The sequence below is a fragment of the Pontibacter actiniarum genome (assembly GCF_003585765.1).
GTDB lineage: Bacteria > Bacteroidota > Bacteroidia > Cytophagales > Hymenobacteraceae > Pontibacter > Pontibacter actiniarum.
In genome coordinates this window covers 4,539,719-4,596,202 of record NZ_CP021235.1, presented here as the reverse complement: position 1 = coordinate 4,596,202, position 56,484 = coordinate 4,539,719, and the positions used below count along the sequence as shown (strand labels likewise).

Annotated in this window: 57 protein-coding genes and 1 riboswitch (2 of these 58 only partly in view); of the genes, 37 read left to right on the top strand and 20 right to left on the bottom strand. The window is 54.3% G+C overall.

The features are described from left to right. Together CA264_RS19980 and CA264_RS19975 are read right to left on the bottom strand one after the other, a co-directional pair. Positions 1–451, bottom strand: the start of a protein-coding gene (locus tag CA264_RS19980; protein ID WP_025609174.1) for an SDR family oxidoreductase. 461 nt of this gene lie to the left of the window's left edge; only the first 451 of its 912 coding nucleotides appear in the window; the start codon lies at positions 449–451; the stop codon falls past the left edge of the window. Between the two features lie 2 nt (positions 452–453). Beyond that, entirely contained in the window at positions 454–1,104 is a 651-nt protein-coding gene (locus tag CA264_RS19975) for a peptidylprolyl isomerase (RefSeq protein ID WP_025609173.1), read from the bottom strand. Between the two features lie 305 nt (positions 1,105–1,409). Between CA264_RS19975 and CA264_RS19970 the strand changes: the two genes are divergently transcribed. Next, a complete protein-coding gene (locus CA264_RS19970) occupies positions 1,410–2,969 on the top strand; it encodes an alanine/glycine:cation symporter family protein (RefSeq protein ID WP_025609172.1) in 1,560 nt (519 codons plus the stop codon). Positions 2,970–3,109: 140 nt separating this feature from the next. Here CA264_RS19970 and hemC read toward each other — a convergent pair whose 3' ends face one another. From hemC to CA264_RS19950, 4 genes are all read right to left on the bottom strand, one after another. Next, a complete protein-coding gene (gene hemC / locus CA264_RS19965) occupies positions 3,110–4,060 on the bottom strand; it encodes a hydroxymethylbilane synthase (RefSeq protein ID WP_025609171.1) in 951 nt (316 codons plus the stop codon). Between the two features lie 107 nt (positions 4,061–4,167). Further along, complete coding sequence (locus CA264_RS19960) at positions 4,168–5,292, bottom strand: DNA polymerase III subunit (protein WP_025609170.1); 1,125 nt, start codon at positions 5,290–5,292, stop codon at positions 4,168–4,170. A gap of 127 nt (positions 5,293–5,419) precedes the next feature. Further along, positions 5,420–6,625, bottom strand: coding sequence for a GlmU family protein (locus CA264_RS19955; protein WP_025609169.1), 1,206 nt, complete (start codon positions 6,623–6,625; stop codon positions 5,420–5,422). Positions 6,626–6,703: 78 nt separating this feature from the next. After that, entirely contained in the window at positions 6,704–6,949 is a 246-nt protein-coding gene (locus tag CA264_RS19950; protein WP_025609168.1) for a type B 50S ribosomal protein L31, read from the bottom strand. A 191-nt stretch (positions 6,950–7,140) separates the two neighbouring features. On the opposite strand from CA264_RS19950, the gene CA264_RS19945 reads away from it, so the two are divergent. From CA264_RS19945 to secDF, 6 genes are all read left to right on the top strand, one after another. Further along, complete coding sequence (locus CA264_RS19945; protein WP_025609167.1) at positions 7,141–7,656, top strand: phosphoribosyltransferase family protein; 516 nt, start codon at positions 7,141–7,143, stop codon at positions 7,654–7,656. Positions 7,657–7,715: 59 nt separating this feature from the next. Further along, positions 7,716–8,294, top strand: coding sequence for a non-canonical purine NTP diphosphatase (locus CA264_RS19940; RefSeq protein WP_025609166.1), 579 nt, complete (start codon positions 7,716–7,718; stop codon positions 8,292–8,294). Between the two features lie 82 nt (positions 8,295–8,376). Further along, positions 8,377–8,997 carry a uridine kinase gene (gene udk, locus CA264_RS19935; protein WP_025609165.1) on the top strand — a complete coding sequence of 207 codons (621 nt, stop codon included), beginning with the start codon at positions 8,377–8,379 and terminating at the stop codon, positions 8,995–8,997. After that, the gene (locus CA264_RS19930) at positions 8,994–9,686 is read left to right on the top strand and encodes a potassium channel family protein (protein WP_025609164.1); all 693 of its coding nucleotides are present in this window, start codon (positions 8,994–8,996) and stop codon (positions 9,684–9,686) included. Before udk ends, CA264_RS19930 begins: the two co-directional genes overlap by 4 nt. Before the next feature lie 43 nt (positions 9,687–9,729). Further along, positions 9,730–10,104 carry an RNA methyltransferase gene (locus CA264_RS19925; protein ID WP_237151147.1) on the top strand — a complete coding sequence of 125 codons (375 nt, stop codon included), beginning with the start codon at positions 9,730–9,732 and terminating at the stop codon, positions 10,102–10,104. 176 nt (positions 10,105–10,280) lie between these two features. Beyond that, on the top strand, positions 10,281–13,277 hold the full coding sequence (secDF, locus tag CA264_RS19920; protein ID WP_025609161.1) for a protein translocase subunit SecDF: 2,997 nt from the start codon (positions 10,281–10,283) through the stop codon (positions 13,275–13,277). A 766-nt stretch (positions 13,278–14,043) separates the two neighbouring features. Here secDF and CA264_RS19910 read toward each other — a convergent pair. Continuing rightward, positions 14,044–14,655 (bottom strand): NifU family protein, encoded by a 612-nt coding sequence (locus CA264_RS19910; RefSeq protein ID WP_025609159.1) that lies wholly within the window; start codon positions 14,653–14,655, stop codon positions 14,044–14,046. A 297-nt stretch (positions 14,656–14,952) separates the two neighbouring features. On the opposite strand from CA264_RS19910, the gene CA264_RS19905 reads away from it, so the two are divergent. From CA264_RS19905 to CA264_RS19890, 4 genes are all read left to right on the top strand, one after another. Beyond that, positions 14,953–15,138 (top strand): hypothetical protein, encoded by a 186-nt coding sequence (locus tag CA264_RS19905; protein WP_025609158.1) that lies wholly within the window; start codon positions 14,953–14,955, stop codon positions 15,136–15,138. A 258-nt stretch (positions 15,139–15,396) separates the two neighbouring features. Further along, a complete protein-coding gene (locus CA264_RS19900; protein WP_025609157.1) occupies positions 15,397–16,782 on the top strand; it encodes a sodium:proton antiporter in 1,386 nt (461 codons plus the stop codon). 149 nt (positions 16,783–16,931) lie between these two features. Beyond that, the gene (locus CA264_RS19895) at positions 16,932–17,528 is read left to right on the top strand and encodes a carboxypeptidase-like regulatory domain-containing protein (RefSeq protein ID WP_025609156.1); all 597 of its coding nucleotides are present in this window, start codon (positions 16,932–16,934) and stop codon (positions 17,526–17,528) included. 55 nt (positions 17,529–17,583) lie between these two features. After that, positions 17,584–17,817, top strand: coding sequence for a hypothetical protein (locus CA264_RS19890; RefSeq protein ID WP_025609155.1), 234 nt, complete (start codon positions 17,584–17,586; stop codon positions 17,815–17,817). Between the two features lie 18 nt (positions 17,818–17,835). Here CA264_RS19890 and aroC read toward each other — a convergent pair whose 3' ends face one another. Next, complete coding sequence (aroC, locus tag CA264_RS19885) at positions 17,836–18,915, bottom strand: chorismate synthase (protein WP_025609154.1); 1,080 nt, start codon at positions 18,913–18,915, stop codon at positions 17,836–17,838. Positions 18,916–18,917: 2 nt separating this feature from the next. Beyond that, positions 18,918–20,366, bottom strand: coding sequence for a BatD family protein (locus CA264_RS19880; protein WP_071784633.1), 1,449 nt, complete (start codon positions 20,364–20,366; stop codon positions 18,918–18,920). 468 nt (positions 20,367–20,834) lie between these two features. On the opposite strand from CA264_RS19880, the gene CA264_RS19875 reads away from it, so the two are divergent. From CA264_RS19875 to CA264_RS19865, 3 genes are all read left to right on the top strand, one after another. Next, the gene (locus CA264_RS19875) at positions 20,835–21,566 is read left to right on the top strand and encodes a ferritin-like domain-containing protein (protein WP_025609152.1); all 732 of its coding nucleotides are present in this window, start codon (positions 20,835–20,837) and stop codon (positions 21,564–21,566) included. A gap of 18 nt (positions 21,567–21,584) precedes the next feature. Continuing rightward, entirely contained in the window at positions 21,585–22,388 is an 804-nt protein-coding gene (locus CA264_RS19870) for a ferritin-like domain-containing protein (protein ID WP_025609151.1), read from the top strand. A gap of 193 nt (positions 22,389–22,581) precedes the next feature. Continuing rightward, the gene (locus CA264_RS19865; RefSeq protein WP_025609150.1) at positions 22,582–22,782 is read left to right on the top strand and encodes a hypothetical protein; all 201 of its coding nucleotides are present in this window, start codon (positions 22,582–22,584) and stop codon (positions 22,780–22,782) included. A 1-nt stretch (position 22,783) separates the two neighbouring features. On the opposite strand, the gene queG is transcribed toward CA264_RS19865, so the two are convergent. Beyond that, positions 22,784–23,725, bottom strand: coding sequence for a tRNA epoxyqueuosine(34) reductase QueG (gene queG / locus CA264_RS19860; protein WP_025609149.1), 942 nt, complete (start codon positions 23,723–23,725; stop codon positions 22,784–22,786). A gap of 246 nt (positions 23,726–23,971) precedes the next feature. On the opposite strand from queG, the gene CA264_RS19855 reads away from it, so the two are divergent. Next, positions 23,972–24,934: a hypothetical protein gene (locus tag CA264_RS19855; protein ID WP_025609148.1), complete on the top strand. Its 963-nt coding sequence runs from the start codon at positions 23,972–23,974 to the stop codon at positions 24,932–24,934. Between the two features lie 110 nt (positions 24,935–25,044). Here the strand turns inward: CA264_RS19855 and ruvB are convergent, their stop codons facing one another. After that, on the bottom strand, positions 25,045–26,088 hold the full coding sequence (ruvB, locus tag CA264_RS19850; RefSeq protein ID WP_025609147.1) for a Holliday junction branch migration DNA helicase RuvB: 1,044 nt from the start codon (positions 26,086–26,088) through the stop codon (positions 25,045–25,047). Between the two features lie 214 nt (positions 26,089–26,302). Between ruvB and CA264_RS19845 the strand changes: the two genes are divergently transcribed. Beyond that, a complete protein-coding gene (locus CA264_RS19845; protein ID WP_025609145.1) occupies positions 26,303–26,809 on the top strand; it encodes a phospholipase D-like domain-containing protein in 507 nt (168 codons plus the stop codon). Positions 26,810–27,078: 269 nt separating this feature from the next. Here CA264_RS19845 and CA264_RS19840 read toward each other — a convergent pair whose 3' ends face one another. Both CA264_RS19840 and CA264_RS19835 read right to left on the bottom strand, forming a co-directional pair. Continuing rightward, entirely contained in the window at positions 27,079–28,257 is a 1,179-nt protein-coding gene (locus CA264_RS19840; RefSeq protein WP_025609144.1) for an acyl-CoA dehydrogenase family protein, read from the bottom strand. Positions 28,258–28,471: 214 nt separating this feature from the next. Then, on the bottom strand, positions 28,472–30,904 hold the full coding sequence (locus CA264_RS19835; protein WP_025609143.1) for a TonB-dependent receptor: 2,433 nt from the start codon (positions 30,902–30,904) through the stop codon (positions 28,472–28,474). 61 nt (positions 30,905–30,965) lie between these two features. Next, positions 30,966–31,063, bottom strand: a riboswitch (TPP riboswitch). Between the two features lie 229 nt (positions 31,064–31,292). On the opposite strand from CA264_RS19835, the gene CA264_RS19830 reads away from it, so the two are divergent. Next, on the top strand, positions 31,293–31,541 hold the full coding sequence (locus tag CA264_RS19830) for a hypothetical protein (RefSeq protein ID WP_025609142.1): 249 nt from the start codon (positions 31,293–31,295) through the stop codon (positions 31,539–31,541). Positions 31,542–31,628: 87 nt separating this feature from the next. Here the strand turns inward: CA264_RS19830 and CA264_RS19825 are convergent, their stop codons facing one another. After that, positions 31,629–32,504, bottom strand: coding sequence for an aldose 1-epimerase family protein (locus CA264_RS19825; protein WP_025609141.1), 876 nt, complete (start codon positions 32,502–32,504; stop codon positions 31,629–31,631). A gap of 10 nt (positions 32,505–32,514) precedes the next feature. Next, on the bottom strand, positions 32,515–33,039 hold the full coding sequence (locus CA264_RS19820; RefSeq protein ID WP_025609140.1) for an AAA family ATPase: 525 nt from the start codon (positions 33,037–33,039) through the stop codon (positions 32,515–32,517). A gap of 219 nt (positions 33,040–33,258) precedes the next feature. Between CA264_RS19820 and CA264_RS19815 the strand changes: the two genes are divergently transcribed. After that, complete coding sequence (locus tag CA264_RS19815) at positions 33,259–33,666, top strand: hypothetical protein (RefSeq protein ID WP_025609139.1); 408 nt, start codon at positions 33,259–33,261, stop codon at positions 33,664–33,666. Between the two features lie 15 nt (positions 33,667–33,681). On the opposite strand, the gene CA264_RS21985 is transcribed toward CA264_RS19815, so the two are convergent. Then, positions 33,682–33,858 (bottom strand): hypothetical protein, encoded by a 177-nt coding sequence (locus CA264_RS21985; protein ID WP_162912099.1) that lies wholly within the window; start codon positions 33,856–33,858, stop codon positions 33,682–33,684. Positions 33,859–34,078: 220 nt separating this feature from the next. Further along, positions 34,079–34,792 carry a nicotinamide riboside transporter PnuC gene (gene pnuC, locus CA264_RS19810; protein WP_084196295.1) on the bottom strand — a complete coding sequence of 238 codons (714 nt, stop codon included), beginning with the start codon at positions 34,790–34,792 and terminating at the stop codon, positions 34,079–34,081. A gap of 119 nt (positions 34,793–34,911) precedes the next feature. Here pnuC and CA264_RS19805 point away from each other — a divergent pair, with 119 nt between their 5' ends. The 10 genes from CA264_RS19805 to CA264_RS19765 all read left to right on the top strand — a co-directional run bounded on the left by CA264_RS19805 (position 34,912) and on the right by CA264_RS19765 (position 45,548). Further along, positions 34,912–35,229, top strand: coding sequence for a rhodanese-like domain-containing protein (locus CA264_RS19805; protein ID WP_025609137.1), 318 nt, complete (start codon positions 34,912–34,914; stop codon positions 35,227–35,229). Between the two features lie 262 nt (positions 35,230–35,491). Further along, a complete protein-coding gene (guaB, locus tag CA264_RS19800) occupies positions 35,492–36,961 on the top strand; it encodes an IMP dehydrogenase (protein ID WP_025609136.1) in 1,470 nt (489 codons plus the stop codon). Positions 36,962–37,253: 292 nt separating this feature from the next. Beyond that, entirely contained in the window at positions 37,254–37,493 is a 240-nt protein-coding gene (locus CA264_RS22270) for a hypothetical protein (protein WP_237151146.1), read from the top strand. A gap of 21 nt (positions 37,494–37,514) precedes the next feature. Then, the gene (locus CA264_RS19795) at positions 37,515–39,320 is read left to right on the top strand and encodes a GAF domain-containing SpoIIE family protein phosphatase (RefSeq protein WP_237151145.1); all 1,806 of its coding nucleotides are present in this window, start codon (positions 37,515–37,517) and stop codon (positions 39,318–39,320) included. Between the two features lie 20 nt (positions 39,321–39,340). Next, entirely contained in the window at positions 39,341–39,679 is a 339-nt protein-coding gene (locus tag CA264_RS19790; protein ID WP_025609135.1) for an STAS domain-containing protein, read from the top strand. After that, entirely contained in the window at positions 39,672–40,082 is a 411-nt protein-coding gene (locus tag CA264_RS19785; protein WP_025609134.1) for an ATP-binding protein, read from the top strand. The genes CA264_RS19790 and CA264_RS19785 overlap by 8 nt, the downstream gene beginning before the upstream one ends. 164 nt (positions 40,083–40,246) lie before the next feature. Then, complete coding sequence (locus tag CA264_RS19780) at positions 40,247–42,547, top strand: peptidylprolyl isomerase (RefSeq protein ID WP_025609133.1); 2,301 nt, start codon at positions 40,247–40,249, stop codon at positions 42,545–42,547. Positions 42,548–42,648: 101 nt separating this feature from the next. Further along, positions 42,649–44,013: a peptidylprolyl isomerase gene (locus CA264_RS19775; RefSeq protein ID WP_025609132.1), complete on the top strand. Its 1,365-nt coding sequence runs from the start codon at positions 42,649–42,651 to the stop codon at positions 44,011–44,013. Positions 44,014–44,022: 9 nt separating this feature from the next. Then, entirely contained in the window at positions 44,023–44,988 is a 966-nt protein-coding gene (locus CA264_RS19770; RefSeq protein WP_025609131.1) for an AAA family ATPase, read from the top strand. A gap of 131 nt (positions 44,989–45,119) precedes the next feature. Next, the gene (locus CA264_RS19765) at positions 45,120–45,548 is read left to right on the top strand and encodes a hypothetical protein (protein WP_025609130.1); all 429 of its coding nucleotides are present in this window, start codon (positions 45,120–45,122) and stop codon (positions 45,546–45,548) included. Positions 45,549–45,633: 85 nt separating this feature from the next. On the opposite strand, the gene CA264_RS19760 is transcribed toward CA264_RS19765, so the two are convergent. Then, positions 45,634–46,497, bottom strand: coding sequence for an SDR family NAD(P)-dependent oxidoreductase (locus tag CA264_RS19760; RefSeq protein ID WP_025609129.1), 864 nt, complete (start codon positions 46,495–46,497; stop codon positions 45,634–45,636). A gap of 163 nt (positions 46,498–46,660) precedes the next feature. On the opposite strand from CA264_RS19760, the gene CA264_RS19755 reads away from it, so the two are divergent. Beyond that, complete coding sequence (locus CA264_RS19755; RefSeq protein WP_025609128.1) at positions 46,661–47,293, top strand: GNAT family N-acetyltransferase; 633 nt, start codon at positions 46,661–46,663, stop codon at positions 47,291–47,293. A gap of 25 nt (positions 47,294–47,318) precedes the next feature. Here the strand turns inward: CA264_RS19755 and CA264_RS19750 are convergent, their stop codons facing one another. Next, a complete protein-coding gene (locus tag CA264_RS19750) occupies positions 47,319–48,470 on the bottom strand; it encodes a hypothetical protein (protein ID WP_237151144.1) in 1,152 nt (383 codons plus the stop codon). A gap of 160 nt (positions 48,471–48,630) precedes the next feature. On the opposite strand from CA264_RS19750, the gene recA reads away from it, so the two are divergent. The 5 genes from recA to CA264_RS19725 all read left to right on the top strand — a co-directional run bounded on the left by recA (position 48,631) and on the right by CA264_RS19725 (position 53,541). Continuing rightward, complete coding sequence (gene recA / locus CA264_RS19745) at positions 48,631–49,677, top strand: recombinase RecA (RefSeq protein WP_025609126.1); 1,047 nt, start codon at positions 48,631–48,633, stop codon at positions 49,675–49,677. Between the two features lie 177 nt (positions 49,678–49,854). Then, positions 49,855–50,664, top strand: a complete 810-nt coding sequence (locus CA264_RS19740) for a DUF3108 domain-containing protein (protein WP_025609125.1) — start codon at positions 49,855–49,857, stop codon at positions 50,662–50,664. 247 nt (positions 50,665–50,911) lie between these two features. Then, the gene (locus tag CA264_RS19735; RefSeq protein WP_025609124.1) at positions 50,912–51,601 is read left to right on the top strand and encodes a response regulator transcription factor; all 690 of its coding nucleotides are present in this window, start codon (positions 50,912–50,914) and stop codon (positions 51,599–51,601) included. Between the two features lie 3 nt (positions 51,602–51,604). Next, positions 51,605–52,645, top strand: coding sequence for a sensor histidine kinase (locus tag CA264_RS19730; protein ID WP_025609123.1), 1,041 nt, complete (start codon positions 51,605–51,607; stop codon positions 52,643–52,645). A gap of 185 nt (positions 52,646–52,830) precedes the next feature. Continuing rightward, positions 52,831–53,541 carry an RluA family pseudouridine synthase gene (locus tag CA264_RS19725; RefSeq protein ID WP_025609122.1) on the top strand — a complete coding sequence of 237 codons (711 nt, stop codon included), beginning with the start codon at positions 52,831–52,833 and terminating at the stop codon, positions 53,539–53,541. A 93-nt stretch (positions 53,542–53,634) separates the two neighbouring features. On the opposite strand, the gene CA264_RS19720 is transcribed toward CA264_RS19725, so the two are convergent. Further along, a complete protein-coding gene (locus tag CA264_RS19720) occupies positions 53,635–54,615 on the bottom strand; it encodes an NAD(P)H-quinone oxidoreductase (RefSeq protein ID WP_025609121.1) in 981 nt (326 codons plus the stop codon). Positions 54,616–55,049: 434 nt separating this feature from the next. Between CA264_RS19720 and rplM the strand changes: the two genes are divergently transcribed. The 3 genes in view from rplM to rpsB are tightly spaced (at most 21 nt apart) and all read left to right on the top strand, a layout consistent with a single transcriptional unit that may run on beyond the window. Next, positions 55,050–55,499: a 50S ribosomal protein L13 gene (rplM, locus tag CA264_RS19715; RefSeq protein WP_025609120.1), complete on the top strand. Its 450-nt coding sequence runs from the start codon at positions 55,050–55,052 to the stop codon at positions 55,497–55,499. Between the two features lie 4 nt (positions 55,500–55,503). Then, positions 55,504–55,890, top strand: coding sequence for a 30S ribosomal protein S9 (gene rpsI, locus CA264_RS19710; RefSeq protein ID WP_025609119.1), 387 nt, complete (start codon positions 55,504–55,506; stop codon positions 55,888–55,890). A 21-nt stretch (positions 55,891–55,911) separates the two neighbouring features. Further along, a protein-coding gene (gene rpsB / locus CA264_RS19705) for a 30S ribosomal protein S2 (RefSeq protein ID WP_025609118.1) crosses the window boundary here: on the top strand, positions 55,912–56,484 show its 5' portion. The gene runs 195 nt beyond the window's last position; the window shows 573 of its 768 coding nt (coding positions 1–573); the start codon lies at positions 55,912–55,914; the stop codon falls past the right edge of the window.

Genomic DNA, 56,484 nt, shown 5'->3' with positions numbered 1-56,484 from the left:
CGACCTCCTCTGCCATCAGTTTTGTTTCGCCGTAGAAGTTAACCGGGTTCGCCGCGGCTTCCTCATCGTAAGGCCCATTTTCCCCGTCGAAGATAAAGTCTGTGCTGACATGGATCAGGTGGGCGTTATACTTCTCACAGGCGTTTACCAGGTACTGCACGGCATCGCGGTTCAGCAACAGCGCTCCGTCGCGGTCGCTCTCGCACTGGTCCACATTGGTCATGGCGGCGGTATGGATAATGTGTGTCGGGCGAAACTCGCTCACCACCTGCTCTACCTGCTCCGGTTTGGTCACGTCCATACTTCTGAACGGCAGTGTCGGGAAGATCTCGGCCAGTTTGTTGTCGCCCCGGCTGGTCGCCAGCACTTCCACCTCCTGCCTCGGCAGCAGCAGCTCGGCCAGCTTTTGGCCCAGTAGCCCGTTAGAGCCCGTAATCAGTATTCTTTTCATCGTTATTTCTTCTCCAGCGTTTGTGTGTTGTAGTTATAGTCGTACTTCTTGGCGATCTTTTTCTTCTTCACCTCTTCCACCGTCACCTTCATCTCCACTTCAGACAAGGGGCGGTCGCGGCCGCCTTTCGGCAGCTCGGCGATCTTATCCACCACCTCCAGCCCGTCTACCACCTGCCCAAACACGGTGTAGACCTCATCCAGCATCGGGGTGCCGTTGTGGTTCTCCACAATGTAGAACTGGGAGCCACTGCTGGCGCGCTCCGGGTTCACGCGGTCGTCCTGGCGGGCGGCGGCCACGGCGCCGCGCACGTGCCTGTGCTTCGGGTTGATTTCGGCAGGCACCGTGTAGCCCGGGCTGCCCCCGCCGTCGTTCCGCGGGTCATCGTCTTTGGTGTTCGGGTCGCCCCCCTGGATCATGAAGCCGTCGATGATCCGGTGAAACGTGGTGCCGTCGTAGAAGCCCTCTCTGGCCAGCTTCAGGAAGTTGGCTTTGTGCTGGGGCGTGTCGTCGAAGAGCACCATTTTGATTTCGCCCTGCGGGGTGGAGATGGTTACAAGCTGGTCTTTGCCTTTGGGTTTCTGGGCCAGCACAGAGAGCGGCAGAAGCGCGGCCAGTGCCACTCCGGCAGCTATACTTTTCAGGAGTTTCATACGTATATACAGATCAAAATTTAGTTCAGGTTTCGTACCGGCCGTAGCTGGCAGGTTCTCAAATTTAATCCTTTTTGGCTCTCAATGACATTTTTTTGCCTTTTTCTCGTGCATCGCCGCCCCTGACCTGCACATTTAGCCACGCCACAACTGCCCCCCGTGGAACAGCGTACAAAAGGCAGCTCCACACGTTGCACAATACCCATTATTATCTGTACTGACAGAGGCAATCTGAATGTAAACTTTACATTGGCGTCAGAAAAAGTTAAATTTATGGATACTGACTAATCAACTAACCCTCATAAATGAAAAAATTCATACTATCTGCAGTGCTCAGTTTGGGGGCCTGCAGCTCCCTCTTTGCCCAAACACACAAAACCACCGTCGACGAAAGAATCGATGCTGCAGTCGGACCTACCGCCCAGTTTATCTCCGACATTATCTTTTATGAAGTCCGTGTTACAGACGACCTGGGGATTCCGCTGATCCTGGTTTGGCTGTTGGCCGGCGCCCTGTTTTTCACCTTCTACCTGGGCTTTATCAACATCAGGGGCTTCCGGCACGCGCTCGACATCGTGCGGGGAAAGTATAACCAGGAAAACGCGCCGGGCGAGGTGACGCATTTCCAGGCCCTGACGGCTGCTGTTTCGGGCACGGTAGGCCTGGGTAACATTGCCGGTGTCGCCATTGCCATCTCCCTGGGTGGCCCGGGGGCAACCTTTTGGATGATCCTGGCGGGTTTGCTGGGCATGTCGTCCAAGTTCGTGTCCTGCACCCTGGGTGTGAAGTACCGCGATGAGCACGCCGACGGCACCGTTTCGGGCGGACCGATGCACTACCTGAACAAAGGCCTGAGCGAGCGTGGCATGGCCGGTGTAGGCAAGTTCCTGGCTGTGTTCTTCTCCATCATGTGTATTGGCGGGGCCATAGGCGCCGGCAACATGTTTCAGATCAACCAGGCCACGCAGCAGTTTATAGCCGTAACGGGCGGCGAGGCCTCTTCTTTTTTCGGAGGCGGTAACGCCTGGATCTTCGGCCTGATCATGGCTGTGCTGGTGGGCCTTGTAATTCTGGGGGGTATGAAGAGCATCGCCCGCGTAACCGAGAAAGTGGTGCCGCTTATGTGCGGTGTTTACATTGTGGCCGCCATTATCGTGCTGCTTGCTAACTTCTCGCACATCCCGGAGGCGTTCGCCGCAATTTTTGAAGGCGCCTTTACAACCACAGCTATTGGTGGAGGTGTAGTGGGCGTGATGATACAGGGCCTGCGCCGCGGCATGTTCTCCAACGAGGCAGGCATCGGTTCGGCTTCCATTGCGCACTCTGCCGTGCAAACTAACGTGCCAGTTACAGAAGGTTTCGTGGCTTCGCTGGAGCCGTTTATAGATACCGTGATCGTGTGTACCATGACGGCACTGGTGATTATCGTATCGGGCATGTACCAGGTGGATAGCACCGGCGACGGCATTGCCCTTACCTCTGCCGCCTTTGCCACCGTTATCAGCTGGTTCCCGATTGTTCTGGCGGGGGCAGTGATCCTTTTCGCCTTCTCCACCATGATTACCTGGTCTTATTACGGTCTCAAGTCCTGGACCTACCTGTTTGGCCACAACAAAGCGGCCGATATCAGCTTTAAGGTGCTGTTCTGTGCCTTTATTGTACTGGGTGCCCCGATGCAGCTGGGCAGCGTGGTCGCCTTTTCTGATGCCATGCTGTTTGCCATGAGTATTCCGAACATGATCGGCCTGTACCTGCTCGCCCCCGTTGTGAAGCGCGACATGCAGGCGTTCCTGGCCTACGCACGCTCCTCCAAAAAGCAGCCGCTTACCGAAGATGCCGTAGAAGCCGAAGCAGCCAAAGCCTAACGTATACTTTGCTATAACAGAAGGGCCTCCTGCACATGTGCAGGAGGCCCTTCTGTTTAGTAGCTCTACGTAAACCTTCGCTTACAGCCCATACTATAAAAATAACTCACGTAGAAGTGCCGCAGCCCAGCGGCTATATGCTACTCGCCGCGCTCCGCTCTGATGCTTCTCAGAATCTCATCGCCGCCCTGGCCCAGGATGATGTTCGCCAGCTCTTCGCCCATCTCTTCGGCAGCCACTGTCGGCCCTTCCAGCGTTTCCTGCAGCAGTATTTTGCCATCGAGGCTTACAATGCCGCCGGTTATACTTACCCCTTCGCCAGTGAGCGTCGCCAGCGCGAAAGACGGGATGCTGCAGCCCCCTTCCATGGTGCGCAGAAAGGCGCGCTCTGCCAGCAGGCACACATGCGTCTGGGTATGGTTCAGCGCCTGCTTGAGACCCTTCTTCAGCTCCGGCTCCAGGTTTCTGGCGCACTCAATGGCGACGCTGCCCTGCCCGGCGGCCGGTATAAACTCGTACTCCGGGAACGTGTGCACGATCAGGTGATCGTAGCCCATGCGGGACACACCGGCATAGGCCAGCATCAGCGCGTCGAACTGCTTCTCCTCCAGCTTGCGCAGGCGCGTCTGCAGGTTTCCCCTGGATTCGGCCGTGGAGATGTTCGGGTAGTACTTTTTGAGCAGTGCCTTGCGGCGGGTGGAGGAAGTGCCGATCACGGCGTTGCTCTCGCGCTCCAGCTTAAAGTCAGGGTCAAAGCTCAGGATTACGTCGTTCACCTGCTCCCGCTCCATAAACGCCACCAGCTCCAGGTCGGCTGGTATCGTGGACTGCACATCTTTGGCGCTGTGCACGGCAATTTCTACCTGCCCCTCGCGCAGCGCCACCTCCAGCTCTTCGGTAAACACTCCCTTTGAGCCTATTTTATCCAACGACTTGTCCAGCACCTGGTCTCCTTTGGTGCTGATGATCACCAGCTCTGTTTTAAATCCGGCGGCCTGCAGTTTTTCAGCGGCTGCCTCGGCTTGCCACAGCGCCAGCTTGCTACCGCGCGTACCGATGCGTATCGTTCTGTCTGTTATGTTTTCTGCCATTTTATACTTGCTATGAGCCGCTACTGTACTTTATACTTGTGCAGCGCCTCTGTTTATACTTGTAACTAAGGTCAAGGGCAGCCCCTAATGAGCTCCCGTACCTGAAACTAGCCTTTACGCAGGAACCCGGCGATCTGAATGGAGCTGTCCACAAAGACCATCTTCGGGTTAGCGTTTCGCTCAATATGGTAATGGGCCTGGTTCAGCTCCTCTGCCAGGTCGCCGGCGTTGTTGCCGGTTATCACCTTCGAGAACTTCTGCACGAAGTCCAGCTCAGCGGGCGGCAGGAAGGAGATCAGCGAGGCATCCACGCCGAAGAGCATCACCTTCCGGAACAGGTTGAGCGCGTAAAGCAGAAAGTTCTTCTGGTTCTCGCGGCCCAGTGTCTGAAACTTATCGCTCATGTCCACCAGCTCCCTGAACTTATAGCTGTAGCAGTGGCGCATCCATTCGGTAAAGAAGGAGAAGTAGTCGCTGCTGATCTCGCTGGTGAGTTTGGCGGCGGCGTTCAGGCTGCCCTCGGCCAGCTGGGCGATCTGCCGGGCCCGGTCATCCTCCAGGTTATACTTCTGCTGCACAAACTGCATCACCTCCTGCTCCGTAAAGTTGCGCACCTGCATGATTTGCGTGCGCGAGGTGATGGTGGCCAGCAGCTTCTCCGCCGACTGCGACACGAGCAGGAACAGCGTTTGGGCAGGTGGCTCCTCCAGCAGCTTCAGCAGGGCGTTGGCCGCAGAGGGGTGCATGAGCTCGGGCAGCCAGATCACGACAATCTTGCAAGCTCCCTCAAAGGCCTTCAGTGACACCAGCTTTACCAGTTGGCGGCTTTCGTCTTTCGAGATGATGCCCTGCTTGTTTTCGGCCCCGATGTGCTGCATCCACTCATTCAGCCCCTGAAACGGGCTGCTAAGGATAAACTCGCGCCACTCGTTCATGAACTTGTTGCTCAGCGCATCCTTGCTCACCGCCTTGGTAGCGGTCACGGGCATCACGAAGTTAAAGTCCGGGTGCACCAGCCTGTTCATCTTCACGCAGCTGCCGCATGTTCCACATGAATCATCGGGCTGCTTGTCCTCGCAGTTAATGTACGTGGCGTAGGCCAGCGCCAGGGCCAGGTTTGCGCTTCCCTCCTGCCCCAGAAACAGCTGCGCATGCGCCACATGGTTCTGCTGCACCGATTTCAGTAACAGCTGCTTTGCCTCCTGGTGGCCGATGATTTGTGAAAACTGCACTTACTGAGTTAAGAGTTATATGTTGAGAGTTATGAGTTATCACAAAGATAAAAGACAAAGGGACAAAAGACAGCAATTGCAGAGCAACTCCCTTGTCTTTTGTCCCTTTTGTACCCTGTAAAAGGAACTAAGCCTTTTTATCCCAGACGCGGTATTGCTGCGTCTCTTCAAAAATATGGTTCAAGATGCCGCGCTCCGTCTGGTCGAGCTGCTTGTTACGGCGGGCCATCACCTTCTCGGCCACCTCCGTTACCTTCCGCATCTGGAAAGTCTCGAAGCCGGCCGCCCCGCCCCAGCTAAACGACGGGATGAAGTTACGCGGGAAGCCCGGCCCGAAGATATTCGCGCTCACACCCACTACCGTGCCGGTGTTGAACATGGTGTTGATGCCGCACTTGCTGTGGTCGCCCATGATGAGGCCGCAGAACTGCTGGCCCGTATTTTTAAAGCCGCCTTTGGCGTAGTTCCATATCTTCACCTCGGCGTAGTTGTTCTTCAGGTTGGAGGTGTTCGTGTCAGCGCCGATGTTAATCCATTCGCCCAGCACGGAGTTGCCCAGGTAGCCCTCGTGGCCCTTGTTGGTGTAGCCAAAGATAACCGAGGCCGCCACCTCGCCGCCCACCTTGCAGAAGGGGCCGATGCTCACGTCGCCGCGCATTTTGCCGCCCACGTTCACGTTGCTCTCCTCGCCCAGCGCAAAAGGCCCCTTTATCACCGCCCCCTCGTGCACCTGGGAGTTTTTACCCAGGTAAATCGGCCCGTTCTCCGCATTCAGGATAGCCGCACGAATCTTCACGCCTTCTTCGATAAAGATGTTCTCCTCGTTGTAAACGATGGTGTGCTTGTCTCCCACGGGCTGGCTCTGGCGCCCTGCGGTCAGCTTGGCAAAGTCGCTGCGGATCTGGCTCCCGTTCTGCAGGAAGATATCCCACACATCCCGGATAATCGTGCAAGACTCGCACTCGTGCTCCCGGGTAGAGGCATAGTTGGCCAGCTCCTCCACTTCGTTCAGCTCCAGGTTGTCGCCGTTGATGGCGATGAGCAGGCCGTTGTGGTGCAGCGACTCCCCCATCTTCAGGTTGAGGATGGCGGCTACGAGCTCCTCGTCGGGGCACACGGCGCCGTTTATGTAGAGGTTATGGAACCCCAGGTTGAGGTCATACTTCTGCTGCAGGTAGGGCTGTGTGAGATACGACACCGGCTCCCGCATGTACTCGCCCCATTTCTCGGCGATGGTCATGATGCCTACGCGCACCTCGGCCACCGGCCTGGTAAAAGTCAGCGGCAGCAGGTTTTGCCTGATGGTAGGTTCGTCGAAAAGTATGATGTTCATAGGACAAAAATAAAAAAGTCTTCCCGAAAATGATCAGGAAGACTTCTCTTTTGAAACGTTTTAACCGGGGTAAACCGCTTATTTCTTTGTGTAACGCTTGTTGAATTTCTCAACACGTCCAGCAGTATCCACGAAGATGTTTTTACCAGTATAGAACGGGTGAGAAGCAGAAGAAACCTCCACCTTGATTACCGGATACTCTTTACCATCTTCCATAGTGATTGTCTCTTCAGAAGTCATAGTAGAACGAGTGATGAATTTGAAATCACTTGTCATATCCTGAAAAACCACCTGTCTGTATTCTGGGTGAATGCCTTTTTTCATTATTGTAACGTTATTTAACCTTAATTTCTGAATCGGACTGCAAATTTAACAAGATTTATCTAAAGTAAAACGCTATAAGCCAAATTATTTTGTACACTTACCAAAAGGTGCCACCAAAGCAATTATATTTTTAATTTTGCCTAAGCGGCTCACGTATAGCACCGCATAAACAAACGCCAGGCTTTATACTTATGACACCACAAACAAACCACCAGAACCTGATACTGGACCGCACCCAGATTGAGCAAAAGGTGACGCGCATGGCCTACGAGATTTACGAGCACAACTTTGAGGAGCAGGAGCTCGTGCTGGCAGGCATCCACCAGGACGGCTACACGCTGGCCGAGATGCTGGCAGTGCAGCTACAGCAGATTTCCCCTATCAAGGTGTCCCTGCTGCGCATTACGCTCAACAAGGTGGCCCCGGTGCAGGACCCGGTGCAGCAGGAGCCCAAAAGTACAAGTATAGCCGGCAAGGCCGTGATTCTGGTGGATGACGTGCTGAACACCGGCAGGACGCTGGCGTACACGCTAAACACGTTTCTGCCGCAGAACCCCAAAAAGGTAGAGGTGGCCACGCTCGTAGACCGCCACCACCCGCTTTACCCGATCGCCTCCACCTACACGGGCTACTCACTGGCTACCACCATCAACGAGCGCATCGACGTGATTCTGGACGACGAGAGCTTTGGCGCGTACCTGCACTAAGGGTGCCCTGCCCACAAGGCCTCGCTATATAGTATACAAGTAACCACAAACCCACAAAAATGAAGAAGCTCTGCTTTGCAACCAACAACAAACACAAACTGGCCGAGGTAAGCCAGATGCTGGAAGGCAGGTACGCCCTGCTGAGCCTGGAGGATATTGGCTGCAACGTAGAACTGCCGGAGGAGCAGGACACGCTGGAGGGCAACTCGCGGCAGAAGGCCGAGTACGTGTGGCAGCACTTTAACGTGAGCTGCTTTGCCGACGACACCGGCCTGGAGGTAGCCGCGCTAGACGGCGCTCCCGGGGTGTACTCGGCCCGCTACGCCGGCCCGCAGCGCTCCGACAGCGACAACATCCAGAAGCTGCTGCAAAGCCTGGAGGGGCAGCAAAACCGCCAGGCCCGCTTCCGCACCAGCGTCACGCTTATCCTGGACGGGCAGGAACATCAGTTTGAGGGCATCGTAACAGGACGTATAACAGAAGACTGGCAAGGCGACAAAGGCTTTGGCTACGACCCCGTGTTTATGCCCGACGGCTACGACCGCACCTTTGCGCAGATGAGCGCCGAGGAAAAGAACGCCATTAGCCACCGTGGCCGCGCCGTACAGGAACTGGTGCGCTTTTTAAAGGCGCTGTAGCCGGGCCAGCATAAAAAAACCGTATGCATGTGGCATATACCTGTTAAAGTCGTAATTTTGTAGGCTGAAACTATAGCTCCCTATGCAAAAGCCATTCATCGTCGGAATTACAGGAGGTAGTGCTTCAGGCAAAACCACTTTTTTGAATAAGCTGCTGACGTCGTTCTCCCCCGAGAACATTTGCCTGATCTCTCAGGATAACTACTACAAGCCGCGCGAGCACCAGACCAAAGACCTGAACGGCATCGTTAACTTCGACCTGCCCTCCTGCATTGATGACGAGGCCTATGCGCACGACATCCTGAAGGTGAGCCAGGGCGAAACCGTTTACCGCACCGAGTATACTTTTAACAATCCTAACGTAGTACCTAAGCAATTGGAGTTCAGACCGGCTCCGATTGTGGTAGTGGAGGGCATCTTCGTGTTTTACTTTGAGGAGATCGCCAACCTGCTGGACCTAAAGGTGTACATCGACGCAAAAGAGTACATCAAGCTGCAGCGCCGCATTGTGCGCGACAAGGTAGAGCGCGGATACGACCTGGATGACGTGCTGTACCGTTACACGAACCATGTGGCCCCTACCTACGAGAAGTACATTAAACCATACAAGAACGATGCGGACATCATCATCCCGAACAACGCCAACTTTGAGCGCGGGCTGGAGGTGCTTACCACATACCTAAACGCTAGAATAAAAGCATGAGGCATAAATTTGCGGTAATCGGGCTGGGTATCTTCGGCAACTCTATTGCGACGACACTGGCAGAGCGCGGCGCCGAAGTCATTGCCATCGACAACGACGAGGACCATGTGGAGGCCATCAAGGACCAGGTAGCCTACGCCGTGGCGCTAGACGCCACCGACATCCGGTCGCTGGAGGCACAGAACATCCAGGACATGGACGCAGTGATTGTGGCCATCGGGGAGGACTTCGAGGCTTTGCTGATCACCACGGCTAACCTGCAGGAGCTGAACGTGAAGCGTGTGATCACCCGCGCCTCCAATAAGCAGCAGCGCCGCATCCTGGAGAAGATGGGTGTGCAGGAGATCCTGTCGCCGGAGGGAGAGGTTGGCAAAACAGTGGCCGAGCGCCTGCTGCAGCCAAGTATACGCACTTTCCTCCCGCTACCCGATAACTACGAGATCGTGGAGATTAACGCCCCGCGCAACATCGCCAACCGCAGTGTGGCCAAAATATCGCTCCGCGAGAAGTATAACCTCAACCTGATCACGATAAAGCGCTTTTTTGAGGAGATCCAGGACGGCAAGCCAACGCAGGTAGAGCACATTATCGGCGTGCCGAAGGCCGACACCATCATCTATCCATCAGATATCCTGTTGCTTATCGGCAAGAAGCAGGACGTAAAGCGATTTATCGATATTAACCGCTAATATTTCTTTTTTAAGAGAAAAGATTTCATATTTGCGATTGTACATGCCAAAAGCCGCTAACATATCCTGCCACCTCAGGCATCTCTTGATGTCGGTAACCCTGCTGTGGGCGCTCATGCTCAACGGCCAGGAAGTGGCAGCCTTTACGTCGGCGGCTGGCGCAACGCAGCAACCCAGCTCCAGGCTGGCCACTGCCCCGGATACAGAGGACAAGACAGTCGTAAAGCAGAAGGTATCGCTGGAGGGCACCACCTCTTTTGTGGCCCTCGACCTGCAGCAGGACATTGAGCCACTTCCGCAGCAGCCATCCTTCGGTTCCCCGGCCAACGAGCTTTTACCGGCCTACACCACCATTCCTCCCGGCAATGGTTTTGTGGCCCAGCTTATTCCAAACACCATACAGCCCAACGCCCCCTAGGCTGTACCCCTCCTATTGCCTTTCTCCTTTTATTTTTGCCGCCGCAGCGCTATATCTGGCCGCCGACGGAACATACGCTAGCCGCTTTGCAGTTATAGTACAGACATAGCTAAAGCGCTAAGGGAGAACCATTACTGTATCCAAGATCATACTATATACTTACTTTAAACTTAACAATGCGGAACAAATCATTAATTATCGTTCTGACGGTGATCGTATCGGCGCTCTGCCTGTACTACCTGTCGTTCTCGTTCATTGCCCGCAGCGTGCAAAACAAAGCCGAGCTTTACGCCACGGACGCACAAGGCAATGTCGACCTGCTTAAAAAGCAGACTTACCTGGACTCTGTTTGGAAAGAGCCTGTATTCCTAGGCCTTACCTACCAGGATGTAAAGGAAAACGAGCTAGGCCTTGGCCTGGACCTGAAAGGTGGTATGCACGTGGTGCTGGAGGTATCGCCTGTAGAGATCATCAAGTCGATGTCTGGCAACAGCAAAGACCCGAGCTTCCAGAAAGCGCTGGCCCGTGCGCAGGAGCTGCAGAAGAACAGCCAGGAGCGTTTCACGACGCTTTTTGCAGAAGCTTACCGCGAGGTGGAGCCAAACGGCCGCCTGAGCCGCATCTTCTCTAACACGGCCAACCGTGGCAAGATCAGCTACGAGTCTACCAACGAGCAGGTGATTGAGGTTATCGAAGCCGAGGTGGAAGACGCCATTGACCGCTCTTTCAACATCCTGCGTACCCGTATCGACCGTTTTGGCGTAACACAGCCGAACATTCAGCGCCTGAAAGGCACTGGCCGTATCCAGATCGAGCTTCCGGGCATCGACAACCCAGACCGCGTGCGCAAGCTCCTGCAGGGCATGGCAAACCTGGAGTTCTGGGAAGTGTGGTCTCCACAGGAGTTCAGCCCGTACTTTGTGCAGGTGGGCCAGTACCTGGATGAGCAGCAGAAAGCCGGCAAACTTAACATTGGCGGCACAAACGCTAACGCCGGAGACGCGACAGGCAATGTTTCCATCGTAGAGGAAGCCGGCCAGGACGTGTTGGCACAGGCTGCCGGCAACGACTCTATCCAGACAGACTCTGCCGCCATCGCCGCCGCTACCAAAGACACAGCAGCAACAGCGATCGACTCGCTTGCCAACAACCCGCGAACAGGCGTACTGGCTTCGCTCTTCACGCAGATGCCTGGTGGCATTGGCGCCAATGTACGCGACACAGCCCGTATCAACGACCTGTTTAGCCGCCCGGATGTGCGCTCTATTCTGCCTCCGAACATGAAATTCCTGTGGGGCGTGAAGCCGATCACAGGCGATAACGGAGCCGAGTTTGTGGAGTTCTACGCGATCAAGAAAGGCCGTGACGGCAAGGCTCCGATGACGGGTGAGGTAATCAACGAAGCCCGCCAGGATTTTGACCAGACCGGTCGCCCTGAGATCACGATGAACATGAACCCGACCGGCGCCAAGAAATGGGCCCGCCTGACAGGTGATAACGTAGGTCGCCAGGTGGCGATCGTGCTGGATAACTATGTCTACTCTGCCCCGGTGGTGCAGGGAGAAATCACAGGTGGTAACTCTTCCATCTCCGGTAACTTCACCATCGAAGAGGCACAAGACCTTGCCAACATCCTGAAAGCCGGTAAAATGCCAGCCCCTACCCGTATCGTGGAAGAGGCTATCGTAGGTCCGTCACTGGGCCAGGAGGCTATTAACCAGGGCCTGATCTCTACTCTGGCAGGTTTCGCCATTGTGGTTATCTTCATGATCGCTTACTACAGCCGCGGTGGTTTCATTGCTGACCTTTCCCTGCTGTTCAACGTGTTCTTTATCCTTGGTGTGCTGGCGCAGTTTGGTGCTGCCCTTACACTGCCGGGTATTGCCGGTATCGTACTGACTCTGGGTATGGCCGTGGATGCGAACGTACTGATCTTTGAGCGTATGCGCGAAGAGGCTGCCAAAGGCCTGAGCATGCGTGAGGTAATCAACGCCGGCTACGGTAAGGCATTCAGCACGATCTTCGACGCAAACGTAACGACTTTCATCGTAGGCTTTATCCTGTACTTCTTCGGTTCAGGCCCGGTAAAAGGCTTTGCCATCACGCTGATGATCGGTATCGTGACTTCGTTCTTCACCTCTGTGTTCATCTCCAGGCTGTTTGTGGAAAGTACCTTTAAGAAAGGCGGCAAGCTTGCCTTCTCTACTTCACTGGCCGACAAGATGTTCCGCAACATCACATTCGACGTGATGAAGTATAGAAAACCTGCTTACGCTTTCTCTCTGTTTATACTTGCTTTTGGCTTTGTGGCAATGGCTATCAAAGGCCCTAACCTGGGTGTGGACTTTAGAGGAGGCCGCTCTTATGTAATTGAGTTTGACCAGGCTGTTCCGGCTTCTGAGGTTCGTTCTGCCCTGATGGATGACTTCCAGGAGGCTGGCACTGAAGTGAAAACCTTCGGCGCCTCTAACCGCGTGAAAGTAATCACCAGCTGGCTGGCCGACGACGAGAGCATCGAGGCCGATGAGAAGGTAGCCACTGCCCTGGAGCAAGGCCTTCAGGAGTACAGCAACCTGACCCCGGAAATCCTGAGCTCATCGAAGGTAGGCGCCACCATGGCCGACGACATCCAGAATACAGCCTTGATCGCTGTGCTGCTGGCACTGGTTGGTATCTTCCTGTACGTGATGGTGCGTTTCAGCAAATGGCAGTTCTCACTGGGTGGCGTAGTTGCCCTTCTGCACGATGCCCTGATGATTATCGCAGTGTTCTCTATCCTGAACCTGTTCGGCATCTCCTATGAAATGGACCAGGTGTTTATCGCAGCGGTTCTGACTATCATCGGTTTCTCGATCAACGACACCGTGGTTATCTTTGACCGCGTGCGTGAGTACCTGAACGACAACCCGCGCTCCGGCATCAGAGAGGTGGTAAACCCAGCCCTGATCAGCACGTTTAGCCGTACTATCATCACATCTTTAACGTTGTTCCTGGTAGTAGTGGTGCTCTTCATCTTCGGTGGTGAAGTACTGCGCAGCTTCTCGCTGGCCATGATTATCGGTGTGCTGTTTGGTACTTACTCTTCCCTGTTCATCGCCACACCAATTGTGGTAGACACAACAAAAGAGAAAGCGAAGGAGCCGGCAGCACCAAAAGTGCAGCAGGCCCGCTAAGCCCATATGATTATAAGAAAGAAAGCCCGGGGCAGATGCTCCGGGCTTTTTTATTACAGGTATGTATAGTTTGCCCTGTTAAGCAGTTTACTGAACCAGCTGCAGCTATACCTGTGACAATACCCAGTCCCGCTGGCCCCGCTGGCGCAAGTCTTCAGACTTGTGACTTGTTATAATGTCGAGTTTGCAACTCGACTGGCTTGCAGAGCCATACCTGTTACTGCCTTGGCTATACTTGTACCTTTCTGGCGCAAGCGTCCGCTTGTGCCGCGACTGCTCCTGCTATACTTTTATAATAATTGCTTACCGCAACCTCAAGCAAGCTACCTTTTCTAGCTTCCGTTCATCCTGCAGCTCTCACGCACCTACTGTTTCACTTTACACTTTGGAGCGCTCATGCCCGCGAGGGCTCGTCTTGGGGGTAGAGGCCCTCGATAAGGGCATCGCGCTGTGCGCCTGAAGCTGCCCTCGCTCCGCTGCGGGCTGCCCTAGCGGGCACCGCAACAGGCACAAGGCGCTCAACCCAAGGACTGGGGGCAGTTCCGATAGCTACTGTCTTTACGTAGAGTTTTTTCTTCCTCTCAGCTAAGGCTCTCTCTTTAAGGAAAGGTTTTCCTATACAATCCAAAGTCACACCGCTTTCCAGACAGGTACACAAATGGCTGGCAGTGCTTCCAAGGCAAGAGCCGGAGAGGGCATAAAACAGAACAGCCAGCCCCTGGGTAGGAGCTGGCTGTTTTTATACGTTAAGCTTGGAAGGAGTAACTTACACGGTTACACCGTCAGCAACAACTTCTTTCACTTCAGGCACCATGCGCTTCAGCAGGTTCTCGATACCGGCTTTAAGCGTTACAGTGGCCGATGGGCAGCCGCTGCAGGAACCCTGCAGGTGCACCGTTACCACGCCTTCGTTATACGACTTAAAGGTGATGTTACCACCATCCTGCTCCACCGCCGGACGCACATAGTTATCCAGCAGGTCTGTGATTTTTTTGGCGATGTCTGCGTCTTCGGCTGATGTCTCACCGTTATCGGCCGTGGCTGCAGGCTTTGCGGCAGAGAACCCTTCGTTGAAGATCGGGCCGCCCGCCTCTACATAAGACTTCAGGAACGTGCGCAGCTCCGGGATCAGTTTTACCCACTCCAGGTCAGCGCTTTTGGTTACGGTCACAAAGTTACTCGCGATAAACACGCGCGATACGTAGTCGAAGTTGAACAGCTCTTGCGCCAGCGGCGACTCCAGAGCGCTCTCCAGGTTCGGATAATCCACGCTCTGGCCCTCAGGCAGCAGTTGCACGTTCATCACAAACTTCATCGACTCTGGGTTGGGGTTAGCCTCTGCGTACACAGAAACCATCTTTTCTTTATTTTCTGTCATGAGATTTCGCTGTTTAAGGTTAAAACCAGTGGCTATATCTTAAAGTTTCCAAAATTAGCCAATATTTATGAGAAGTGGTAAGCTTTGGCCCCCTCTTCCGTTTCTGTTGCCGGTAACAGCAGCCAGAGGCAGCGAACGACACAGGCACAGGCTCCCCCGCTACAGCCCTCGCATTGCACTAGTTACTGCTCAAGTTAAGTAAAAAACACCTTCGGAAGCAGCCTTTGCGCGGCTTTTATAGTATAAAAGCGGTAGTAGAGGAAGCCTACGGGCATCCTATGATTTAACCCAAGCATCATGAAAGAAGAAGAAAAAGAAGCGATAAGAAAAGAAATACTGAGAGTACAAGGCAAGCTAGACAGTTTAGTCGCACAGTTGGAAGACGGAGCGGAAAAGGCCTCAGAGGACGACGAGGACGTAGTGCGCAACGAAGATATACCGACAGTCTACATAGATACGACGCCAGGCCAGGAGGAAGAGTAGCTGTGGGCAACACGACGGGACCATGCCGGTAAAAGCGAGAAAGCACTTCTCGCTTTTTGCCTTTTACAGGCAGCCTGCCGGGCAGGGGCCGTTCTTTTTTGGCGTTCCACTGCCATCGGCTGCCGCTGCTGCTGCTCCATGTACCAACATCAATTATGGGGCAAACCCTGCAAACCGTTAGCTATTTAACCCAGAAACTGTATCTTTGTGCTGCAAGCAAATAACCTAGACCGGACTAACACAGCACCAATCTAAACCATGCTAAACAACCTCATTCTGTTGGCCCAGGCCCAGCACCTCGTCCCAATGTTTATGATTGTCCCATTCCTACTCCTGATAGGTATGATTGCCTCTGGCCCTATCTTTTTCGGACACTTCTGGGAACACAACTATAAAACCGTTGCCGTAACGCTCGGCCTTACCGTACTGGCTTACTACCTGTTTGTTCTCGGTGATTTCCACATGCCGGTGCATACGTTCTTCGAGTACGTTACCTTTGCCATCCTGCTAAGCTCGCTCTACATTGCCGCCGGCGGTATATACATCAACATCAACGCTAACGCGACCCCGGCCATGAATGTGGCTTTGGTAGCCATTGGCGCGGTTCTGGCCAACTTAGTAGGTACCACAGGTGCTTCGTTGCTGCTTATCCGCCCGTTCATACGCCTGAACGTGCACCGCATCAAGCCCTACCAGATCGTGTTCTTTATCTTTATTGTGAGTAACGCCGGTGGTTTGCTTACGCCCCTTGGGGACCCTCCGCTGTTCATCGGCTTCCTGAAGGGTGTTCCGTTCTTCTGGACGATGCAGCACCTGTTCCTCCCGTGGATTTTGGTCATCATTATACTTTGTGCCATCTTCTACGTTATTGACAGCCGTAACAAAGAGAACTTCCAGCCACGCCCTGAGGTAGTGGCGAAAAACACAGAGAAAACCGAGTTCTATATCAGCGGAAAGCGTAACCTGTTCTGGCTGGCTATCATCATCGGAGCCGTTTTCCTGGACCCGAACGTGATTGAGGGGCTGCCGCACATTGCCTATGACGGCAACAAGTTCTCTTTCCTGCGTGAGATCATCCAGTTGGGCGCAGCCTTTGCCTGCTACCGCTTCTCCAGCAAAACAGCGCTGGCCGGTAACCAGTTTAACTTCCACCCTATCCTGGAGGTAGTGTTCCTGTTCTTCGGTATCTTCTTTACCATGATGCCGGCGCTGCAGCTGTCTGCCGCTATCGCTTCGGCGCCTGAGTTCTCAGCCTTTATTACCCCGAACTTCCTGTACTGGGCAACGGGTACGCTCTCCGGCTTCCTGGACAACGCCCCTACCTATGCTAACTTCCTGTCGCTGGCCATGGCCAAGTATGACATGGCTCAAAACAGTGTGGTAGAGGTGAAGCAGTTCGCCACAGGCACGGGCGCCGACCCTGGCACCTTAGTGCTGCTAGAGGCCATCTCGCTCTCGTCCGTACTGTTTGGTGCGTTCACCTACATTGGTAACGGGCCTAACTTCATGGTGAAGGCCATTGCCGAAAGCGCGGGTATCAAGATGCCGACATTCTTCGCCTATATCATACGTTACTCTATCCCGTTCCTGCTGCCAGCGCTGATTCTGGTGTGGTACCTGGTGGTACACCTGCGGTTGGTGTAAGTGTAACAGCTAAGCTTAAAAGCCTCCTTTACTTGCGTAGGGGAGGCTTTTTTTATGGCTCCTGCTGAGGCAAAGCAAAATATACACACGGCTTTATCGTTAAAGTTATATATTTATATACAAGCTGTGCGAAGCCGTAACTCCTGCCTATGAAAACAAACACCGCTTCTCGCCTGGCGTTGGCCTTTTTAACTGTGCTTTTAAGCACAGCTACTGCCTTTGCACAGGAGCATGTGGTGCAGTTATCCGGCATTGTGCAGACCGGCGGAGATGAGAAAGCAGGATTGAGAGGGGCTGCAGTGTATGTACCCCACACCACCCGTGGCACACACACCAGCGAAGGCGGTTACTTTTCGATGCCAGTGCTTGCCGGCGACAGCGTGGTTATCAGCATGCTAGGCTATGGAAAGCAGTACGTCCTGATTCCGGAGGATATAAGCACCCACAGCTACGCTACAACTGTTACCCTTCAGGAGCAGGCAACCGAGCTTCCTACAGTGGATGTAATGCCATGGGCGACCGAGCGTGACCTGAGAGCAGCTATTGCTAAAGTCAAGCTACCAGCAACGCACACACCTAAGGTAAACGTAGGCGAAGTGCCAGGTGAATATGCCACAGATGGGCCTGCGATGGACTCTGAGGCCAGTGCAGCGCATGGCCTTCAGCAGCAGCAGATGCAACAGCAAAAGCGGATCCTGGTGCCCAGTGACGTTAAGCTGTTCAGTATCCCGATCAGGTACAAGTAAATCTTATCTTCCGTGCTATACACTGAGCCGTGCAAAGAATGAGACGGCGCCTGCATTGCTACAGCTGGATGTTAAGTTCCGGTTACTCCACGAGCCTTTCTCCGGGGTAGGGCCGCTGCTCCAGGGCAGCCTTAGCACAAAAGGTTTCACCATCACTGACCACAACGACAGAACCACGCTGCGGGCCAGCACGAGAACCCCCCTCCTGACAAACGGCTTTTGCCGGCCCACCCACTATGAGGAGGAACTACTCCAACGGGGACGTGTGCCCACGCGCACCTTTACCTAGGGCTGCTGCTTTAATCAGCTACAACTTGTTTACGCGCTGCCGCAGCAGGAAATCCGCGATCACTAAGGCTGCCATAGCATCTACAATAGGTACAGCGCGCGGCAACACACAAGGGTCGTGGCGGCCTTTGCCTTGTAGCGTAATTTCCTCGCCGGCATCGTTTATAGTTGTTTGCGGCTGCAGGATGGTAGCCACAGGCTTAAAGGCAACATTAAAGTAAATATCCTGCCCGTTGCTGATGCCGCCCTGTATGCCGCCCGAGTTATTCGTGCGGGTGCGCACGTTGCCCTCGTCATCCGTGTAAAACTGATCGTTATGCTGTGAGCCATTCAGCTTTACACCTTCAAAGCCACTGCCGTACTCAAAGCCTTTCACGGCGTTTATACTTAGCATGGCCTTACCCAGCTCTGCATGCAGCTTGTCAAACACGGGCTCCCCCAGGCCGGCCGGAACGCCCTTTATCACGCAGCTGACCACACCGCCGATGGTATCCAGGTTATCACGGGCCTCCTCGACCACACCAATCATACGGGCGGCAATTTTACCGTCGGGGCAGCGCACTTTGTTCGAGTCTATCTGGCTCAGATCCAGCTTGTGGTACGGCTTGCGCAGCTTCACCGGCCCTACCTGCGACACATAGGCCTGCACGGTGATGCCGTGGTGCTGCAGCAATTTGGCGGCCAGGGCACCGGCTGCTACTCTGGCCACTGTTTCGCGGGCAGAGCTGCGGCCACCGCCACGGTAATCGCGCAGGCCATACTTGGTGGTGTAAGTATAATCGGCGTGCGATGGGCGGAAGGCTTGCGCAATGTGGCTGTAGTCGTGGCTGTGCTGGTCTTTGTTGTTGACCACCATGGCAATGGGCGTGCCGGTCGTCTTGCCCTCAAACATACCCGAAAGTATCGTTACCTTGTCCTCCTCTTTGCGGGGAGTGGTGATATCAGACTGGCCGGGGCGGCGGCGGTCCAGCGCCTGCTGAATCTCCTCTGTGGTGATCTCCAGCCCTGCCGGGCAACCGTCCACTATCACCCCAACGGCCGCGCCGTGCGACTCGCCGAAGGTTGTTATCCGGAAAACGCTTCCGTAAGAATTGCTCATACTTATTTCTTTATGAAAACGAAAGCCGACACCGCCAGCAGCACCAGCAGAATAATGTTGGTGTAGCGCTTGATCTCCTCGAAGAGGTGCAAATCGACCAGCGTGTTGTCTTCGTTTTCGATGATGTTATAAAAAGAACCCAGATCTCTGGACAGCACCTGCGCATCGCTGTCGCGGGCACCGGTTATTTGCACCTGCAGCGTTGGCCGCAGCGTGTCGTAGGCAGCGGTGGCAGGGTTAAAGTAGATCCACTCCATGGCACTGCCCAGTGCGTAGGCACCCGGCTCGCGGGGCAGCACTGCGTACGAAAAGCTCTTGGCCCCCAGCACCCTTCCCGACCGCTTGGTCACGTCCTGCTGCACATCCGGCGGGTAGAACTCAAGCCCTGGGGGCGCTTCGGGCACAGGTGGCATAATCGCAGCCAGATTGCCCTCTCCCTCCACCTGGAAAACATAGGTAAAGCTCTTGTTTACCGGCACACTTCGCTGCGACAGGCGCTCGCGTAGCCGGTAGTTCCCCACTGGCACCACGTTGCGCAAAGGGTGCGGCGGCAGCTCCTTCACTTCCACGGTTTTGGGCCGGGAGTAGAATGTTTTATAGCCTTCCTGCCGCTCTTCGGCCACCAGGGTTGGTTTTTTAGCTACTTTATACTTGATCATCCGGAGCTGCAGCTGCGGAAACTGCAGGGGCTCCAGGTTGATGGGGAACAGCACTGCCTCATACAGCTTGAACCGAAGGTACGGTTCTCCCTGCACCGTCACGTTTTCCGGGGTAATCTCTGTAAAGTCAAAGGTTTCCTCCCACGCGTTCGGCTGTTTCAGCTGGCGCAGGATGCCGGTGATCTGGTTGCCGAAATCGTAGAAATCTAGCAGGCGCTGGTCTTCTTCGGCCAGGTAAAAGTACAGTGCCACGTGCACTCCCTCCCCCACAAACACCTCGTTTTTGCTCGTGTACAGCGAGAGAAACGCGTTATCGTCCTTGTCTACAAACTCAGGGGCCTCCTCCTGTTCCAGAGCCTCCTGCTCCTCGTCGAGCGTGATCAGGTCGGGGGGCAGGTTAGAGACCGGAGGCGCATTGGCCTGCATCGGCGTCACCTTTAGCTCCATCCCCTTCGACTGTAGCGTCTGCCCGTTCACCTTCATCGAGAAGGGCTTTAAAGTATACTCCCCTTCTTCCAGCGGTGCGTAGTTTTGGGTGATGGTGAGGATGGTGGTGGTGGTCCCTCCGGTAATGATGGTTTTGGTGGAGGAGTACTTGTTGCTTTTCTTAAAGCCTTCAATTTCCGGGAAGGGAGTGTATTCTTTCAGCTGCTGATTTTGCAGGCGCACCGACACCGTAAAGTACTGGTTCAGGGGCAGCGGGCTCTTTCCTAACTCAATGCTGGCCTGCTGTGCCCGGGCAGGCACAAATAAGGCAAGGCAAAGAAGAAGAGTCAGGGCTAAGAATCGCATGGAGGCAAAATGCTAACAGAAAACCAACAATGCAAATCTAACGATTCCAAGGCTCTGTTTCTGAGCTTCTGCCACAGTTTTTTCATAGTAGCCAACGGCACGGTTTCCAGAATAAAAAAGTGCAAATCAATATACCATCCCTGCCAAAAACTGAAAAAAAGCATGCAACAACGTGGCTTTTCCTGCAGCCAATAACACAGCGCACGGCACCGCCTCATCTTCTTTAAACACTACCGTACTGCCTTTAAAGCCCCTTTTCTGCAGCTTATAATGCTATATACAGACAAACGGATAGAAGCTTTGGCGGCTGCGGAGAACCATTTTTTTACAGCTCAGTACAAATCCGGCCGCAAATGGCCCCCGTAGGTTATGAAACTTTGCAGGGCAACAGGCAGGTTTCCAGGCGATACCGCTCTCCAGAACAAGTTCTGCAAAGTCAGCAATCTATCAACATAAAAAAGTAAAATTATGAGTAAAGAAACTAAACCTGTTGAAAACGAGGAGGGCCTGGGCAAGCACCTGCAGCTCCCCATGCAGCGCCGCACCTTTTTCCGCTACGCCTCCGCCTCTGCCGCCGCGGCCACCATACTGCTGACCACCGCCTGCGATGACGACGATGACGATGACATGACGCCGCCGCCTGTCGGTGCGGTTAACCTGGGCTCGGGGGACGTCGGGGTCCTGAACTATGCCTATGCTTTGGAACAACTGGAAGCGGCTTTCTATACCATGGTGGTGGCTGAGGCCGGCAACGCCCTTACCTCCGATGAGATGAACGTGATGATGGACCTGAAGGCGCACGAGGTAGCGCACCGCGAGCTGTTTAAGGCAGCCCTGGGCTCCAACGCCATTCCGGCCCTGGAGGTGGATTTCAGCAGTGTAAACTTCAACGACAAGAGCAGCATCCTGCAGACGGCCAAGACATTCGAAAACCTGGGGGTGGCCGCCTACAACGGCGCAGGCAAGCTGCTCACAGACACCGGCGTTGGCCTGGACTATCTGCTGCTTGCGGGTAAAATTGTGTCGGTAGAGGCGCGCCATGCCGCCGCCATCGATGATTTGATCGCCGGCAACGGCCGTTTCGGCGAGGAGTTTATCGACGAGGACGGATTGGACCGCGCCATGATGCCAAGCGCTGTGCTGGCCGCTGCCGCACCGTTTATCACCACAGAAATCGACTTTAGCAATTTACCCCAATAAGCAACAGGAGGACCAGACATGAATATATTTAAGATCATCAAAGACATTGAGAAAGTAGACCCGGAAGTATACGACCGCCTCGCCTCTCGCCGCGCCGCCATGAGCGGCTTTGGAAGCTTCGGCAAAAAAGTAGCCCTGGCGGCTGTGCCGCTGGCCATGGGCAGCATGTTTAAGAAAGCCTACGGCCAGTCCACCAACAGCATTGTGGATATCCTGAACTACGCCCTCACACTGGAGTACCTGGAGTATAACTTCTACGAGCAGGCGCTAGCCGCGACCGCCCTTAACCTGGGCGATAACAGGGAGTTCTTTATGGAGGTGCGCGATAACGAGCTGGCCCACGTCAACTTCCTGAAGTCGGCGATTACGAGCCTGGGAGGCACTCCGATAGACGCACCTACCTTTGATTTTTCTGCAGGAGGCGCGTTTCCGACCTGGAACTCCGACGCGCAGGTGTTTCTCACGCTGTCGCAGGCTTTTGAGGATACCGGTGTGCGCGCCTACAAAGGGCAGGCGGCAAACCTTGCCGGCAACCCCGCTATACTGACGGCCGCCCTGCAGATACACTCCGTGGAGGCACGCCATGCAGCCATTGTGCGCCGAATCCGCGGGCTGAAGGGCTGGATAACCGGCGGTCCGGAGGGTGAGATGGTACCAGCACCGGCAGAACCAGTTTACCAGGGCGAAGACCAGACGGTGCAGGCCGGGGTAAACGTGCCGCAGGTGTCAAATGTGGCGCCAGAGCAGGTAACCGAAGCCTTTGACGAGCCACTGAGCATGGCTATCGTTAATGACATTGCCGAGCTTTTTATTGTGAAATAGCACCCGCAACAGCCTTTCCAAGCAAAAGGGGCCGCCGTAGAGCAGCCCCTTTTGCTTTATTTCTACAATGAAAATCAAGACTTTAACTAATATCCAATATAATTATAACGCTTTACCAGCACCTTTTCCCTTCTCTTCCGTATTATTAACAGTACCCGTGTTAGGAAACAAACTACTACTTTCTATTACCAAAATGTTGGAATACGTTAAAACCATTCTGTTGAAGGTGAGCTTCGACAAGATGTTGTTTGAAAAAGAGCTGAGAAAAGCATTTAAAGTTTTAGGGCAGGAAGAAATACAGCAGCTAAAGCAATGGTGCTACGACCAATTCTCAGGCATGTACCTGCTCATCCTGAACAAGGTATTTTCGAAATCTGCGAGTGTAATTGCCTAGCCTACTTATCTGAATCTTCCTGAACAAAGCGGATGTTGCGCACCAGGCCATTGTAGCCCGTGCGCTTTACGGCTGACTTCTTGAACAGCTGTGAAAACACTTCGTGCGTCAGCTCCTGCCAGTCGCTGGTTTTAAGCGTTTTTAGCTCCGGGTGCGGCGCAAACGCTGGTTCGCTGTGCGGCTTGCTGAAGCGGTTCCAGGGGCACACGTCCTGGCAGATGTCGCAGCCGAAGACCCAGTTGCCGAACTTGCCGTTCATCTCGCTTGGCAGTTGGTCTTTTAGCTCAATGGTGAAGTAGGAGATGCACTTGCTGCCGTCTACCACATAAGGCTCGGTGATGGCGCCGGTCGGGCAGGCATCCAGGCAACGGGTGCAGGAGCCGCAGTAGTCTTTTATGGGCCCGTCGTATTCCAGGTCCAGGTCTATGATCAGCTCGGCTATAAAGTAGAAGCTGCCCACCTGCGGCGTGATCAGGTTGGAGCTTTTGCCCACCCAGCCCAAGCCGCTCTTCTTCGCCCAAGCCTTATCCATTACCGGGGCAGAGTCTACGAAGCAGCGGCCGCCTACCTCCCCTATCTCCTCGTTTATGTAGCTCAGCAGCGTCTTCAGCTTATCCTTTATCACAAAGTGGTAGTCGGTGCCGTAGGCGTACTTGGAGACCTTATAGGTATCCTCTTCCTGCTGCTGGTCGTCTTTGGCAGGGTAATAGTTGAGCAGCAGCGACACCACCGACTTGGCGCCGTCCACCAGCAGGCGCGGGTCCAGGCGCTTATCGAAGTGGTTCTCCATGTAGCGCATCTGCCCGTGCATGTTCTGGTTAAGCCAACGCTCCAGGCGCGGTGCCTCCTCCTCCAGAAACTCTGCCTTAGACACACCGCAGTACATGAAGCCCAGCTCCTTCGCCTTTTGCTTGATCAGGTATGTATACTTCTCTTTGCTCAATTTATACTTGGTGCCGCTTTATACTTTGGCGGCTATACTTTCAGAAGAACAAAGTTAGGGAGAAAAAGGTCCGTTAAGTTAAGGATGACGATAAGTAATTGTGTTACTGCCTATTTCTCTGTTGATTAAAAGTTCTATCAATACAATTAATTCATATATTCACATATAATATACTTTTTCTTTTTTATACTTTAGATCATAAGATTAAGGAAATACAAAAGCCTGCTCTATTCTTCATTAACTACTATGGGACATCCTCTGATAAATAAACTTGAACTTCATTACTTCTTTATTGATGAATCTCATACTATGGATGCTTTCATTCGGAACAAGTGTGAGCATGAAATACTTTTAATTATCAAAGAGGTATCTGATGTTCTAGACATTAAGATTTCAGTTGAAGCAGAGCCATATGAAGAGGGTAGTCTAAAGAACAAATACTTCCTCAAGATAAAAAACCATTGGCTTACGCCAATGGTCCTATCTGTAATCACTCCTTTATTGGTTCACTACCTCACAGAAGATGCAGAACAAAAAGAGTTATCTAAACAACTTACTGAATTGCAAATTCATGAAGCACGATTAAATATCAAGGTGTTAGAACAACAGCTTAATGAGAGCAACAGAAACCAAAATACAATTAACGCAGATTCTGTAGTGGCTGCCCTAGATAGAAATCTAAAAATCACCAGACATAAATCTAACTTTTATAAAACTTTAGAAAGTTATCCTAAAATAACAAAGCTAGAAATCAGCAGGATAAATAGTGAAAATCAGCCCATAGGAAAACCCCTAGCAATTTTAAGAGAGGACTTCGGAAATTACATTATAGAATCGGATAAGTTACCTCCAATTGTAGATGCGGAAGCAGACATTGAAATTGTTTCACCTGTATTGAAGAGAGGTATATTTAAGTGGAAGGGCATATACAAGGGGGAAACAATTGATTTCTTTATGAATCATGAGGAGTTCAAGGAAGATGTGTTTCGAAAGGGGATATCTTTTAAAAATGGGAGTAGAATTTCGTGCGTTCTAGAGACGCGTAGAAAGCTCTCGGAATTTGGAGAAATACAAGTAACATCCTTTGCTGTAACAGAGGTACATATAGCTTATGATGGAGTAACTACAATTGAAACGAGCAAGGGAAGAGAGAATAGAAATAAGAAGGAAGCAGAAAAACGTCAGCTTGCTTTATTTAGCGCACATTAGCTAGTTTTGTTTATAATATTTGCATTATTCTCATCTGCATATTCAATGTATACACAAAAAAGGCAGACCACACGATCTGCCTTTTTTTTACTTTATCACAAACAGCTTATTTACTCCGGTTGGTTGAACAAGCCGCCAGCAGCAATCTCCTGCGGCGGAATTTTGCCCAGGTGCCTGTAGGCAAGCTCCGTTGCCTCGCGGCCTCGCGCCGTGCGCTTGATATAGCCTTCCTGGATCAGGAACGGCTCGTATACTTCCTCAATTGTTTCCGACTCCTCTCCGCAGGCTGTGGCAATGGTCGTGATCCCCACCGGGCCACCTTTAAACTTGTCGATGATGGTCATCAGGATGCGGTTGTCCATATCGTCGAGGCCGTTGTGGTCCACGTCCAGCGCGTTGAGGGCAAACTTAGCGATATCCACAGTTATCGTACCGTCGCCCTTTACCTGTGCGAAGTCGCGGGTACGGCGCAGCAGGTTGTTGGCGATACGGGGCGTACCGCGGCTACGGCGGGCAATCTCGAAGGCGGCATCCTCATGAATAGGAGCGCCCAGCAGCGCAGAAGAACGCTTTACGATAGAGCGCAGCAGTTCGGCGTCGTAGTACTCCAGCCGGGAGTTAATGCTGAAACGGGCACGCAAAGGAGCCGTCAGCAAGCCGGAGCGCGTGGTGGCCCCGATCAGCGTAAACGGGTTCAGGCTGATCTGCACGGAACGGGCATTCGGGCCGGAATCGAGCATGATGTCGATCTTGTAGTCCTCCATGGCCGAGTACAGGTACTCCTCCACAATCGGGTTCAGGCGGTGAATCTCGTCTATAAACAGGACGTCGTTCGTCTCCAGGTTGGTGAGCAGGCCTGCCAGGTCGCTTGGCTTGTCCAGCACCGGGCCGGAGGTCATCTTAATGCCTGCATCCAGCTCCGAGGCGATGATGTGCGAGAGCGTGGTTTTACCCAGGCCCGGAGGCCCGTGCAGCAGCACGTGGTCCAGCGCCTCGCCGCGGCGTTTGGCCGCCTGCACAAATATCTTCAGGTTCTCCACCACCTTGTCCTGCCCCGTAAAGTCGCGGAAGCTGAGCGGGCGGAGTGCCTTGTCTATGTCGCGTTCGGCCGGCGTCATGTACTCGTTTTCGCCGGTGAGATAATCTTCTCTCATAAGTATAATCTTCTACAAAAAATGAGCTTTCGCTGCTCCTAAAGGTAACAGTTTCGGCGGTGCTTTCGCTCCATTTCAGCCTACGAATTTACGCAATTTTGCTAATTATTTTATAGTTACCCACCACAAATCTAACATCATTAGCAATCGCTAAACTGCTAATTTGCAAATTGCGGAAGCTGTAGTACCTTAACGACGAGCCAACAGCACACATATGCAGCCGCAGCAGCCAAAGATCACCAGCCATGCCTTCTTCAGCCCCGGCGACGATTGCCTCAACGCCATTGTTGAAAGTATGGACGGGGCCGGGAAGAGTATAAAGATCTGCGTGTTCACGATCAGCGACAACCGCATTACGGAGGCTATTATCCGCGCCTACAAACGTGGGGTAAGTATAAAGATCATCACCGACAACAACAAGCTCCACGACACCGGCTCAGACATCCGGGAGCTGGCTGCGCGTGGCCTGGAGGTGCGGATAGACAAAACACGCAGCCACATGCACCACAAGTTCGCTGTTTTTGACGAGGCGCGTGTGCTGACCGGCAGCTACAACTGGACCCGCAGCGCAGCCATGCACAACCACGAGAACATCCTTATCACCGACAACCTCAGCATTGTGCAGGACTACAGCCGCGAGTTTGACAGGCTCTGGGGAAGCATGATGACGTACAGCCCCGGCGGCAGGCGCAGCGGAACCGGCTGGGAGGAAGAGGAGTAGCCGGGGCTTTCCTAAACCTCCTCCAGCTTCTGCTGCAGCTCATAGCTTGGCGCAAGCGTCCGCTGGTGCCGCAGATAACTACTCCTACAGTATAGCAGTGGCAAAGAAACAGTGCCTGCAGGCAGAATACCTAAAGGTGCTGTTTTCTAAAGGCACTCCCTAGAGCTACACAAACCGCGAGGTCTACGTAAACAACAAAGGCAGCCACTCCCGCGGCTGCCTTTGCTATACTTTATACTTTGTGTAGCCACTCGAATTACGAGCAATGATTACTTAAACGCCGAAATACCGGTAATATCCGCACCCGTAATGAGCAGGTGGATGTCGTGCGTGCCCTCATAGGTGATCACCGACTCCAGGTTCATCATATGGCGCATGATCGGGTATTCGCCCGTAATGCCCATACCGCCGTGGATCTGGCGTGCCTCGCGGGCAATGTGCAGGGCCATGTCCACGTTGTTGCGCTTAGCCATGGATATTTGCTGCGTGGTGGCTTTGCCCTCGTTCATGAGCGAACCCAGGCGCCAGGCCAGCAGCTGTGCCTTTGTAATCTCGGTGAGCATCTCAGCCAGTTTCTTCTGCGTGAGCTGGAAAGCCCCGATCGGCTTGTCGAACTGAATACGTTCCATGCTGTACTTTCTGGCTGACTCGTAGCAGTCGATGGCCGCACCGATGGCACCCCACGAAATACCGTAACGAGCCGAGTCTAAACAACCGAGCGGGCCGCGCAGGCCTTCTACGTTTGGCAGCAGGTTCTCTTTCGGCACCTTCACGTTATCGAACACCAGCTCGCCGGTGCAGCTGGCGCGCAGGCTCCACTTGTTGTGGATCTCCGGCGTGGAGAAGCCCTCCATGCCGCGCTCCACGATCAGGCCTTTGATGCGGCCTTCCTCGTTCTTGGCCCACACCACCGCCACCTGGCACTCCGGGGAGTTGGAAATCCACATCTTGGCGCCGTTGAGCAGGTAGTGGTCGCCCATGTCCTTGATGTTGGTGACCATGCCGCCCGGGTTAGAACCATGGTCCGGCTCTGTGAGGCCGAAGCAGCCCAGCCACTCGCCGCTCGCCAGCTTGGGCAGGTACTTTTTGCGCTGCTCCTCCGAACCATACTTGTAGATCGGGTACATCACCAGCGACCCCTGCACCGAGGCCGTAGAGCGCATGCCGGAATCGCCGCGCTCAATCTCCTGCATAATAATGCCGTAGCTGATGTAATCGAGGCCACCGCCGCCGTACTCCGTCGGAATGGTCGGGCCGAAGGCGCCTACATCGCCGAACTTTTTCACGATCTCGGAAGGGAAATGAGCATCCTGCGCCCACTGCTCAATATTCGGGGAGATCTCGCGCTTCACGAAGTCGCGCATGGTCTGGCGGATCAGTAGGTGTTCTTCTGTTAGCAGATCATCGATGTTATAATAATCAGGAGCTCCTGATGATTCGTAGGCCATAGTTCTGTTTTAAGGGTTTGAGAAAGGGTATTACGCAAAGTTAAAATTTTCGGCAAAATCACCATGTTTTAACTTAAAGATTAAAGCGACTGCAGCACTGAACGGCGCCCCCTGTGCCTCTACGCACAAAACCCTCTGGTGCGGGAGGTACCAAAGCCAAAAGCCCCGCCGGGCGGCAGGGCTTTTGGCTTATCGGTTTAACAGGAATTCGCCGTTAGAACTTCACGCCCACCGTGAGCATGTAGTTGCGCGTGGCCTGCGGATAGTAATAGTTGTAATCGTAGCGGGTGGCATCGCCGGCATAGCGCTCGCTGAACGTGTAGCCATTGGCCTCATACTCCGCGTTGAACAGGTTGCTCACCAGCAGCGCCACCTCCAGCTCTTTCAGGAAGGACGGGCGCAGCGTGTAACGCAGGCGCAGGTCCGCCACCTGGTAGCCGTCCAGCTTACGGGCGGCCGAGCCCGTGTTGTCCAGGTACTGCTCGCTCACCGTCTTGTAAAGGAAGGCGGCTTTAAAGCCCCTCAGCGGCTGCACCTCCAGCTTGTGCGCCGACACCACGGCGGGAGAAAAGGAGATATCCGTTTCACTGTAGTTTGTCTCCACAATGTCCTCCACGTTGTAATCGGCATCATACACATACAGGTAATCGGTGTAGTTCTTCACCTTGTTCCGGCTGAAGGTCACGTTGCTGCTCAGCTCCACCAGCTCGCCCAGGTTCAGCATTGCGGCCAGCTCTACGCCGGCGCGGTAGCTGTCTTTAATGTTGGTGCGGAGCGGGGAGCCTACATCGTTCAGCTGCCCTGTCTGCACCAGCTGGTTGTCGTAGTCCATGTGGTAGAAGTTGGCATCGAGGGTGTAGCGGGCGCGCTGGCCAAGTATAGCCGGGCTGGTGCCTCGCAGGCGGTACCCGACCTCCAGGTTGTAGAGCGCCTCCGCTTCAGGCCGTACGCCGTTCTGCTGGTCGGCCAGTGTCTGGTCTGTAAAGTCGGAGCGCACCGGCTCACGGTGGCCCACGGCGTAGGACGCGTACACTGTCTGGCCGCCCGCCACCTCGTAGGTAATCCCCGCTTTCGGGTTGAGGAACTGGAAATCCACCTGTTGGGTAACGTCGCGGCGGTCATCATCCTCGCCCTCAATCTCATAGTTGATGGTGCGGTACTGCAGGTCCCCGAACACGCCCAGACGCTCCGTAAGCTGGTAGTTAGCCTTCCCAAAGATGTTAAAGTCGGTTTTAACGGCGTTGTTGAAGTAGTAGCGCTGCCCCAGCTCGCTGTCGGAGGCGAAGCGGGCCCAGATAACCTCGCCGTAATGGTCGCCGTCATACTTGTTCCAGGCACCGCCCAGCGTCGCGTTCAGCTTACCGTTTTCGGTGAAGTAGTTTAAGGCATAGGTCGCGCCGTAGAAGTAGTTATCCAGCCACTTCTGGCGGATGAGGTCCGAGCGCTTGATGCTGGTGTCGCCCAACACGACCGGAGAGATGCCGTACTTCGACAGCTTCTGGTCATACTTGTACTGCTCGTAGTAGCCGCGGCCGCGGGTAAAGTGGAAGGCACCGCCCAGGTTCAGGCGCGGCAGCAGGTCTTTGGAGTAGTGCAGCTGGTAGTGGTCCTGCTGGTAATTGTCTGTTTCGTTCTCGTAGGTGAGGCCGTTGTAGGTCCTGTCGGTTTCCAGCTTATCCTCCGGCACCCCGTCCCAGGCCTGGTAGGTCTTTTCCTTGCCCGAGAAGGTCACAAACTTCAGCATGCCTGTTTTGCCGTGGTAGCCGGCAGAGAGGTAGTACGACTTCAGGTCGGAGAAAGCACGGTCTATGTACCCGTCTGAGGAGACTTTGGACAAGCGCCCGTCCACCGTAAACCTGTCGTTGATGAGCCCGGAGCCGAAGGAGACGGAGTGGCGCCAGGTATCGAAGGAGCCGTAGCCGTTCACCGCCTCCGCATACGCCTCCCGGTTAACCCCGATGGTGCGCACGTTCAGGCTTGCCCCGAAGGCACCGGCCCCGTTGGTGGAGGTACCCACCCCGCGCTGCACCTGTATATCCTGAATGGAGGAGGCCAGGTCGGGCATGTTCACGAAAAAGGCCCCGTGGCTCTCGGCATCGTTGATCGGGATGCCGTTTACGGTTACGTTGATGCGGGTGATGTCGGAGCCGCGGATGCGGATGCCGGTGTAGCCCACGCCTGCGCCCGCGTCAGAATTTACCACCACCGACGGTGTTTGCTCCAGCAGGTAGGGCAGGTCCTGCCCGAAGTTGCGCTCTGCGATCTCGGCTTTGCTGACGTTGGTAAAGGTAGTGCCCGTTTTGGCGTTCGCGCGCGTGGCCGACACCACCACTTCGCCGGTCTGCAGGGCCTGCTGCCGCAGGGTAAAGTCCACCCGCTCGTCCTGCTGCAGCGTTACCTGCCGCACCTCCGGCTCATAGCCCAGGTAGCTTACTTTTAAAGTGTAGTCGCCCGCTGGCAGGCTCTGGAACTCGTAATAGCCGCTCGGCCCGGTAGCAACGCCTGTGCCTGTGCGCTCCAGCACCACGCTGGCTCCTGCCAGCGCATCGCCCTTGGCAACGTCCGACACACGCCCGCTCAGTTTAAACTGGGCAAGCAGCTGCAGTGGCAGTAGCATCACCGCCAGTGCAATCAATACTATCTTCATTAGATTGTGAAATGATAATAGATGAAACATACAGACATGCCAGGGGCTAGCAGCCTGCTTTAAATGTTTCCCGTACCGTTCCCTTCGCCGGCATTACCCGGATCAGGTTCAATGGGTATGATCTCAGCCCGTTATCATAAGGCACCCCTAAGTACCGGCAAAGGTAACCGACTTTATCTACTAAACAAAAGCAGGATAAATTATACCCCGCCAAACCATAACACAACCCCGCCAACGGCCTGTTAATTTTTGCCGCTGGTGGATAACCACTTAGCCAAAAAGTACGTTGTAAAACATACTAAGGCGCTATAATCCTTGCCATTACTGACGGAGGGTTTTCGCCGTGCAGAAAGAACAGCAGAAGTTGAATTATTAAAAGAGAACCACAATGATGATAAGCATATTATACACTGTAGCCTTGTTAACTATACTGGCATACTATGCCTTTGCCCCGCGCACCAGATTTAACCGCCCACCCTCCACTGACAACGACGACGACGGTGGGGAACCTTTGGGAGACGACCTGCCGGACCTGGATTTGCCGCCAGGGATTTCGCTGCCCATAAACGACTATGAACCGAAGTATGACATCCGAAAGATAAAGGTCCCGAAGTTTCCGGAGCCTTCCCTGCACTAGTGCCTCTTTAGGCCGCTGCAAAAAAGAACCCCGGCCATACTTTGCTTGTATAGCCGGGGTTCTTTGCCTGTGTACCTGTGGGGCGCGCTACAGCACTGCAATGCTAAAGGTGCGGGCAAACGTCTGGCCCGGGGCCAGCTTGTTTATCCCCTCCTTCTCTGTAAGGTCACCGCTCTCCCCCACACGGCCGGCAATGCCGCACCAGGGCTCGATGCAAACGTAGCGCGGCTGCTCGGGCTTCGCCCAAATGCCCAAGTACGGGAAGCCCTCGAACTCCATTTCTATGCGGCGGGCGTTCCGGGAGCTGCCCAGCACCACCCTCTCCGACTGCAGGTTTTTTAGGACTATAGCGTCTTTGTAGAAGTAGTGGCGGTGCAGCGGCAGCGTGTTTCCCTGCTCCAGCACCGGTTCCGTCTGGCCGTTCTGCAGGCCGTCGCTGCTCACCAGTTGGCGCTGCAGTGTCTCCTCCTTTTCGAAGCCGATAAAGTAGTCCTCGTACTGCTCGCCGGGGTAAAGCGGCACGTTAAAGCCGGGGTGCCCGCCAACCGAGAAGTACAGCGCCTGCTCCGCCGTATTGGTTACGTGGTAGGTAACCGACAGCTTGTTCCCCTCCAAAGTATAGGCGATCAGGAAACGAAACGCAAACGGGTACTGCTGCAGGGTCTCCTCATCCTCGGTCAGCTCAAACACGAGCTTGTCGTGGTGCTCCTCCACCAGCTTAAACTCCTTGCGGCGGGCAAAGCCGTGGCGTTTCATGTGGTAGGTTTTGCCTTCGAAGGTATACTGCTGCTGCGGCAGCTCCCCTACTATGGGGAAAAGGTTGGGCGCGTGGCCCGCCCACACCTCTGGGTCTGCCTGCCAGATGAGCTCCAGGTTTTCGTCTTTCTTGATAAAATGGCGCAGCTCGGCGCCCAGCGTATCGACGCCCGCTTTATAGTTTTCGTTCTCGAGGAAGTATAGCATGCTCTGGTAGTTAAGGTTGATGTTTGGAAAGGAGCGCCTCCACGTGCTGCTTGGCAAGCTGCAGGCGCTCCTGCTGCTGCCCGTGTATCTCCACGAACGGCACGCCCAGCGCCTCCAGCTCCCGCTTGTACCACTCATAGAAGAAGCGGCGCAGGTGCGGGTGCTCGCGCTGCGGATCAGGCTCCCACGGCAAATCAACGCCCATCAGCAGGCAAAGGTTGTAGTCCTGAGCCTGTAATTGCTGCAGTATCCAGGCCGGGCAGTGGCCAAAGGCATGCTCGCTCCAGATCTTGAGCACCAGCATATCGGTATCGGCAAAAAGAACCTTGTTTGCCTGTGGCTGCAGTTCCCGCTCCAGGGCCAGCTGCCCCCGCGCAATGGCTTCTATGTCCTCCAAAGTATAGTCGCGGCCCAGGTTGCCTACGTAGCTGCGGGCATACTCCGGCACCCACACGGTATTGTAACGCTCGGCCAGCTGTGCCGCCATCGTGGACTTGCCTGTGGACTCCGGGCCGGTAATGGCGATTTTAATCATGATTGTGAAAGCTGGTTTAGTGTTGCCAGCGCCCAAAGATAACCATACTTGCCACAGTATCTGGCGCATTGTTTGCTACTGCTCTGGCAGGCTACCGCAGGGCTGGGCCCGGCATGAAAGTTTTGGCCTGATCCGGAGAAAAAGCTGCATTTTGTCATTGTTTTTTTGCTTATTTTAGCTACTTAACAGAAGGCCATTTTCCCCTCAACACCCTATACCATGAAGAAAGAGCTGCGAAACAACCAAGATGAAGTATACTTCACCCTTGAGGTGGACAAGCTAAGCGGCTGGCTTCGTGGCTGCTGGTACGGCTCCACCACAACCGAGCAGGTGAAGCTCGGCAGCCTGCTGTATGTGGAGGGCCTGCAGCGAAGCCCGTACTCAAAGATTTTAAACGATACCCGCTACTCCAGCTGCTCTTTTCTGGATGCAAACGAGTGGATGGAGCGGGTGTGCATGCCCCCCGCTGTACAGGCAGGGCTTACCTGTTTGGTACACCTGATACCGGAGAATATAGAAAGTACGCTGTCGGTGGAGGACTTTTGCAGACGTGCGCGCGACAACTTCAGAACATTGGTTATCGATTGCGAGAATGAGGCGATAGAATGGCTAAAAGGCTGCCGGTAGGGCAGCCTTTTAGGTTTAGTTCTCAGAGAAGCTGTAGTCGTAAAAATTGTAAACCTCTACAATTTTAGGCTTTGGCTCTCCGTATTGTCTCAGAAAAACAAATTTGGGGCTCTCGTCCGGAGACTCGTACCCCCATTTCATCCGATTCTCAAATTTTAGTTCATCGGGCAATTCTAGTTTGCGTTGTTTCATGTGCTGCAGCGTTAGTGGTTTAACAAACTACGTCCTAGCGGGGTCGCAGCAAAACTCGATACCTATACTTACGCTGTACAGCCTCCCATAGACTTTAACTCCTGAAAGATAAAGTATAACTATGGAGTTACTCTCCGCTTTACCACAGATTTGTGGTTCTAAAACAGAACAAACCCATACACAACAACCACATTTACAACATGTTATAGCACACCTACTCCTACGCCGGCTCCGACACCCTGGCCTTGCGCAGCTCCACCTTTCGCTTCCACTCCACCAGTCCGGCAAAGGCCATGGCCAGCAGCACCACATAAAACACGGAGGTAAACACCAGGCCCTTCACGAAGTAGAGCGGAACGGAGGCCACGTTGGTGGCGATCCACCAGTACCAGCTCTCCACCTTCTTTTTGGCCATGAGCCACATGCCGGTATAGGCAGTCGCGCTGGCAAACGCATCGGCCCACGGGATAACGCCGTCGTAAAAAGCGCTCTTCAGGTAAGAAAGGGCAAAAAAGATGACAGCGTAGAGCACGGCAAAAAACGCGAGTTGCTGCCCCCACTGCTTCCGGCTTGAGAAAGAGATGTGCAGCACATACTCCTCCTGCTGGTTCTTTCTGGCCCACAGCACCCAGCCGTACACGCTCAGCACACTGTAGTAAACGTTCACGCTCGCCTCCCCGATCAGGTGGTGCTTAAAACTAAGGTAAACGTAGATCACGGTACTGATAAGGCCGATGGGGAAAACCAGGATGTGCTCCTTTCTGGAGTACCACACGCTCACGATACCGGCCACCACGGCAATGTACTCCAGCAGCGAGGTCTGCTGCATGCCAACCAGGAACTGCTGCCACAGCTGCGCGGCGCTCCCGTTTACTGCTGCCAGGAGGAGCGCCTCCGCAGGCAGGCCCACATGTAAACTTTGCCAAACTTCCATTGCTGCAATTTACGCCTCTACAATGCGCATGAAAACAAAAGCTTGATTAATTTTGAAGAGCAAGCGCAACCTATGTCTTTTTAGGCCGCTAAAACTATACCTGCGTTACCCCGATACCCATGGATGAGATTACAGCACTGGAGCTGAAGGAGAGACTGGCCCGCAGCAGCCGCATGCAACTGGTGGATGTGCGCGAGCCGGAGGAGTTTGAGATCTGCAACCTTGGCGGGGAACTCATCCCCTTGGGGGAGCTGTCCAGGCAGTCGGCGCGCATCCGCCGCGACATCCCCGTAGTGATCATCTGCCACCACGGCTTCCGCAGCGCGCAGGCGATCAACTACCTCACACAGCGGCTCGGCTACGAGAACCTCCTCAACCTGAAGGGCGGCATCCACGCCTGGGCCACACAGGTAGACCCGGGCATGGCCACGTATTAAGCGGCCCTCCCCTGGGCCTGGGCTACAGCCGTACTACCGAACTGCAGCCTGCCACAGCGGCTGACTACAGGGCTTATACTTGCCGGGCCGGACAGCCCCGCCCCCTGAACCCGAAAGGCGACTGCCGCTGCCCTCCCCTGCATAAGCCCGCACCGGCGCCACGGCAAGTCCGTCTTAAAAAAATTACTGACCTGTTTGCATTATTATCCGCGTAAGTTTCTGTAACTTTACGCGGCAAATAATAACCCCTAATTTATTTGCCATGCTCTCCGATCAGTCTAAGATTTTATTTGAGGCACTGACTTACGACGACGTGCTGCTGCTCCCGGCTTACTCCGAGGTGCTCCCTCACCAAACCGACACTTCCTCTCAACTTACACGCAACATTCGCATCAACATTCCACTTGTTTCGGCTGCCATGGACACCGTTACGGAAGCTGATCTGGCTATTGCGATGGCACAGGAAGGCGGTATCGGCATTATTCACAAAAACATGTCGATCAAGAAACAGGCTGGACAGGTACGCAAGGTTAAGCGCTCCGAGAGCGGTATGATCCTGGACCCGATCACCCTGAACGAAAACGCGACCCTGGGCGATGCGGTGCAGATCATGACCGAGAACAAGATCGGCGGCATTCCTATTGTGAACGATGAAGGCAGACTCACCGGCATTATCACCAACCGTGACCTGCGCTTCCAGAAAGACCTCACACAGCCGGTCTCTGCCATCATGACGAGCCAAAACCTGATCACGGCCCAAAAAGGCACCGACCTGGCCAAGGCGGAAGACATCCTGCAGGAGTATAAAATCGAGAAACTGCCGGTTGTGGACGAGAACGGGAAACTGGCCGGCCTCATCACCTATAAAGATATCCTGAAGAAGAAAGACCGCCCCTTTGCCTGCAAAGATGAGTTTGGCCGCCTGCGCGTGGGCGCTGCCGTGGGTGTGACCCCGGACGTGCTGGACCGCGTGAAGGCCCTCGTGGAGGCTGGCGTGGACGTTATCAGCGTAGACACCGCCCACGGGCACTCCAAAGGCGTACTGGATGCTGTCCGCAGAATCAAGGACACCTTCCCGGATGTAGACCTGATCGCAGGAAACGTGGCCACCGCCGAGGGCGCGAAAGCACTGGCCGATGCCGGTGCCGATGCGGTAAAGGTTGGTGTTGGCCCGGGCAGTATCTGCACGACCCGCGTAATTGCCGGCATTGGCGTGCCGCAGCTCTCTGCCGTAATGGAAGCGGCAAGAGGCCTGGAGGGCACAGGCGTTCCGGTAATCGCCGACGGTGGCATCAAGTTCTCCGGCGACGTGGTGAAGGCTTTGGCTGGCGGCGCCAGCACTGTGATGATCGGCTCCTTGCTGGCCGGCACAGAAGAGGCCCCAGGCGAGATGCTGATCTACGAAGGCCGCAAGTATAAAACCTACCGCGGCATGGGCTCTGTAGAGGCGATGGAGGAAGGCTCCAAAGACCGTTACTTCCAGGGAGACGAAAAAGACTCCAAGAAACTGGTGCCAGAGGGGATCGTGGGACGCGTTGCCTACAAAGGCCTGGTGAACGAGGTGATCTACCAACTGGCTGGTGGCCTGCGTGCGGGCATGGGCTACTGCGGCACCCCTACCATCAACGCCCTGTGGGACGCCAAGATGGTGAAGATCAGCGGCGCCGGCCTGCGCGAAAGCCACCCGCACGACGTACAGATCATGCGCGAGGCACCGAACTACAGCCGCTAAGGCAGCATATATTAAAATATCAGTATACTTACAGCAGCCAATGTTTACACATTGGCTGCTTTTATTTTGCCTTCTGGGGCCAGCAGGCCCTGTCGCGGCCGAAAACCGGCCTCGGGTGCTGCACAGCCTAGGTTAACCTACACGACTATATTTACGTTATGCAAGTTGATTTTCTCAAACAGGACACGGCACCTTGGCCAAAGAGCAGAAATTTTTAGTACCTTTCACTTTAATACCGGTCAAGGAAGCACCTATTCAGTCGCAGCCAAAAACAAAGACGGATATCCGTTTTATGCTATACAAAACCAACGCAAAATCTTTACTGGTAACCTCTGCAATCGTTAGCTGGCTATTACTGCTCGCTTACGTGCTGCTTACGGCTGAGCGGTCCCTGGCGGGCACCGGCCTACCGGGCTTTGCGTTTCCGTTTCTGAGCAACCTGCTGACCGTGGTCTTTATCGTGTCGGTGTTTCTGTTTCAGCGCATGCACACCGAGACCCTCAAGGGCATCGACTTCATCGGCTATCTCTGAAACCTGTTTTCGAAGGCCGGGGTGGCCGCCTACCTGAGCGTGGCGCTTTACCTGGGCTACCGGGTGTACAACAACTACTCTGAAGAAAGCTCCGTTTTCCTGCTGCACCTGGTTTACCAGGTAAACTTCGGGCTGCTGGTGCTGTTCCTCTCCAAGGCCTTCTACATCTGGCGGCAGCTGCTGCTTTACCACAAGAACAAGTTCCTGCAGATTGCCTGGGACTGGTTCGAGCTGCTGCTGGCGGCTACGTTGCTGCTCACCATCTTTAACTTTAACTACACCAGCTACATCTTCCTGCCGCTGCTGGCACTGATGGGGTTTTACATTCTCTTCCTGTGCACCAACATGAAGTGGGTGGCCTACCTCACCTTCAACAACAAGAGCCGCTCACTGGTGCTGCTGGGGGCTATCCTGCTTAGCTGCTACATCTTTTTCCGCTTCTTCAAGAACACGGCCAACAGCCCCAACCTTGTCATCGACTACTCCGATGTGGGCTTCCTGCTGCTGGCCATGCTGTTTGTCAGCCTTTACACGCTGGCGGCCTTCCTTGTCTCCCTGTTCAGCCTGCCCACGTCGGGGGTTTTCGAGCAGAAGAGCGAGGACCTGCTTAACTTTCAGCGGCTAAGCCAGTCCATCCAGCAGGGGCAGAGCGAGGCGCAGGTGTACGACATGCTGTTTGAAAGCACCATCAAGGCGTCCGACGCCAACGCCGCCTGGTTCGAGCTGATCCGCAACGGGGAGCCGCAGATCTCGCACCTGCTCAACATCGATGCGCCCCAGACCACGCGCATCAGGCACCTGCTGCTGGCCTACAACATCCAGAACATCGATTACATCAACAATAACCTGAGCCGCAACCCCGGCTTCCGGGAGCTGGCGCTGCCCTGGAAATCCATGGCCATACTTCCGATCAAGTCAACCAAGCACCTGTCGGGCATTTTATACCTGCTCAAGGATATAGAGGGCGGTTTTGACCGGGAGACGGTGAACGTGCTGCGCACCTTTACCAGCCAGACCATGCTGACCATAGAAAACCTGCGCTTGATAAACGAATCGCTGCAGAACGAGCGTTATAAGGAGGAGCTCAAGATTGCCACGCAGGTACAGGAAAGCCTGATTCCCAAAACCTTTCCCACCGACAGCTGGTTTGAGATCAGCACACACGCCGTGGCGGCCAAAGAGGTGGGCGGTGATTTCTACGACTTCCTGCAGCTGAGCGAGTCGCGCATCGCCATCATTATCGGCGACGTGTCGGGCAAAGGGATTTCGGCGGCTTTCCACATGGCGCAGATGAAGGGCATCTTCCACGGGCTGATGCAGCAGGACATGCCGCCGAGCGAGTTTATGAAGCAGGCCAACAGCGCGCTGAGCCGCTGCCTGGAGCGAACCTCTTTCATAACTTCTGCGCTGTACATCATTGATTACCGGATGAAAGGCTTTATGTTTGCCCGCGCCGGCCACTGCCACACGTTGTACTATAACTCTATGATGGATGACGTGTTCTACTTTCAGACAGAGGGGCTGGGGCTGGGCATTATCCGCGACAAGAACTACGCCAACCACATCCGGGAGATGTACTATGACTACAACCCGGAGGATGTGATGGTGATATACACCGACGGCATTGTGGAGGCCCGCAACAAAGCCAACGAAGAGTACGGGGAGGACAGGCTGCTGTACATGCTCAAGCAAACCTACCACCTGGAGGCCGAGGACATTAAGTGGGCCATTATAAATGACCTGGAGGACTTCACCGGCCCGGGCAACCTCTACGATGACCAGACCCTGATGGTGATAAAGTTCAAACCCGCTCAACCTAAGAAATGATAAAGCCGTAAAGTATGCCGATGAAAATAACACAAGAAATCAAAGACAGCACCGTCATCATGACCCTGGACGGTGAATTGGACGCAAGTTCTTCCGTATTGCTGGACGAGGAGTTATCGGACCCGGAGATCATGAAGTACAGCAAGATTCTGGTGGACTGCCAGAACCTGCACTACATTTCTTCCGCGGGCCTTGGTGTGTTTATCTCGCACCTGCAGCGCTTCGAGGACGCCCAGATCAAGCTTATCTTCTACAACATGCAGGATAAGGTGCGCAACGTGTTTGAGATCCTGGGGCTCGACCTGCTGATGACCATCGTGTCTGATTACGAGGAAGCAAGGACCATTGCAAATGAATAACTCCATTCGGGTAAATTGTACTAAAAAAAACCTGAAGCTGATACGGGACTTCGTGACGGAGTATCTGAGGGCGCTCGCGCTGTCGGATATCCTCATGAACCAGATCGTGCTGGCTGTGGATGAGATATGCGCCAACCTCATTATCCACGCCAACCACGAGGACCCGAAAAAGTACATCACCCTGACGGTGCACCAACTAAAGGGGCAAGTTAAGTTCGAGATCGCCGACAACGGCCTGGCCTTTGAGCGTGCCAACTACAAAGAACCCAACATTCAGGAGCACATCCGCATGGGCAAGAAGGGCGGCGTGGGCATCGCGCTCGTGAACCGCATCATGGATAAGGTGGAGTTCGTTTCCAACGGCTCCCAGAACATCTGCCTCCTCTATAAAAAAATCAACTAAGGCCGCTGCATACTTTGGCTGCGCATTCACCGTTATCCGGGAACAAAAGCCGGTGCAATTGTATTATGGTGATAGTTTTTGACTTATCTGTCAGAAATTTTAACTAAAATTGCATACCCTGATCCCGGATCAGCGAAAGAAATAGTTTTGCTCTAATTTAACTTATGCGCAGCAACCAACTACTTGTAGCGGTAGCCGCCCTGGCCATTGCCGGCTGCACCGCCACCAAGAAGAACGACAGTAAAGAACCCGCAATCGCTACGCTTGGCTCCCAACCTATTCCTATCTCCGAGTTCCGCTACGTGTACGAGAAGAACAACAGCGGAAACGAGGATGCCTATACCCGCCAAAGCCTAAGCGATTACCTGGACCTGTACACCAACTTCAAGCTTAAAGTGCTGGAGGCCGAGAAACGCGGCCTGGATACCACCACGGCTTTTCAGCGCGAGCTGGAGGGCTACAAGGAGCAGCTGGCGCAGCCTTACCTGACAGAGAAGAGCGTGACAGACCAGCTGGTGAAGGAGGCGTATGAGCGGATGAAGCAGGAGGTGAACGCCTCGCACATCCTGGTCTCGGTGGCCTCGGACGCCACTCCGGAAGATACCCTGGCGGCCTACAACCGCGTGATGGAGCTGCGCCAACGCGCGCAGAAAGGCGAAGACTTCGGCAAGCTGGCACAGGAGCACTCGCAGGACCCTTCCGCCGCCGACAACCAGGGCAACCTGGGCTACTTTACGGCGCTGCAGATGGTGTACCCCTTCGAGGACGCCGCCTATAAAACAGCCGTAGGCCAGCTCTCGATGCCGGTGCGCACCCGCTTCGGCTATCACCTGATAAAAGTAAACGACAAGCGCGATGCGCGCGGGGAGGCCAAAGTGGCCCATATCATGGTGCGCTCCAAGCCAGACGCTCCGGCCGCTGACTCGCTGGCCGCCAAGCAGCGCGTGGACGCCATCTACCGCCGCGTGCAGAAAGGCGAAGACTGGGGCAGGCTGGCGACGGAGTTCTCAGAAGACGCCAACTCCGCCAGCAACGGCGGCGAGCTGCCGTGGTTCGGAACCGGCCGCATGATCCCGTCCTTCGAGGAAGCGGCCTTTGGCCTGCAGAAGCCCGGGGAGGTGTCGAAACCGGTTTACACGCCTTACGGCTGGCACATTGTAAAGCTGATAGAGAAGCGCAGCCTGCCGCCGTACGAGGAGATGGAGCAGTACCTGCGGAACAAGATCGCGAAAGACTCGCGCTCAGAGCTGAATAAAACCGCTTTCCTGAAGCGCATCAAACAGGAGAACAACTTTACAGAGAACACAGAGGCAAAAGCCGCTGCACTGGCAACGGCCACTGATGAGCTGCTGCAGGGCAAGTGGAGCTACAGCGCCGAAGACAAGGCCCTGAAGCAAACGCTTTTCACCATCCAGGGCAAGCCATACACTGTCGCTGATTTCTATACTTATGTACAGGAGCAGCAGCGCCCGCGCAGCACCGGCACCGCCACCCATGCCATGGGCCTGCTCTACGACAGCTTCGTGGACCAGATGCTATTTGAGTACGAGAAGAACAACCTGGCTAACAAGTATACCGATTACCGCATGCTGGTGCAGGAGTACCACGACGGCATTCTGCTCTTCCAGTTGATGGATGAGAAGGTGTGGTCGAAGGCTGTGGAGGACTCGGTGGGCCTGCGCAACTTCTTTAACCAGAACCGCGACAAGTATAAGTGGGGCGAGCGCGCCGACGCCATCGTGATCAGCGCCGCCAACAAAGAACTGCTGCAGCAGGCACAGCAACAGCTGGAGCAGCGCCGCTACCCCGTTACGTTCTCCAAGCTAACCGATATGCTGTTTGCCCAGAATAAGGCAGAGCTAAGCGCAGAGGGCAAAGCAGCGCTGCGTGAGATCGCGCAGATGCTGCAGAACAACGAGAGCCTGACGCTGGATGTAAACGGCCACACCGATGCACGCGAAAGCGCCAAGCTGGCTGACGCCCGCGCCGCCGCCGCTGTAGCCTACCTGCAGGAGCAGGGCGTGCCGGCAGCGCAGCTTAGCAGCAACAGCTACGGCAAGGGCAGGCAGGCAGGCCCCGACAACACAGAGACTGGCCGCCGCCGCAACCGCCGTGTTTCCTTCACGCTTTACACATCCGAGCTGGCCGCCCTGGCGGATAACCTGAACAAGAAAAACCCGCTGGCTGTGCAGATCACGGAGAAGAAGTTCCAGCGCGGCGAGAACAAGGCCCTGGATGCCGTAGACTGGAAAGCAGGCAGCTACACAATGCAGCAGAACGGCCGTGAGTACCTCATCATTGTTAAAGATGTGCTGGAGCCGGGCTACAAGGAGCTGGACGAAGTGCGCGGCCTGGCCATTTCCGACTACCAGAACTACCTGGAGGAGCAGTGGGTACAGGAGCTGCGCACGAAGTATCCGGTAGAGATCCGGGAAAGCGAGGTAGAGAAGCTGGTACAGAAATAGCCGGAGGCTGGTACCGTTTTTGCTCCGCCCTTCGGGTATTATCAGAATAAAGAAGTAAATTGTGCGTTGACTTTCAGCGTAAGTATAAAATAATCACAACATTGAAAAAGATACATCGTTTTGCCACCTCGGCCTTTGCGGCAGTTTGCCTCATCGTATGTTCTGCCACGGCTTTTGCCCAGGCACCGGTGCAGCGCCAGGTGGACGGCATTATAGCGAAGGTAGACAACAACGTAATTTTGCGCTCTGACCTGGAGTTTGGCTACCTGCAGTACCTGGCGCAGTCGAAGCAGCAGCCAAGCGAAGACCTGAAATGCCAGATCTTCACCTCGCTGCTGCAGGACAAGCTGCTGCTGGCCCGCGCCGAAATTGACTCGGTAACGGTGGAAAGCGGCATGGTGAACAGCCAGCTGGACCAGCGCATCCAGTACCTGGCCGGCCAGGTAGGAGGCACTGAGCGCCTGGAGCAGTACTACAACAAAAGCCTGAAGCAACTGAAGGACGAGCTGCGCAAAACCGTGCGCGAGCAGCTGGTGATGGAGAAAATGCAACGCACCATCACCGAGAAGGTAACTGTAACGCCGAAGGAGATCAAGAAGTACTTCAACGCCATCCCGAAAGACAGCCTGCCTTACTTCTCTACCGAGGTGGAGATCGGCCAGATTGTGAAGTTTGCGGAGATAGGCCGTGAGCAGAAACAGGAGGCACGCCAGAAACTGGAGGACCTGCGCAAGCGTATACTTGCCGGTGAAGATTTCGCGGCCCTGGCACGCCAGTACTCTCAGGACCCGGGCTCTGCCCAGTCTGGCGGGGAGCTTGGCTTCTTTAAGAAGAAAGAGCTGGTGCCAGAGTACGAGGCGGCCGCCCTGCGCCTGGAGCCGGGAGGCATCTCCAACGTGATCGAATCGCAGTACGGCTTCCATATTATCCAGCTGATTGAGCGCCGTGGGCAGGAGTTTAACACGCGCCACATCCTCATTAAGCCGGCCACGGCCACTGTAGACGTTGCCGCTGCCGCAGAGGAGCTTCTCAAAGTGCGCGAGATGATCCAGAGCGACAGCCTTACGTTTGCACAGGCCGCCAAAGAGCACTCTGACGAGAAAGACACCAAGGATAACGGCGGTATGCTGACCAGCCGCGCCACCGGCACCACCTACATCCCGATGGACCAGGTAGACCCGGCGATCTTCTTTGTGATTGACACCATGCAGGTAGGCGAAGTGTCCGAGCCTGTAGCCTTTACAACGCCCGACGGCAAGGAGGCCTCGCGCATTATCTACCTCAAGTCGAAGACAAGGCCGCACCAGGCGAACCTGACCGATGACTACCAGAAGATTGCCAATGCCGCACTGGCCCAGAAACGCAGCAAGGCTGTGAACGAGTGGTTCAAGAAGAACATCGGCACCGTATACATCGAAATTGACCCGGAGTACGAGGATTGTGGCGGACTCCAGCAACTAATGTAATAAGCTAATATGACGCAGTTCACCTCTGACAAAGAAGCAGCAGACGCCCTGTACCGCTCCTACCGCGAGCTCACCGATGAGATATCAAAAGTAATTGTAGGGCAGGAGGAGGTCGTGAGGCTGGTTCTCACAGCTGTTTTTTGTCAGGGGCACTGCCTGTTGGTGGGGGTGCCGGGGCTAGCCAAAACGCTCCTCATCCAAACCATCGCCTCCACGCTCGACATGAGCTTTAACCGGGTACAGTTCACGCCCGACCTCATGCCCTCTGACATCGTAGGCGCCGAGACGCTGGACAAGGACCGTAACTTCCGCTTCGTGACAGGTCCCATCTTCGCCAACATCGTGTTGGCAGACGAGATCAACCGCACGCCGCCCAAAACGCAGGCAGCCCTGCTGGAAGCCATGCAGGAGCATGCCGTAACGGTAGCCGGCCGCAAGTATGACCTGCCCAAGCCTTTCTTCGTGCTGGCCACCCAAAACCCCATTGAGCAGGAAGGTACCTACCCCCTGCCGGAGGCCCAGCTGGACCGCTTCATGTTTAACATTACGCTGGGCTACCCGAGCTATGAGTCGGAGCTGCAGATCGTAAAGAACACCACCGGTGCCAAGGTAAGCCAGCTCCGCAAAATCCTGCATGCCGACGATATACTTGCCTTCCAGCAACTGGTGCGCCGCGTGCCGGTAACAGACAATGTGGTGGAGTATGCCGTGCAGCTGGTGCATAAAACACGCCCCAACATGCCGATGGCCTCTAAGCAGGCCAACCAGTTTCTGGAGTGGGGCGCCGGCCCAAGAGCTTCGCAGCACCTGATTATAGGGGCCAAGTGCAACGCCATCCTCAATGGCAAGTACAGCCCGGATATCGAGGACGTGCAGGCTGTTGCCATGCCGATCCTGCGCCACCGCATTGTGCGCAACTTTAAAGCCGAGGCAGAGGGCGTTACCGAAGAGCAGCTTATCGGGGAGCTCATGTAGCAGAGCGGCTGCTGGCAGCCTCCTTCCTTAAGATGAGGCACGGCTATTTACCCGTAAAACATGTTAGCATTCCACCCAAATTGGTGTAATTTTGCACCTGCATTATTTTTCCAACATTACCTGATAAAGATATGGAAGCGGCTGCTTTATTCTTTCGCTTTAAAGATAACCTGGCGACTGTAGCCGGTGCGCTGAACAGCAAGCTGGAGGTTCGCTCAATGCCCTACAACACTTCTATTCCACTGGAAATAGACCTGCTGGCAGACGTCCTGCGCCTGCACGGCCTTGACTTTACATCGCCTACCCCGGGCACTGCCCGCCTGTTTGACTTCCAGCAGTGGTACGCCCAGAACGAGGCCCAGGTAAACGAGGTGATGCACCGGGTGCTGGACGACAAGAAGGCCTACATGAAAACAGCGACCGGCACCGTGCTTCAGAAAGAAATGCTGTACCGCCGCCTAGAGTACTTCAAGGAGGCGGCCCACACCCTGGAGGTTATGATGATCCAGCAGCAGCTCCACAGCCCGAAACATTTCAGCTATCCGTTCCTGAACGCCTAGCACTGCTATATAAAAACAGCAAAGCCGCTGCCCTTCTAAAAAGGCAGCGGCTTTGCTGTTTCTGGCGCTCTCACATCAGCCCAGATTACTTCCGTACAGAAGTATGGCTGTCTTTGGAGTGCTTCAGCTTTAGCTCCCCGTCCGGCTGCTGCTTCATGCTTTCGGCGGCCTGGTCACCGGCCGGCCCTTTAGCGATCAGCGTGCCGCCATCCACAGGGAACACAGCGCCCGTAACATACGAAGCCTCGTCCGAGGCCAGGAACAGGTACACGTTGGCCACCTCCTCTGGTGTGCCTCTGCGCCCCATCAGCGTGCCTTTGGTTACCATCTGCTCCATCTGGCTGTCCATGGGCCCTGTCTCCTTGTGCGTCCAGCCTGTGTCGATCGGGCCGGGGGCCACAATGTTGCAGCGTACGCCCTTCTGGGCCTGCTCGGCCGCCAGCCCTTTGGTAAAGGCGTGGTTAAAGCCTTTGGTGGCACCGTAAGGCGCATTCTGCGCAATGCCCAGTATACCGGACTCAGAGCCAGCCGTCACGATGTTCCCCTTTGTCTTCTGCAGCTCCGGAAGCGCCGCCTTGCTCATGGCAAACACTGTCTTGTTGTTGTTCTTCAGCAGGTAGTCGAAGGCTTCCTCTGAGTAGTCGGAGAGCATGTTTGTTTCCGGGAAGGTGCCGGCGTTGTTGATCAGAATATCCAGCTTGCCGTACTGCTTTACGGCAAGCGAGACGCAGCTCTCGGCGTTGGCCAGCACAGAAAGGTCCGCGTTGAACGGAATAGCCGTACCGCCCTCCTCCTGAATCTCCTTCACGACATCCTCTACCGGGTCCTCCGGCAGACCGGCCACTACTACTTTGGCCCCCTCTTTGGCGAACTTTTTACTGATGGCCTCGCCTATACCAGAGCCACCGCCTGTTACGATGGCTACTTTTCCTTCAAGTCTGTTTCCCATTTGCTTTCACGTTTTTTGTTTGTAAAATCACTCTTACTTGTAACGACAAACCTGGCAGGCAGTTGGCAAAAGTATGAGTTTGGCCAAAGGCAACACGTTTTACCGCGGTTAACGTACGACTGAACAGAGGCGGCTGCCTTTGGCATTCTATATCTTGATCTTTATGAACTACCTGTACAACACACAATCCAACACACTGGAAGAGCAGTTGGAAACACCCCACCTTGTACTTCGCCCTTACCAGGAGGGTGACGAGAGCGACTTTATGCGCCTGCTGCAGGAAAACACAGCCTACCTCCCCCCCGCTTTCGCTGGCCGGCTGGCACGGGTGCGCGCGCTGGACGACGCCCGCTCACAGGTACAGCAGCTGCGCACCGACTGGGACAACCGCAGAACCTTTGACTTCGGGGTGTGGCAAAAGGAGGATAAGAGCTACGTTGGCAACATTGCCCTCAAGAACCTGGACCGCTCCATCCCTAAAGCAGAGCTTGGCTTATACTTTACCGAATGGCCGGCGACACGCGACGTAGCCTTTGAGGCGCTGCAGAAAGTATTGGGTTTTGCCTTCGGGCCGCTAGGCATGAACAAGGTGTACCTGCGCTGCACCCAGGCGAACGAGAGCTTTGGCCAGGTGGCAGAAGGCTGCGGCTTTATGAAGGAAGGCGTACTGCGCTGCGACTACCGCGGGGCCGACTCAGACGAGCTGTTGGACCTGAGCTACTACGGCATGACGCGCCAGGACTTTGAGCAGGCACAGGAGCAGTGGCTGGAGACAGGCTCGGCCGCCATGGCATAGCCAAAAGAGCCAGTTACCCATACGGCTACTGCCGTGGGCGGGCTACAAAGAAGTCGGTGTTGAAGTTAAGGTAGAACCCACTGGAGAACTCCAGCTTCGGGTCGTTGAAATCCACCAGGGGCTCCAGGCGCAGGGTCAGGGTCAGGTTATCGAGCAGCGCGATGTCCTTCATCAACCGAAGGATCAACAATTCCCGCTCCTCCTCCAGGTAGTCCGGGTTCTTAAAGGTGGTAGAGGCTGACTGGTAGAGCCGCCCGCCCAGCTCCGAGATGTAGCCGTCGCCGCGCCAGTAGCTCAGCATCACGTCCTGGTACTTGGTATCGGCCCCGATGTTGACGTACAGGCCATGCCCCTGCTCGTAGGGCAGCTGCAGCTCATTGGAGAAATCCTTGAAACCGACCAGGTAGTTCATGGTGTAGAGGCGCTGCAGCACTCGGCGGCTATACTTCTTTTCCAGCTCCAGGCCAACAGCAACGTTCACCAGGGTGGTGAGCGGCAGTTCGGAGGCGTCTATCTGCCCGCCCTTGTGCTGCGCCGTAAACTGCAGCGGCAGCGTCAGGTACAGGCTGTCGCCCAGGTTGCCCCTCCCCTCCTGCTCCAGCAGGCGTATGGCAACGGCAGCGCCCCCGTGTATCTGCTCCTGCTCCTGCTCCCCCCTGTACAGCATGTTCACCCAGTCTACCCAGGCGTCCAGCCGCAGGCGCTGCGTGTGCAGCTTGTACTGGATGCCGTTCTCCAGCCGGTTGAGGAGGAGGCGCTCAAAGTCGTAGAGCGGCTCTATGTACCCGTGGTTCAGGTTACCCTCCAGCGTGCCGAAGAGCAGCTCCCACTGCGCCCGTTTCACCTTAACAGTAAAGGTTGGAGAGATGCTCTCGTAGCCTGAGGCGCCAAAGTCTTTCCAGAGCAAAGCGCCAGCCTCTACCTTTACATCAGCAGACGGTTGGTAGCTGAGTTTCGGGTTAAGTTGGTAGCCAAATAAAGTATAGCCGTCTGCAATTTTATTGAAGTACTCGTTGTTCTTCAGGAAGCCCAGCGCCTGCACCTCAATCCTAAGCTCATTAGCATTACGCTCCCGCACAGGCACTTGCTGCAGCAGGGCAGTGTTGTTTAATTGCGCTTCAGAAAAGTGACTAAATACCAGGAAAATCAGCAGAAAAAAAACTTTCTGAATACGCATAAAAAAGAGCAAAGGATGGCACAAAAAGAGGTGGCGCGATGTTATAATCAGACGGCGCTAATCAGCTAAAATAATTAGCAAAATACTTGCAAACTATTTTGCAGATTAACTCCGAATTCGTAATTTCACCTTCAATATAAAGCTAATTAACAAAACACACATGAGCGTAAGCAACGAAAAACTGAAGGCCCTGCAGCTGACCATGGACAAGCTCGATAAAACTTACGGTAAAGGCACCGTAATGAAACTGAGCGACAACAAGGTAGAGGACATTCCTGCTATCTCTACTGGTTCACTGGGTCTGGACATTGCTTTGGGTATCGGCGGTTTGCCACGCGGCCGTGTCGTAGAAATCTACGGTCCTGAGTCATCTGGTAAAACCACGCTTACCATGCACTGCATTGCCGAGGCGCAACGCAAAGGCGGTTTAGCGGCGTTTATAGATGCAGAGCACGCATTCGACCGGGTATACGCCCAAAAGTTAGGCATAGATACAGAAAACCTATTGATATCCCAGCCAGACAACGGGGAGCAGGCGCTTGAAATCGCTGACCACCTGATCCGCTCTGGCGCTATTGATATTATTGTAATTGACTCCGTGGCCGCCCTGGTACCGAAAGGTGAGCTGGAAGGCGACATGGGCGACAGCAAGATGGGTCTGCAGGCACGTCTGATGTCGCAGGCGCTGCGCAAGCTGACAGGTACGATCAACAAAACAGGATGTACCTGTATCTTCATTAACCAGCTGCGTGAGAAAATCGGTGTGATGTTCGGTAACCCGGAAACCACCACTGGCGGTAACGCACTGAAGTTCTACGCGTCTGTTCGCCTGGATATCCGCCGCATTGGCCAGATCAAGGAGAGCGCAGACAACATTACCGGTAACCGCACACGCGTGAAGGTGGTAAAAAACAAGGTAGCCCCTCCGTTTAAGGTAGTAGAGTTCGACATCATGTATGGCGAGGGCATCTCTAAAGTAGGCGAGGTGCTTGACCTGGGCGTTGAGCTGGGTATTGTGCAGAAGTCAGGTTCATGGTTCTCCTACAACGGCGACAAGCTGGGCCAGGGCCGTGACGGCGTGAAGCAGATCCTGCTGGACAACCCGGAGCTGATGGAAGAGATCGAAGGAAAAATCAGAGCCATCGTAAAAGGCGAGCCGGAGAAAGTGGCCGCCGCCCTGGACGATGCCGCTGCTGCAGCCGAATGAACTTTATTTCCAAATCTGAAGTAATTAAAAGGTGCTACCACGGTAGCACCTTTTTTATTTTATTCTAAATGAATTGATTAGCTACGTCACTTTTTTTAACTTAAGTTCCGAGAACAGTTGGTACAAAACTTGATAAATAACAGGTACAGAGACTAACAACCTTAACTGAAGGCAAATATGAAGAAGTTTTTTCCTGCACTCGTTATACTTTCATTAATCCTTTTTGGCTTTGCCACAAAAGACAGAATGCGCCAGCTGCCTAACGACAGCTTTGGCACAGGCGAGGTGCTTAAGTATAAGGTGCACTACGGCCCTATCACGGCGGCAGAGGCAGTGATCGATGTATCGCCTACCATTCACCGCGTAAACGACAGACCCTGCTACAAAGCCACTGTATACGGCAAGACCAACGGTTCTTTCGACCTGTTCCTGCGGATCCGGGATACCTGGCAATCCTACATAGATACCGCGGCCATTGTACCGCAGCGCTCCTTCCGCAACATAGAGGAGGGCAAGTACCGCAAGCGCGAAACCGTGGACTTTGACCACTACAGCAACAAGGCGCATGTAGAGAAGCAGAAGAAATCGAAGAAGGTAGAGAAAAAAAGCTATAAGATAACAGACAACGTGCAGGATATCGTGAGCGGGTTTTACTACCTCCGCACCCTGAACTATGATAAAATGCAGGTAGGCGACAAAACAACCGTGCAGGGCTTCTTCGATGAGGAGAACTTTAACATGGAGGTGGAGTACCGCGGACGCGAGGTGGTGAGCACCAAAGCCGGCGACATACGCGCCATCAAACTGGTGCCCCGCATGCCAAAGAACGAAATGTTTAATGGCGAGAACTCCATCGTTGTTTACCTCTCCGACGACAAGAACAAGATACCGGTCATGATCAAGGCCGAGATGTTTGTCGGCTCTGTGAAGGTGAACCTCTACGAGTATAAGAATCTCAAAAACAAATTAATGTTTGCCAAAAACTAACGCAAAGCCAGCCACCGAGCTGGCTTTTTGCTTGTTTGCACGCCAGGGAGAGGGAACAGGTATGTTAAGAAAACGTTATGTTTTATACCCTTCCCTTAAAATGATGTAATGTATAATATCTTTGTATTGGAAATTAGGTATTGCAGTAGGACTTAAAAGCTGGCAACACTGATATGGTTACAAAGCAAAAAGCGTCGGAGAGCGCTGGCTGTAGCACCCCTTTTACAAAACCCAAATCCTTTATATCGTGCAAACTGCATTAAATTACAAGATTTTAGTAGTAGATGACGATCCGGATATCGTGGAGATGCTACAGTACAACCTGAAACGGGAGGGTTATGAGGTAGCCACCGCCGATAACGGCAAAAAGGCCATTGATGTGGCCGGGCAAACGAAGCCGGACGTCATCCTGATGGATGTGATGATGCCCGTGCTGGATGGCATCGCCGCCTGCCGCCAGTTGCGCGAGATGAGCGACTTTCGCCAGACACACATCATCTTCCTGACCGCCCGCGCAGAGGAGTTCTCCGAGGTGGCCGCTTTTGAGGCCGGCGCCGACGACTTTATCACCAAACCGATCAAGCCCCGCGCGTTAATGAGCCGCCTGGCCGCCTTTGCCCGCCGCGACGCGCAGCAGGAAGAGGAAGACAAGGTAATTGAGGCGGGTGACCTGCGGATAGACCGCACCAGCTTCGCCGTGTACAAAGGCGAGCAGAAAATTACGCTCCCGAAGAAAGAGTTTGAGCTGCTGGCCTTTCTGGCCGCCACACCCAACAAGGTCTTCAGCCGTGAGGAGCTATTGAACAACGTCTGGGGAAATGATGTTTATGTAATTGCCCGCACCGTGGATGTGCACATCCGGAAAGTGCGCGAGAAAATAGGCGAAGACAATATCAAAACCATCAAGGGCGTAGGCTATAAGTTCAACACCGACTGATACATGAATCTGAATTCCCGTACGCTTGCCCTTTTAATATCACTGGCGGTAGCACTTGTGCTCACCGCCTTTCTTGCTTTAGCCAGCTACTTCTCCTCGCAGGGCCTGATGGTGGCGCTGGTCATTGTTTTTGTGAGCTGCTTTCTGCTCGTACACTTCTCCTACGAGGCACTGGTGTTCCGGGAGGTGAAGAACGTATACTCCAGCCTGGAGAAGCTAAAGCGGCAGGACTTTAAGAAAGTGGAGAGCCGGTCCACTTTCTCGGCCGACCCGCTCATGAAGATAAAGGAGGAGATTTACATGATCGCCGAGCGCAAGCAGCAGGAGATTGACGAGCTGAAGCGGCTGCAATCTATGCGGCGGGAGTTTCTGGCAGATGTTTCGCATGAGCTGAAGACGCCGATATTCGCCGCCCAGGGCTTCATCCACACGTTGCTGGATGGCGCCATGGATGACCCGGAGGTGCGCGAGAGGTTTCTGGAGAAAGCCGCCAAAAGCCTCGACGGCCTGGACGCACTGGTGCAGGACCTGATCAGCATCTCCCAGTTCGAAAAGGGCGTGGTAAAGATGGCCAAGCGCAACTTCGATGTTGTGCAGCTGGTGCGCGAAGTGGCCGAGCAGCTGGAGCAAAGGGCCTCCCAACACGAGATAACGCTGCATGTAGAGGCGGGCCCGCAAGAGCAGATTATGCTCTTCGCCGACCCTAACCGCATCCGGCAGGTGTTCACTAACCTCGTGGACAACGCCATCAAGTACGGGCGCAAGGGCGGCAACATCTGGATCTCCTTCGAGGAAGGCAAAAAGAAATACACCATCACGGTGAAGGACGACGGCAAGGGAATCGCCCAGGAGCATATTAACCGTATTTTTGAGCGTTTTTACCGGATAGACAAAAGCCGCGCCCGCGACACCTCCAGCACCGGCCTCGGCCTCGCCATCTGCAAACACATCATCGAAGCGCACCGCTCCATCATTGCCGTTAAAAGCGAAATCGACAAGGGCACAACCCTGCGCTTCAAGCTTCTGAAGGCGAAGCAGCTGTAGCTATCCCTGCATTCCGGCAAGTTTTAGAGGCGCATGCCACTGCCGTACGTTGCGAGGAAACGGCCCGCAGTGCCACGGCCTTCACTCTAACGCTATAGCGGCCAACCACGCAACCACTAAATTGCGTATCTTTGCAACATGCACGGCAGGACGAACAGCCGGGCCTGAATAAAGTATAGCAACACATGAAGTACCCGGTTTTTAAAGACCTGATCATATTTGAGAATGAGGATTACATCGTGGTAAACAAGCCACCGTTCCTCTCTACCCTGGAAGACCGCACCCCCAACACCACCAACCTGCTCAAGATAGCCCGGCAGTACAGCCCTGACCTGCAGGCCTGCCACCGGCTGGACAAAGACACCTCGGGCTGCCTGGTGTTCGCGAAGAACCCCGAGGCGTACCGCCACCTGTCGATGCAGTTTGAGCACCGCCAGGTTTACAAAGTGTACCATGCCGTGGTGTGGGGTGTTCATAAGTTTGAGGATGAGCTGGTAAACCGAGCCATTCTGCCAAACGCCAAAGGGGTGGCGCACCTGAACCCGAAAGGCAAGCCTGCCGAAACATACTTTACTACCCTGGAGAACTACAGCCGCCACACGTTAGTGGAGTGCATGCCCGTAACAGGCCGCCTGCACCAGATCCGTGTGCACCTGGCGTTTCTGGGAGCTAACATTGTAAGCGATACGCTCTATGGCGGCGAAAACCTTTACCTGAGCAACCTGAAGCGGGGCTATAACCTGAAGAAGGACACGGAGGAGCTGCCATTGATCAAGCGGTTCGCGCTGCACTCGTTCAACATCGGCTTCACGCTGCTGGATGGGGAGCCTATCAAAATTGAGGCGCCTTACCCAAAAGACTTCGCCGTGCTGGTAAAGCAGCTGCGCGCACATTAATTTTTTTGGACAAAGGAGTTAACGGCAAAGGCCAACAGAAGTGCAGGTACCTGGCTTCTGTTGGCCTTTGCCGTTTAGCTTTCAGCCACCGGTCTAACTCACCCGCAGCACAATTTTCCCGATGTTCTTGTTCTGCTCCATGTAGCGGTGTGCCTCGGCCGCATCTTTCCAGTCGTACACAGAATCAACCACAGGCTTTAGTTTCCCCTCTTTAAAAAGCGGAAGCGCAAAGCGGCTCATGTCCTCTGTCAGCTTTACCTGGTAGTCTCTGGTTCTAGCGCGCAGGGTGGAGCCCATCACGTGCAGGCGTTTCGAGAGAACCTTGCGCAGGTCAACGCCATCCACCTTACCGCCACCCAGATTGGCAAGTATAACCAGGCGGCCATCCAGGCGCAGGCAGTCCAGGTTCTGGTTAAAGTATGGCCCGGCAATAAAGTCCACAATCACATCCACCCCTTCGCTGTTGGTGTGCGCCAGCACCTCCTCCTCAAAAGGCACCTCTCTGTAGTTGATGGCCTTTTGGGCACCGAGGTCAAGGCAAGCCTGTATTTTCTGCTCCGATGCCGTAACCAGCACCTCGGCCTGCAAAGCCCGCGCCAGTTGTATAGCGGCTGTGCCTACGCCGCTCGCGCCGGCGTGTATCAGCGCCCGCTCCCCGGCCTGCAGCCTGCCCAGCCACACCAACGCCTGCCACGCCGTCAGGAACACTTCAGGGATGGAGGCGGCCTCTTCCATGCTCAGCTTATCCGGCACCGGCATGGCCATACCTTCGTCTATCACGGCGTACTCGGCGTAGCCGCCACCCGGCAGCAGGCCGAATACTTTATCTCCCTTCTTAAAGCGGGTACAGTTTACACCTGCTTCCACCACCTCTCCGGCTATCTCCAGGCCAAGTAAAGGGCTCCCTCCCTGGGGTGGCGGGTACTTCCCCTGTCGCTGCAGTGTATCGGCACGGTTAAGGGCGGTGGCATGTACCTTTACAAGAAGCTCGGTTGGCTTAGGCAGCGGCTGCTCGTGCTCTCCAAGTATAAGTTGCTCGGGCCCGCCGGGCTGTTTTACAAGTATGGCTTTCATGATATATCGTTGCTTGTTGGTATCGTATAGATAAGACGCCAGCCAGCGAAAGATGTTTCTGCTTATCAGCTAACCGGCGTCTCCGTAAAGGAATGCTGCAATAAACCAGCGGTAAGATTAATTACAAAGGAGGCGCTCTAAAATGCCCCCGGAAAAGCGCACCGGCAGGAGGCCTCCTGCGGGAACGGCTACAGGAGAGGCAGGAGTTGGGAGGCCCACCGGCTGGGGGCAACGGCCCTGAAACAGCTCGTTTCCCCATCGGCACCTTTACCTGTGCATGGCTTTCTGCCTTCTATGCGGCAGCTATCTGGCTGTCCTGTAGCATATTTAACACTATCTATTGCATATCAAATAAATAGCACCTATCTTTGTGTCCATTTTCCTAGAACCGAAAGTTCATAATTAAATAAATAAATCGCTTACAACCACTAAAAATGGATCATTTAAGTTATAAGACCCTTACTGTCAACAAGAAGACAGCCAACAAAGGCTGGGTGATTGTTGATGCAGGGCAAGGAAGCTTGGGTCGTGTGGCATCAGAAGTTGCCAAGATCCTGAAAGGCAAGCATAAGCCTTCGTATACTCCTTTCGCTGACTGCGGCGACAACGTGATCATCATCAACGCTGATGACACACGTTTCACAGGCCGTAAGTGGGATCAGAAGTACTACCTGACGCACACTGGTTACCCAGGCGGTCAGAAGAGAACTTCTCCACGTGAGCTTAAGGCTAAATCATCTACGCTGCTGGTAGAGCGCGCTGTTCGTGGCATGTTGCCTAAAAACAGCCTGGGTCGCGAGCTGTTTAGAAATCTTCATGTTTTTGCAGGAAGCGAGCATCCTTTTGCAGCTCAGCAGCCTAAAGAATTAACCCTCAATATCTAATTTAATGGAAGTTATCAATACATCTGGTAGAAGAAAAACCTCGGTGGCGCGCATCTACTTGACGCCTGGGCAAGGGAATATCACTATTAACGGTAGAGATATCAAGGAATACTTCCCTAGTGAAGTACTTCAAACTATTGTGAATCAGCCGTTTCAAACCTTAGAATCAATTGGCAAGTACGATGTGAAAGCCAATTTAAGAGGTGGTGGTGTAAGCGGCCAGGCTGAAGCACTTAGACTTGCTATCTCCAAAGCACTGGTAGTAGAAAACGCCGAGAACAAGTCAGCTCTTAAGAAAGAGGGCTTCACAACGCGTGACCCACGTATGGTGGAGCGTAAGAAGTTCGGTAAGCGCAAAGCTCGTCGTTCATTCCAGTTCAGCAAACGTTAATATTAAAGGTGTATCAACAACATGGCAAGTACTAATTATAAAGAATTACTTGAGGCAGGTGTTCACTTCGGTCACCTTACCCGCAAGTGGGATCCGAAAATGGCTCCATACATTTTCATGGAGAAAAACGGTATCCACATTATCGACCTGAACAAAACTTTGGTTGCGCTTGACGAGGCTACTGCCGCTATCAAGAACATCGCGAAGTCTGGTCGTAAGATTTTGTTTGTAGCTACTAAAAAGCAAGCGCAGGAAATCGTGGCAGAAGAGGCTCGTCGCCTGAAGATGCCTTACGTTACTGAGCGTTGGTTAGGTGGTATGCTTACAAACTTCGCTACCGTGCGTAAGTCTCTGAAGAAAATGTCTACCATCGACAAAATGATGAAAGACCCAGAGCAGTCTAAAGCACTGGCGAAGCGTGAGAAGCTGATGCTGTCTCGCGAGCGTGAGAAACTGGACCGAGTACTGGGCGGTATTGCCGACCTGTCTCGCCTGCCAGCTGCTCTGTTCGTAGTAGACGTGAAGCGTGAGCACATCGCGGTTAAAGAAGCTCAGAAGCTGAACCTGCCAGTTTTCGCGGTATGCGACACTAAC

Bases quoted from the DNA above. Each gene is read 5' to 3' on its own strand.
- CA264_RS19975 (WP_025609173.1), bottom strand. From the start codon at position 1,104: ATGAAACTCCTGAAAAGTATAGCTGCCGGAGTGGCACTGGCCGCGCTT.
- CA264_RS19970 (WP_025609172.1), top strand. From the start codon at position 1,410: ATGAAAAAATTCATACTATCTGCAGTGCTCAGTTTGGGGGCCTGCAGC.
- hemC (WP_025609171.1), bottom strand. From the start codon at position 4,060: ATGGCAGAAAACATAACAGACAGAACGATACGCATCGGTACGCGCGGT.
- CA264_RS19955 (WP_025609169.1), bottom strand. From the start codon at position 6,625: ATGAACATCATACTTTTCGACGAACCTACCATCAGGCAAAACCTGCTG.
- CA264_RS19950 (WP_025609168.1), bottom strand. From the start codon at position 6,949: ATGAAAAAAGGCATTCACCCAGAATACAGACAGGTGGTTTTTCAGGAT.
- CA264_RS19945 (WP_025609167.1), top strand. From the start codon at position 7,141: ATGACACCACAAACAAACCACCAGAACCTGATACTGGACCGCACCCAG.
- CA264_RS19940 (WP_025609166.1), top strand. From the start codon at position 7,716: ATGAAGAAGCTCTGCTTTGCAACCAACAACAAACACAAACTGGCCGAG.
- udk (WP_025609165.1), top strand. From the start codon at position 8,377: ATGCAAAAGCCATTCATCGTCGGAATTACAGGAGGTAGTGCTTCAGGC.
- CA264_RS19930 (WP_025609164.1), top strand. From the start codon at position 8,994: ATGAGGCATAAATTTGCGGTAATCGGGCTGGGTATCTTCGGCAACTCT.
- CA264_RS19925 (WP_237151147.1), top strand. From the start codon at position 9,730: ATGCCAAAAGCCGCTAACATATCCTGCCACCTCAGGCATCTCTTGATG.
- secDF (WP_025609161.1), top strand. From the start codon at position 10,281: ATGCGGAACAAATCATTAATTATCGTTCTGACGGTGATCGTATCGGCG.
- CA264_RS19910 (WP_025609159.1), bottom strand. From the start codon at position 14,655: ATGACAGAAAATAAAGAAAAGATGGTTTCTGTGTACGCAGAGGCTAAC.
- CA264_RS19905 (WP_025609158.1), top strand. From the start codon at position 14,953: ATGAAAGAAGAAGAAAAAGAAGCGATAAGAAAAGAAATACTGAGAGTA.
- CA264_RS19900 (WP_025609157.1), top strand. From the start codon at position 15,397: ATGCTAAACAACCTCATTCTGTTGGCCCAGGCCCAGCACCTCGTCCCA.
- CA264_RS19895 (WP_025609156.1), top strand. From the start codon at position 16,932: ATGAAAACAAACACCGCTTCTCGCCTGGCGTTGGCCTTTTTAACTGTG.
- aroC (WP_025609154.1), bottom strand. From the start codon at position 18,915: ATGAGCAATTCTTACGGAAGCGTTTTCCGGATAACAACCTTCGGCGAG.
- CA264_RS19880 (WP_071784633.1), bottom strand. From the start codon at position 20,366: ATGCGATTCTTAGCCCTGACTCTTCTTCTTTGCCTTGCCTTATTTGTG.
- CA264_RS19875 (WP_025609152.1), top strand. From the start codon at position 20,835: ATGAGTAAAGAAACTAAACCTGTTGAAAACGAGGAGGGCCTGGGCAAG.
- CA264_RS19870 (WP_025609151.1), top strand. From the start codon at position 21,585: ATGAATATATTTAAGATCATCAAAGACATTGAGAAAGTAGACCCGGAA.
- CA264_RS19865 (WP_025609150.1), top strand. From the start codon at position 22,582: ATGTTGGAATACGTTAAAACCATTCTGTTGAAGGTGAGCTTCGACAAG.
- CA264_RS19855 (WP_025609148.1), top strand. From the start codon at position 23,972: ATGGGACATCCTCTGATAAATAAACTTGAACTTCATTACTTCTTTATT.
- ruvB (WP_025609147.1), bottom strand. From the start codon at position 26,088: ATGAGAGAAGATTATCTCACCGGCGAAAACGAGTACATGACGCCGGCC.
- CA264_RS19845 (WP_025609145.1), top strand. From the start codon at position 26,303: ATGCAGCCGCAGCAGCCAAAGATCACCAGCCATGCCTTCTTCAGCCCC.
- CA264_RS19840 (WP_025609144.1), bottom strand. From the start codon at position 28,257: ATGGCCTACGAATCATCAGGAGCTCCTGATTATTATAACATCGATGAT.
- CA264_RS19835 (WP_025609143.1), bottom strand. From the start codon at position 30,904: ATGAAGATAGTATTGATTGCACTGGCGGTGATGCTACTGCCACTGCAG.
- CA264_RS19830 (WP_025609142.1), top strand. From the start codon at position 31,293: ATGATGATAAGCATATTATACACTGTAGCCTTGTTAACTATACTGGCA.
- CA264_RS19825 (WP_025609141.1), bottom strand. From the start codon at position 32,504: ATGCTATACTTCCTCGAGAACGAAAACTATAAAGCGGGCGTCGATACG.
- CA264_RS19820 (WP_025609140.1), bottom strand. From the start codon at position 33,039: ATGATTAAAATCGCCATTACCGGCCCGGAGTCCACAGGCAAGTCCACG.
- CA264_RS19815 (WP_025609139.1), top strand. From the start codon at position 33,259: ATGAAGAAAGAGCTGCGAAACAACCAAGATGAAGTATACTTCACCCTT.
- CA264_RS21985 (WP_162912099.1), bottom strand. From the start codon at position 33,858: ATGAAACAACGCAAACTAGAATTGCCCGATGAACTAAAATTTGAGAAT.
- pnuC (WP_084196295.1), bottom strand. From the start codon at position 34,792: ATGGAAGTTTGGCAAAGTTTACATGTGGGCCTGCCTGCGGAGGCGCTC.
- CA264_RS19805 (WP_025609137.1), top strand. From the start codon at position 34,912: ATGGATGAGATTACAGCACTGGAGCTGAAGGAGAGACTGGCCCGCAGC.
- guaB (WP_025609136.1), top strand. From the start codon at position 35,492: ATGCTCTCCGATCAGTCTAAGATTTTATTTGAGGCACTGACTTACGAC.
- CA264_RS22270 (WP_237151146.1), top strand. From the start codon at position 37,254: ATGCTATACAAAACCAACGCAAAATCTTTACTGGTAACCTCTGCAATC.
- CA264_RS19790 (WP_025609135.1), top strand. From the start codon at position 39,341: ATGAAAATAACACAAGAAATCAAAGACAGCACCGTCATCATGACCCTG.
- CA264_RS19785 (WP_025609134.1), top strand. From the start codon at position 39,672: ATGAATAACTCCATTCGGGTAAATTGTACTAAAAAAAACCTGAAGCTG.
- CA264_RS19780 (WP_025609133.1), top strand. From the start codon at position 40,247: ATGCGCAGCAACCAACTACTTGTAGCGGTAGCCGCCCTGGCCATTGCC.
- CA264_RS19770 (WP_025609131.1), top strand. From the start codon at position 44,023: ATGACGCAGTTCACCTCTGACAAAGAAGCAGCAGACGCCCTGTACCGC.
- CA264_RS19765 (WP_025609130.1), top strand. From the start codon at position 45,120: ATGGAAGCGGCTGCTTTATTCTTTCGCTTTAAAGATAACCTGGCGACT.
- CA264_RS19760 (WP_025609129.1), bottom strand. From the start codon at position 46,497: ATGGGAAACAGACTTGAAGGAAAAGTAGCCATCGTAACAGGCGGTGGC.
- CA264_RS19755 (WP_025609128.1), top strand. From the start codon at position 46,661: ATGAACTACCTGTACAACACACAATCCAACACACTGGAAGAGCAGTTG.
- CA264_RS19750 (WP_237151144.1), bottom strand. From the start codon at position 48,470: ATGCGTATTCAGAAAGTTTTTTTTCTGCTGATTTTCCTGGTATTTAGT.
- recA (WP_025609126.1), top strand. From the start codon at position 48,631: ATGAGCGTAAGCAACGAAAAACTGAAGGCCCTGCAGCTGACCATGGAC.
- CA264_RS19740 (WP_025609125.1), top strand. From the start codon at position 49,855: ATGAAGAAGTTTTTTCCTGCACTCGTTATACTTTCATTAATCCTTTTT.
- CA264_RS19730 (WP_025609123.1), top strand. From the start codon at position 51,605: ATGAATCTGAATTCCCGTACGCTTGCCCTTTTAATATCACTGGCGGTA.
- CA264_RS19725 (WP_025609122.1), top strand. From the start codon at position 52,831: ATGAAGTACCCGGTTTTTAAAGACCTGATCATATTTGAGAATGAGGAT.
- CA264_RS19720 (WP_025609121.1), bottom strand. From the start codon at position 54,615: ATGAAAGCCATACTTGTAAAACAGCCCGGCGGGCCCGAGCAACTTATA.
- rplM (WP_025609120.1), top strand. From the start codon at position 55,050: ATGGATCATTTAAGTTATAAGACCCTTACTGTCAACAAGAAGACAGCC.
- rpsI (WP_025609119.1), top strand. From the start codon at position 55,504: ATGGAAGTTATCAATACATCTGGTAGAAGAAAAACCTCGGTGGCGCGC.